Origin of the sequence: Streptosporangium canum (genome assembly GCF_900113865.1) — a bacterium.
Lineage (GTDB): Bacteria > Actinomycetota > Actinomycetes > Streptosporangiales > Streptosporangiaceae > Streptosporangium > Streptosporangium canum.
Genome location: NZ_FOQY01000002.1, coordinates 454,940 through 501,334 on the forward strand (window position 1 = coordinate 454,940; position 46,395 = coordinate 501,334).

Below are 46,395 nucleotides of genomic sequence, written 5' to 3' on the forward strand. Positions count from 1 at the left end.
GTAGGTCCACCCCTGGTAGGCCAGCACCAGGGGCATGAAGATGACCGCGACCCAGGTCATCACCGTGAGCGTGTACGAGGTGGAGGCGGCGTTGTCCACGGTGAGGCTGTTGGCCGGGTCGAGTGCGGGCATCACGTTGGGCCACAGGCTCGCGAACAGGGTGACGGTGACCGCGACGATGGCCACCGTGTTGGCGGCGAACGACCAGCCGTCGCGGCCGCGCAGTGTCGCGACCAGGGCACCCGCGATCGCGACGGCGGCCACCGCGACGGTGCCCCAGGTGGCGGGCTTGCCCACCGTCAGCTGGGTCGTCACGAGGAAGGCGCCGCCGATGACCAGCGCCGCCAGTCCGGTCACGCGGACCAGCCGCCCGGCACGCTCCCGCAGCTCGCCGTCGGTCTTCAACCGGATGAAGACCGCGCCGTGCAAGGTGAAGAGCGTGAGCGTGGCCAGGCCGCCGAGCAGCGCGTAGGGGTTGAGCAGGGTGAGCAGCGAACCGGTGTACTCGTGGTCGGCGTCCAGCGGGACACCGCGCACGATGTTGGCGAAGGCCACGCCCCACAGGAACGCCGGGCCGAGCGACCCCCAGAAGAACGCCCGGTCCCAGCCGCGGGTGCCGGCGCTCTTGCCGCGGTACTCCAGGGCGACACCACGCACGATGAGGGCCAGCAGGATGAGGAACAGCGGCAGGTAGAAGCCGGAGAACAGGGTCGCGTACCACTCGGGGAACGCGGCGAAGGTCGCGCCGCCGGCCACGATCAGCCAGACCTCGTTGCCGTCCCACACCGGCCCGATGCTCTGGACGAGGGTGCGCCGGTCGGACTCGTCGCGGCCGAGCAGCGGGAGCAGGATGCCGACGCCGAAGTCGAAGCCCTCCAGCACGAAATAGCCGGTCCACAGAACGGCGATGAGCAGAAACCAGACGGTGGTGAGTTCCATGGCAGCTTCTTCAGTAGGACAGGGCGGGGACGGTGTCGGTGGGCCGGCCGGGCTCGCCTTCGGCGTCGGGGCCGATCCGGATGAACTTCAGCAGCAGCCGGATCTCGACGACCGCGAGCACCGCGTAGACCAGGGTGAAGCCGACCAGGGTGATGGCGACCTCGGTGACGTCCACGCCGGGTGAGACCGCGGCCGCGGTACGCATGATCCCGAAGACGGTCCACGGCTGGCGGCCCATCTCGGTGAAGATCCATCCCATCGAGTTGGCCAGGAACGGCAGGCCGATGCCCAGGATCGCCAGCCGGTGGAACCACGGGTTGTCCGGCAGCCGGCCGCGCCGGGTGGCCCAGAGGCCGGCGAGCGCGAGCAGCGCGGCCAGCATCCCGAAGCCGATCATGAGGCGGAAGGACCAGTAGGCGATGCCCACGACGGGCTTGTAGTCCCCGGGGCCGTAGGCGGCCTCGTAGCGGGCTTGGATGTCGTTGACGCCCTCGACGTGGCCGTCCAGTGTGTTGGTGGACAGCAGGCTCAGGCCGTACGGGATCTGCAGGTTGATGTGGTTGCGGCCGTTCTCGACGTCGCCGACGGCGAACAGCGAGAACCCCGCGGAGGTCTCGTCCTCCCACAGCGCCTCGGCGGCGGCCATCTTCATCGGCTGCTGCTCGGTCATGATCTGGGCCTGCCAGTGACCCGACAGGGCGACTCCGATGGAGGCGACCAGGGTGACGGTCATCGCCATGCGGGCGGAGACGCGGAACAGCTCGACGTCCTTCTTGCGCAACAGATGCCAGGCGCTCACCCCCGCGACGAACGCCCCGGCGGTGACGAACGCTCCGAAGATCACATGCGGGAACGTCACCAGGGTCGTGGAGTTGGTGAGCACCGCCCAGATGTCGGTCAGCTCGGCCCGGCCGGTGACGGGGTTGAGCCGGTAGCCGACCGGGTGCTGCATCCAGGAGTTGGCCGCCAGGATGAAGTAGGCGGAGAGGTTCGTGCCGATCGCGGCCACCCAGATCGTCGCCAGGTGGAGCCTCGGCGACAGCTTGTCCCATCCGAAGATCCACAGGCCGAGGAAGGTGGACTCCAGGAAGAAGGCCATGAGACCTTCCATGGCCAGCGGGGCGCCGAAGACGTCCCCGACGAAGCGTGAGTAGTCACTCCAGTTCATGCCGAACTGGAACTCCTGCACGATGCCGGTGACCACGCCCATCGCGAAGTTGATCAGGAAGAGTTTGCCCCAGAACTTGGTCAGCCGCAGGTAGGCGGGCTTCCCGGTACGGTGCCAGGCCGTCTGGAATCCGGCAACGATGATCGACAGGCCGATCGTCAGCGGCACGAACAGAAAATGGTAGACGGTTGTTATGCCGAACTGCCAACGAGACAGGTCCAAGACGTCCATCGCGCTCCAAGTCATCAGTGAGTCACTGAATCCTCACTGAAAGGTCAGGGTCCGCCGTAGGGTCGGCGGGCCCTGCTCGCAGGGACCTTGGTCCCGCCGTGTGGGGCGGCCACCTGGACGGATGAGGTCGCCAGGCCGTGGCGGACGGGACTTTCGGCCCTGCCCCCCGCGCCGCGCCGTAACGTAGCGTCCCGGCTGAGAAGACATCCACCTTCCGTTGGGGGAATCCCATGACCGAACGCATCACGGCCCCCGGTGACCTCGGCCGCCGGATCGCCAGACGGCGCGAGAGCCTCGGCCTCGATCGGGAGCGGCTGGCGAGGCGGGCCGGTATCGACCCCGGTTACCTCGCCTATCTGGAGGAGGCGGCCGCCTCCCCCGGCGCCGACACCGTGGGCCGCCTGGCCTCCGCCCTGGAGACCAGCACCCAGGAACTGCTCGGCGGGGCCATTGATCCGCCGCCCGGGCACGGACGCCCCGCGGCCCTTCCCGAGTTGGAGAAACTGGACCCGGAGGAGTGCCTGCGGCTGATCTCCCCCGGAGGGGTGGGCCGGGTGGCCTTCAACGATCTCGGCGGCCCGGCGATCCTGCCGGTCAACTACGTCCTGCACGAGGGGTCCGTGATCTTCCGGACCGCCTTCGGCGGCCCGCTCGACGCGGACCTGCGCACCGGCGTCAAGGGCGTCGATTTCAAGATCGCCTTCGAGGTCGACCACATCGACGACGCCAACCGGGAGGGCTGGAGCGTGCTGGTACGGGGCGGTCTCCACCACGCCGCCACCTCCGAGGAGCAGGCGGCAGCGGCGGCCTCGAGGGTCCAGCCCTGGGCGGGGGGCGACCGCGGGCTCTACGTCAGGATCGTCCCCTCCGAGATCACCGGCCGTCGCGTCCGGCCGGGACACTCCTGAGTGCGGCGCCGGGCGACGGGGTAAGGGCGCCTGGTCCGCCCTCACCCCGCGGCCGTAGGAGCCGGCAGTTCCAGATGGCTCCCGTGACGCCCGTGCAGTCGTGGTGATCAGGCGGCCTCGCCGCGGGCGATGTAGAGGTTCATGTCAGTGAAGTCGACGGTGATGTTGTAGGGCTTCCAGAAGCAGTGGGAAAACCAGCCCATCGTGTCGAACCCTGTCCCATAGGGCCAGGGCACGTTGACCGGCTGGTTGGGGTTCGTGTAGCAGTAGACATCCTTGGCGACGGCGTCGCCGAGGCGGATCTCCTTCGGGTAGCAGGGGTAGACGACGGCCGGGTGGCTTTGGGCGAAAGTCCCGATCCGGCGGTCGTAGTCGGTGCGGATTCCCAACTGCTTGGCCGTGTCTCCGCGCATGCCCGCGGCGATCTCGCCGACTCCGCCGAAGTTCACACCCACCACCCCTGTGCGGGAGCCGGCGACGCCGGCGAAGCTGCCCGTGCTGTGCAGGTATTGCTCACGGGCCAGCCACAGCGGCAGGGGCTCGGCGCCCGCCCGCGTGGCGGCGGCGCGTGCCTTCCTGGCCGTTTCGGGGGTCCGGCGGCGCAGGATCAGCTGCCGGCCCGCGTAGTCGAAGGTGGTCAGCAGACCAGCGGCACCGAGTCCATCTGCTGGAATGGCAGCCGCGCGGTCTCGCCGTGGACCTGATACGCCTCGCCGCGGACTGCCGCGAACCACTTGGCGTAGCTGTCCTCGCCGGCCGCCTGCCAGTGGGGTGCGGACAGAGCGAATTTGTCCTGCCGGATGTAGCAGTCGGCCAGGAAGTAGTTGGCGTCCTTGTCGCCGGGCGCCAGGGCGAGGGCCATCTTGAGGTATTTCTCGGCGGCGGCGAACCGGTTGGCCAGCAGCCCGACATAGCCGCGCCGGCGGGCCGCGTGCAGGTTCTTGGGGTCCTAATCAGTTCTGGGAGTAAGCCATCCGGCAGACTCCTGGTGGTAGCCGCCGACAGGTGAGCACTCTGGGTTCCTGGGTCTTGAGTCCTGATGAAAGATCGTGCCCCTGTTGGTCGGCCGGGAGAGTTGATCGCTGATGGATGTCTCCGGCCGCCGGCTGGCCAAGGCCCGCCTGCCGGAGGGCGTGGCCGGGATGGCCCGGCTGCACGCGATCGTGGGCGAGCTGGCCGGAGATGACGCCGACGAGGTCGAGGTGCTGGTGGGCATCGAGACCGACCGGGGCCCGTGGGTGGCGGCGCTGGTGGCTGCCGGCTACACCGTGCTGGTGGTCAACCCGCTGCAGGCCGCCCGGTTCCGCGACCGGCTTGGGGTCTCCGGAGCCAAGAGTGACGCCGGTGACGCGCACGTGCTGGCCGACATGGCTCGCACCCACTCCCACGAGCTGCGTGCCGTGGCCGGGGACACACCGCAGGTCCAGGCCGTCAAGGTCGTAGCCCGCACGCACAAGACGCTGATCTGGGAACGCACCCGGCACACTCAGCGGCTGCGGCACGCTTTGCGGGACTACTTCCCCGCCGCGCTGGAGGCGTTTGAGGACCTGGACGCCGCCGATACCCTGGAGCTGCTGGCCAAGGCGCCCGCTCCGGCGCAGGCCGCCCGGCTGACGATCGGGCAGATCAGCGCCGCGCTCAAGCGGGCCCGTCGCAAGAACGTCGCCGATAAGGCTGCCGCGATCCAGAGCGTTCTGCGCGCCGAGCACCTGGGCCAACCTGAGGTCGTGACCGGCGCCTACGCCGCATCCGTCCAGGCGCTGATCGCCGTCCTGAACGTACTCAACGCCCAGGTAAAGACGCTTCAGGGGCAGGTGGAGGAGCATTTTGGGCAGCACCCGGCCGCTGAGATCGTCCTGTCCCAGCCCGGGCTGGGACAGGTGCTCGGCGCCCGGGTGCTCGCGGAGTTCGGTGACGACCCCACCCGGTACGCCAGTGCCAAGGCCCGCAAGAACTACGCCGGGACCTCGCCGATCACCCGCGCGTCCGGCAGGAAGAAGGCCGCCCTGGCCCGGTTCGTGCACAACGACCGACTCATCGACGCCCTGCTCACCCAGGCGTTCAGCGCCCTGGGACGCTCGCCCGGCGCACGCGCCTACTACGACCGGCAACGGGCCCGTGGCTGCGGCCACAACGCCGCCCTGCGCCAGCTCGCCAACCGCCTCGTCGGCATCCTGCACGGCTGCCTCAAGACCGGCACGCTCTACGACGAAGCGACCGCCTGGTCACATCACGCGGAATCGCTTGCGGCTTGACATCTACGCTCCTGGGATGTCTTTCTGAGGATCTCCTCGTACGCGCGGCCGGCCTCCTCGAACTTGCCGGCCTTGAACAGCGTGTCCGCATCCGCCGCCGCGTCCGCACCCCCGACCGCACCCGCGCTCTGGCCCGCGCCGATGTCGAGACGCTGCTCACCCTGCCGCGCCTGGCCCTGCGCGAGCGCACCCTGTTCCGGCTGCTGTATGAGAGCGCCGCCCGCGCCCAGGAGGCCCTGGCCCTCGACGTCGACGAGCTGGACCTGCGGAACCGGCGGGCACGGGTTCGGCGCAAAGGCGGCGCCGTCGACGTCATCGTGTGGCGCACCGCCACCGCACGGCTGCTGCCCCGCCTGCTGGACGGCCGCCGCACCGGACCGGTCTTCCTCACCGGCCGCCGGGCCCGGGTCGAGCTGCCGCCCGGCGACCTCGACCCTGCCTCCGGCCAGGCCCGGCTGTCCTACCGGCGCGCCGCCGAACTCTTCGAGAACGCCACCACCGACCTGCCCGGCGGGCCTTACACGCTCCACCAGCTCCGCCATTCCGCGCTCACGCACGCCGCCGAAGACGGTGCGAACATCTCCACCCTGCTCGCCTTCTCCGGCCACACCTCGGTCGCCTCGCTGGCGCGTTACGCCCGGGTCTCGCCTGAGGCGCTGGCCCGCTGGCAGGAAGGCCGCGGCCCGGCGTCCCGCCGACGCTGAAGCCGGGTTGGTGTTCGGAGGGGAAGGGCCGGGTGGTCAGCCGGCCAGGGTCACGGTGACGTCGCCGCCTTGGAGCTTGGTCAGCTGTTCGGTGGTGGCCTGGTAGGTGCCGAGGTGGATGACCTGGTCGGAGTGGCCGATGCCAGCGGTGTTGTAGTAGAAGCCGATGTTGCCCCACGGCACGAAGTAGATGAGGTCGCCGTCTTCCGGGTCCGATCCCGGAGATCCGGTGGTGTCGAGCTTGCGCGGGAGGTAGCCGATCTTCTCGCGGCCGCTGAACTCCTCCAGGGTCAGGGTGAGCGGGAGCATCGACAGGAAGCCGCGGGTGGCGGCGTTGTCGGCGCCGATGACCACGTCCACGGAGACGCCGCGCGCGGTGAAGCGCACGACGCTGCCCTCGACTTGGCGGGCCGGGCTGGCGCTTGGGGTGTCGGTCGTGTCGGCAGAAGCGGGCGTCGCGGACGCCGGAGCGCTCGGCCCGGAAGCCGCGGGTGCCGGGCCGGTGGCGGCGCAGCCGGTGAGGGCGAACAGCATCGCTAGCGACCCGGCGATCAGGGTCTTCGTGAGCACAGGCATGGTCCTTTCCGTTCCGGTGGTCAATGGCAGCTGATCGCTGAACCGCTCGCCGTGCCTGGCTGCAGGCACGACAGAGTCAGCCCCTTGGACGTTCGGTCCGCTGAGGGAGGCCGCGGGCGGGACGGGCTGCCCGTCAGTCCTCGGCTAGAGGCCCCTCGTGCGGAGGCGGGAGGAGGCGGTCTCGGCGTCGCCGGCGACGTCAAGGGTGGCGGCCCAGCTGGCGAGCAGGCGCAGGGCGTCGTGCGCGGGAGTGTCCGGGGCGGCGGTGTAGACAGTCAGGTTCAGGCCTGGGTCGGCGTGCAGGTCCATCGACTCGTAGTCGAGGGTGAGGTCGCCGACGGCAGGGTGGTGGAAGGTCTTGCTGCCCGCGTGGTGCAGGCGGACGTCGTGCCGGGCCCACCGGGCGCGGAAGTCGTCGCTGCGCGTCGACAGCTCGCCGATCAGCTGAGTGAGGTCGGCGTTGAACGGGTCGCGCCCGGCCTCGGTGCGCAGCAGCGCGACCGTGGTGTCGGCCGCGAGCTCCCAGTTCGGGTAGAAGGCGGCTCCGGCCGGGTCGAGGAACTGGAAGCGCGCGATGTTGACAGGGCCTGAACACCGCTGCTGGTAGACGGGCCAGTACATGGCGCGGCCCAGCCGGTTGACGGCCAGCAGGTCCATGCGGCCGTTGCGGATGAGCGCCGGGGCATCGGTCATCGCGTCCAGCATCCGCTGCAGCCCAGGCCGGACCTTTACCGCCCGGCCGCGGGCGCGCGGCCGGGCGCTCGCGGCGCGGGCCAGGTCGAACAGGTGCGCGCGTTCGGCGTCATCGAGCTGGAGCGCGCGGGCGACGGCGTTGAGGACGTCCTCGGACACGCCGCTGATGTGGCCCTTCTCCAGCCGGATGTACCAGTCGGTGCTCACCCCGGCGAGCACCGCGACCTCCTCGCGCCGCAGCCCCGGCACCCGGCGGCGCATGCCGGGGGCGAGCCCGGCCTGCTGCGGGGTGATCCTGGCGCGGCGGGTGGCGAGGAAGTCACGGATCTCGTCTCGGTTGTCCACCTTCCCCACTGTAAGGAGCCACCTCCGGGTGAAGGGGGTCGAGGTTGTCCCCCCGATAAACGCGACCTCCCGCCCGCGCGATGGACCCGGTTTTCTGGGTGTTGCCACACGGCGTGACGGCCTGTCGTTAACGAAAGCTGTCACCGGCGCCGCCCGATCAACAAGCTACTCACCCTCTGAGAACCAATCGCATCCGATCAGAGGAACCGCTGAATTCCCATGCCGCCGAAAGCTGTCGGCGCAGACCGCAGGGAGCATCAACGATGAACACGAAGTCTGATACCGCCGGACAGGCGACGACACCGGCATCCGCGGGGCGGACCTTCGCGCGCCGTGGCCTGATCAAGCGGGCCGGTGTCGGCGCCGCCGTCCTCGGTGTGCTTTTCGCAACAGGCTGGACTTCGGCCGCCCAGGCCACAACGCCCTCGGCGTCGATGGCCCATACAACGCCGAACCTGCCGCCTGGGGACACGTCCAACGGTGCGGACAACTTCTACACCAGCGACAAGGTAACGGTGCAGAAGATCTCCTTCAAGAACCAGTACCGGATGAACGTCGCGGGCAACCTGTTCGTCCCCAAGAACCTGAATCGCCGTGCGAAGAATCCGGCGATGGTGGTCGGACACCCCATGGGTGCGGTCAAGGAGCAAAGCGCAAACCTGTATGCCACGAAGATGGCCGAGCAGGGGTTCGTCACCATGTCTCTTGATCTGTCGTTCTGGGGCAAGAGTGACGGCCGGCCTCGCAACGCTGTCTCACCGGACATCTATGCCGAGGACTTCAGTGCCGCGGTGGACTTCCTGCGCACCCGAGCCTTCGTCGACAAGGAGCGGATCGGTGCGATCGGGGTCTGCGGCAGCGGGAGCTTCGTCATCAGTGCGGCCAAGATCGATCCGCGTATCAAGGCCGTCGCGACGGTCAGCATGTACGACATGGGCGCCGCCAACCGCGACGGGCTCAGGCATTCCGTCACCCTCGAGCAGCGGAAGGACATCCTCAAGCAGGCAGCGCAACAGCGCGACGTGGAGTTCGCGGGTGGTCAAACCGCATACACCGGCGGAACGCCTGAACAGCTCAATGACAACTCGACTCCGGTCGAGCGTGAGTTCTATGACTTCTACCGCACCGGCAGGGGATACAGCCCGAACACCACGACGCATCCCACGCTCACCAGCAACATCAAGTTCATGAACTTCTACCCGTTCGCCGACATCGAGACGATCTCTCCCCGCCCGATGCTCTTCATCACGGGCGAGAAGGCGCATTCCAGGGAGTTCAGCGAAGAGGCCTACCGGCTTGCCGGTAAAGCCAAGGAACTGGTGATTGTTCCCGGCGCCGGTCACGTGGATCTCTACGATCGCGTCAACCTCATCCCCTTCGACAAGTTGACCACGTTCTTCCGGAACAATCTGAAGTGACCCAAGTGGGAAGACGGGCCAGTACATGGTGCGCTCAAGTGGTTGGCGGCCAGGAGGTCCATGCGGCTGTCGCGGATGATGGCCGGGACGTCGGTCATGGCATCCAGCATCCGCTGCAGCCCGGGGCGCTCCTTGTGGGCAGGCGCGGCGCAGGCCGGGCTGGCTCCCGGCGGTGACCGCTGGGAGCCCGGCCTGCTGCAGGGATTCTGGCGCGCCGGCCGGCGAGGAAGTCACCCGCGCGCCGGAGCCGGTTCCTGGAGTGTGCGAGCCCGAAGCGGCCGGCCGACCAGGTAAAGAAACGCCGTGACGGAGGCCATCTTCTGCCGAGGGCGGAGATGACTCCATCCGTTGCCGGAAACAGGGCTCCTGAAGAGGAGCTGTGGCCACGCCGCTGAAGACGATCGTCGAAGAGGAACTCCAGGATGCAGCTGATCACCCAGCCGCCGACCAGCAAGGCCCCGGCCGAGATGTTCACCGGGGACGCCTGGTGGGATGTGATCTACCGGGGAGAGGAGCCGTCGCGGGCGCGGGCGAACATGGTCCGCTTCTCGCCCGGCGCCCGTACGACATGGCACTCCCACGGGCTCGGCCAAAGCCTCCACATCGTGGAGGGCGTCGCGCTGATCCAGGCCCGCGGCGGGAAACTGATCGAAGCACACCCCGGTGACATCGTGTACACCCCGACGGGTGAAGAGCACAGGCACGGTGCCACCCCCGACCATTTCATGATCCACCTCGCGCTGTGGGAGGGCGACGACACCACGTGGCTGGAGCACGTCAGCGACGCCGAGTACGGGGCCGCACGTTCCACCACCCGCCGGTGAGAACCGCCGCTGTGCTTCGTCTGTGCTTCGCCGACCCCACATCCCACCTTCCTAAAAGGAGATCCACATGCGTGGAGTAGTTCTGCACGCCCCGGGCGACATCCGTGTCGAGGAGCGGCCGGATCCGATGATCATCGAGCCCACGGACGCGATCATCCGCGTGACGGCGGCCTGCGTGTGCGGGTCGGACCTGTGGCCCTACCGCGGCGTGGAGAAGCTCGACGGGCCGGTCCCGATGGGGCATGAGTACGTCGGGGTCGTCGAAGAGGTCGGCAGCGAAGTCACCACGATCAAGCCGGGCCAGTTCGTGGTCGGCTCGTTCTGGGCCTCGGACAACACCTGCGAGATCTGCCGGTCGGGTTACCAGAGCGCGTGCGTCCACCGGGTGCTGATGGGCACGATCGGCACCCAGGCGGAGTACGCGCGCATCCCGCTCGCCGATGGCACCCTCGTCGCGACCCCCGGCCTCCCCGAGCCGGACCTGGTCTCGAGCCTGCTGGCCGCCTCCGACGTGCTCGGCACCGGCTGGTTCGCCGCCGTGGCCGCCCAGGCCGGGCCCGGCAAGACCGTCGCCGTCGTCGGGGACGGCGCGGTCGGGCTGTGCGCGATCCTGGCCGCCAAGCAACTCGGCGCCGAACGCATCATCGCGATGAGCCGCCACGCCTCGCGCCAAGAGCTCGCCCGCCGGTTCGGCGCCACCGACATCGTCACCGAGCGCGGCGACGAGGGCGTGGCCGCGATCAAGGAGCTCACCGGCGGTCTGGGCGCGCACAGTGTCGTCGAGGCGGTCGGCACACAGGAGGCGATGACCCAGGCCATCGACTCCACCCGCCCCGGCGGGCACATGGGGTTCGTCGGCGTCTCCCACGACGTCTCGCTGCCCGGCGACGAGCTGTTCTTCTCCCTCGTGCACCTGCACGGCGGACCCGCGCCCGTCCGCCAGTACCTGCCGGAACTGATCGACCTCATCTACAGCCGGCGGATCGACCCCGGCCAGGTCTTCGACCTCACCCTCCCCCTGGACCAGGCCGCCGAGGCCTACCGTGCCATGGACGAACGCCGCGCCGTCAAAGCGCTGCTGCTGCCCTGACCACGAAAAAGCCACCATGCCACGCCTGCGCTTCTCCACCACGGACACCGAGATCATCGTCACCACCGTCGACAACCCGACCACCCGGGATCTGCTCGCCCAGCTGCCGCTGACCCTTGCCTTCACCGACTTCGCCGACAAGGAGAAGATCAGCACCCTGCCACAGCGCCTCACCACCGAAGGCTCGACCGGCAGCGCGACCCGCGACGGCGCCCTCATCTACTACGCCCCCTGGGGCAACATCGGCTTCATCTACCGCGCCGACGGCCGACACGACGACGACGTCATCACCCTCGGCCACATCGAATCCGGCAAAGACCAGCTGGAACGCCTCGAACGCAACCCCGTTCACGTCGAGCTCCTCAACCCGTAGCCACCGCGCCACAGGCGCACCGTCCGATTACCTTCCTGTCACGAGAGAGAACGAGATGAACCCTAGCTACGACTTCGCCGGCCAGGTCGCCTTCGTCACCGGAGCCAGCTCCGGGATGGGGCTGGCCGCAGCCCGCGCCTTCGCCGAGTCCGGCGCGGCGGTCGCCGTCACCGACATCAACGAGACCGCCCTGAACGCCGCCGCCAAGGACCTGGCCGACGCCGGACACCAGGTGCTCGCGATCGTGTGCGATGTCACCGACGAGGACCAGGTCGCCGCGGCCGTCGACCGCACCGTCGACACCTTCGGCCGCCTTGACATGGCCTACAACAACGCCGGCATCCAGATCCCGCCCAGCGACGCCGCCGACGAGGCCATCGAGGTCTTCGACCGGGTCAACGCCATCAACCTGCGCGGCGTCTGGGCGAGCATGAAACACGAACTACGCCACATGCGCGCCCAGGGCAGCGGCGCGATCGTCAACTGCTCCTCCCTCGGCGGCCTGGTCGGCATCCCCGGACGCGCCTCCTACCACGCCTCCAAGCACGGCGTCATCGGCCTGACCACCAGCGCCGCCCTTGAATACGCGCCGCGGGGCGTGCGCATCAACGCCGTCTGCCCCGGCACCATCGACACCCCCATGGTCACCGACATGATCGCCAAGGGCGAGCTCGACCAGGCCGAAGCCGAGGCCAACCAGCCCATCAACCGGCTCGGCACCGCCGAGGAGATCGCCCAGGCGGTCCTGTGGCTGTGCAGCCCAGGTGCGAGCTTCGTCGTCGGCGTCGCCCTGCCCGTCGACGGCGGCTACGTCGCCCGCTAACCGGAGGCAAGATCTTTCCGACACGGGACGATCCGGCAGCCCCTCAAGTCCCGGAACGGGAGAGCCTTCAATCCGCAGAAAGGATGAAACATGAGCAAGCTAAAGATCATCTCGCTTGCGTTCGCGCTGGCACTCATGATGGTGTCCATCTCTTCCTGCGCCCAGCCGAGCACCGCTCAACCCACCGCGTCACCCAGCACATCGTCCAGCGCGGCTCCGAGCAGCACGTCACCGCTCGTTGGCTCTTGGCGGATGACCTCGCTGGAGATGGGCGCCGCCGGGAAACTTCAGCCCGTGCCGTACTCCGGTCAGATCATCTTCACCGAGTCCGGCGGTGTGTCGGTGCAGGCCATGAATCCCGACGCCAACGCCGCGGACACGCTGTACACCAGGACCGGGTATGAGGCCTATTACGGGACCTACACCGTTGATGAGACCGCCCGGACGTTCACCATGACGATCCGGTCATCCTTGGTGCGCGACCTCATCGGGCAGCGCCTGACGCGCGCCTTCAAGGTGTCGGGTGGCACGCTGGTCCTCACGCCGACGGATGCATCAGAAGGCTGGCGCGTCACCTACGAACGCTTCTGATCCAGACCTGGCCAGCCGATACCGGCCGTATCCTGACGGCCACTGGTCATGGCGGGGCGCGACTCTCACCAGCGGCTGTTCGGATGCCAATTTCCAACAATCAAGATCAATCGGTTCCTGGGTCCAGTCCCCATGTACGTGGAAATCATGGTCACCGACATGATCGCCAGGGGCGAGCTCGACCTCGCCGAGGCCAAGGCCAACCAGCCCATCAACCGGCTCGGCGTCGCCGAGGAGATCGCCTAGGCCGTGCTGTGGCCGCGCAGCCCCGGCGCCAGCTTCGTGATCGGTGTCGCCCTGCCCGTCGATGGCGGCTACGTCGCCCGCTGACCCCAGCCGCTGACCCCGCCCAGCGGCTCAGCCGGCTACCGTCTCGCGGGTCTGCGCGCTGTCGTGGAAGGCACGCAGGCCACCCGTGACGTCCGCACGGGTGAAGGCGTAGCGGCCCAGGAAGTTGATGTGGTCGTAGCAGATGGGCGACAAGCGGGCGCACATCTCCTGCGTGACCGGGAATCCTTGCTCGCGCAACTCGCTGACGGCGGCGTCGATGTAGAGGCTGTTCCACCACACCACGGCGTTCAGCGCCAGCCCGAGCGCGCCGAGCTGGTCCTCCATGCCTTCCCGGTAGCGCTGGCGCAGCTGCCCGCGGTTGCCGAAGGCGATCTTCCGGGCCAGGCGGTGGCGCGCCTCCTGGACGTTGAGCTGGGCGCCGATCATCCGGCGGTAGCCCTCGTCATGCAGGAACTGCAGCAGGTGCAGCGTCTTGAAGATGCGGCCGTAGTGCATGAACGCCTCGCCCAGGCCGGTGGTGCGGCCGTCGGCCGACAGCATCCGGATCAGGTCGTAGGCCCGCACCGTGCCCATCGTCAGCGAACCTGCGACCCGCAGCATGTCGCCCCAATGCGCGCGAATGCGATCCAGGTGCACGGTGTGGCGGGACATGCGCTCCAGCGGCCCGTAGACCGCGCGAGTGTTGGTCCGCCACAACCGCATGTCGGCCAGGTCAGCGATGCGCGGGGAGAACTGGTAGCCGCAGATCGCGAACAGCCCGAAGACCAGGTCGGAGTAGGAAGCGGTATCGGTGACGACCGTCTCCGGTTTCGGGCCGCCGTCGAGGTTGTGGATGGCGTCCAGGATGAACAGCGAGTCGCGCAGCGTTCCGGGCACCACCAGCCCGCCGATGCCCATCACCTGGTCATTGACGACGTTCAGCCAGGTCGCGCCGCGCTGGCGGCCGCAGTAGAGCGGGTTGTGCCCGGTGTGCAGGTTCTGCACGGGCACGACGAAGCGCAGCCCGTCGGCCGAGGCGATGTGCCCCGATCCCCACGAACGCACGATGCCGATGCCGGCTTGGGCGGCGATCAGCCGGGCGTTGGCCGCGGCGATCGTCTCCCCACGCAGATACCCCTGGTCGACCTGCTGCAGCCGGGCCCGGGTCAGCGCGGGCACGTTCGGCTTCTCGATCGGCACCAGTCCCACGTTGCACGCCTCGGCCACGATGAGCGCGGCCAGGCTCATCGCAAAGTCCTCCATTGCCGCGGCCGCGCCGGAGACGTGCGTGAAGTCGGCCGGCAAACCGGTGCGGTCGAAGACCTCCAGCAGCAGCTCGGGGAAGTCGACCCGGGGCAGCATGTCGCCGACCAGCGCCCGCAGTTCCTTCATCAGCGGCGGCATCATCGTCGGTGACCGGCACGAACTCCGCCACCGTCTCCACCGCCGCCGCCAGCTTCTCGCGCGGCACCACCTCCTCAATCGCCTTCCACACCTCCACCAGCGACACCGGCCGCTCCCCGGTCGCCTCCGGCACCGCGATCAGCACCTCCATCGCCGAAGCCATCGTGCGGGCCGCCTTACGCAGCTTGGGGAAGGTGCGCAACTGCTCGGCCTTACCCGCCCGCTCCGCCTTGGCCGGCAGATTCGTGGCGATCAGCAGATCCAGCACATCCAGCACATCCAGCGCGTCATCGACCGAGGAGATCTCCAGCTGCCGCACCGTGGCCAGCAGCGTCGCGCCCTTGCGCGGCTCGTCCAGCCCCCGCAGCGTCGGCGCCTTGGCCGCCAGCCCGTAGCGGGCCAGCGCCCCGAGCTTGACCGCGGGGACCGGATCGACCGTCACCCGGCCGGTGCCGAGCGCGGCGATCTCACTGACCCGCTTCAGCTCCTCGGCCAGCACCCGGCTCGAGGCCTTGACCGGCGCGGTGCGCAGCCGCTCCAGCTCCGAACGCCTCTTGCCGTCCGGCACCGCCAGCAGCCGCTCCAGCGCCTGCTGCATATCCTGCGACAGGCGGCCCGACAACAGCGCGTGCACCCGCTCGTTCTCCGCCCGCCGCACCTCGCCGACCAGCCGCACCAGCACGCTGATGCCCGGCAGCAGGATGCGCTCCTTCAGCAGATGCACCCGCGCCCGGTCGAACAACGCCCGCGGCCCTTCCACCGAGGCCCATACCCGAGCCGCCACGAACTGCCGCACCTCGGCCTCGCACTCACCGAAGTCGCGGTAGCCCAAGAGTTCGCGGATCTCCCAGGCGTGCTCGTAGACCGTCTTGGTGCGATGTCCATAGTCGGCCAGGCAGACCGGATCGAGGTCAAGCTGCTCGGCGACGAAGGCGACCGCGCCGGGCGGGACGGCGAGCGGGTCCTCGGTCAGGAACACCCCGAGCGTCCGCACCGTCCCCCACTGCACCGCCCATCCCAGCTTCGTCGCTGGACGCCGCTTGCTCGCCAGCGCGTCCAGGGCCGCGTGATCCAGGCGGAAGAACTGCTCCAGCTCCGCCGGTGAGGGCTCTTCGGGGAAGCGTCCATAGCGGGCGACCTGCTCATCGGAGAGGAATTCGAAAGGCATGGCCATGGACCGTAGGCCCGCCAACCAGGACAAACGAGAGCAGTCATCGAACTGAAACGAAGATCACGTCCCTAGCGCCAATTTCTGCACTCAGACTCCTCGAAGGCCTGGACGGCGATGAGGGCAGGATCGTCATCGTCGAAGGCCCCTACGGCCAGGCCCGCGCCATGCTGGACGAGCGCACCGCGCTGAACCGCCCCGGCACGGGTTGGGACCCGCACGAATTTCGCCACTCGGCGCTGACCCGCCTGGGCGAGGCGGGCGCGAGTGCAATCGCGGCAGCCCGGCTACCGCGGGTGCCGGACGACTCGTCCAGCTGGTCCCCGTCCTCGAGGACAGGGACCACGCCGGGGTGGGGTCGTCGTCGTGGTGGCGTGCCGCCGCTGTCTGGGCGGTATTCGAAGTGCCACCACTCGTTGTCGTAGATGCGGTAGAGGTCGTAGCGGGCGCCGTGTTCCTCGAGCCAGCGCGCGCCTTCGTAGGGGCGCACGTCCAGGGCGATGCCCTTGACGTGGTTGGATTCCGCGGGCGGGAGCACGAGCCTGCGGGCCACGGCCGGGGAGCCGGAGCGGCGCACCTCCTCGTCGAACATCCGCTGCTGGACAAGGGGATCGCGATACCCCGAGGTGAGGCCGAGGAGCTGGCCGTGACGCCAGAGCGCCTCGGTGCGCGCCGCGGTGAACGCCGCCGTGGCGCCGTCGGTGAGGCCGGTGAGGTCCTCGGCGGGAAATCGCGTCCGTAACGCCCAGCGGCAGGCCAGTTCGCGGGCGCGGCCGGGACGGCGGGCGAGCGCCGCGGGCAGCAGGAGCACGGCGAGCACCAGCGTGGCCACGGCGTACAGCCGGTCTCGGGGGCGAGGCGGGAGGGTGTGTGGTTCGTTCATGGCGACTACGATTGGCGCCGAATGTGCGCGCGTTGTCCGCCGTATGTCACCGTTCCTCGACGGCGGAGATCGTGACACAACCATGACATGGCGCTGACGGGGCGGGGACACGGCCGGCCGACAGTGAATGGGGTTCGGCGGGCGAGGTACGGAGCGTGCTGTGAAACTCGGCGGCGTGTCGCGAGTGTTGTTGATCGAGGATGACCCGGCCGTGCGGGAGGGCCTTGAGCTGGCCTTGACCCGGCATGGATACCGGGTGCGCGCGGTGGAGTCCGGCGAGCAGGGGCTGGACCGGCTGCGTGCGGACCTTCCCGACGTCGTCGTGCTCGATCTGATGTTGCCTGGCATGGACGGGTTCGAGGTCTGCCGCCGCATCCGGGCCGCCAGGGAGGTACCGATCATCATGCTGACCGCGCGCGGCGACGACATCGACGTGGTGGCCGGGTTGGAGGCGGGCGCCGACGACTACGTGGTCAAGCCGGTGCGGCCCAGGGTGCTCGAGGCACGCATTCGCGCGGTGCTCCGGCGGGTCGGCCGGGACCAGGCGGAGCTGGAGCGGCACGGGGACCTGACCATCGATCGGGCCGGGCTGGTGGTCGCCAGCCGCGGCGTGCCGGTCGGCCTCACCCCGACCGAGCTACGCCTGCTGCTCGAGCTCTCCGGCACGCCGGGCCGGGTGCACAGCCGCCAGCAGCTGCTGGAGTCGGTGTGGGAGCACGGGTATTTCGGCGACTCGCGTCTGGTGGACGCGTGCGTGCAGCGGTTGCGCGCGAAGATCGAGGACGACTCGGCGGCGCCCGTCTACGTGCAGACGGTGCGCGGGTTCGGATACCGGTTCGGACCGGTGTGAAGCGGCCGGTGACACCTCGGCCGAGCCTGGGGCTGCGTGCCCGGCTGTTGTTCGCGTTCGCGCTGCTGTGTGTGGTCACCGCGGCGGCGGTGGCCGGCGCGATCTACGTCGAGGCCCGCAACGCCATCCTGGAGCGCGCCCAGGATGCCGCGGTGCAGGCGATGAGAAGCCGCCTGCAGGCGCTCTACCCGTTACCGAATCCGGCGCCGGACGCGGGCGAGCTCGGCGAGATCGCCCGTACCGTGGCCGAAGGGAACAACGACGCGGTCGCCGTCTACCACGAGAGGCGCTCGCCGGCCGGCCCCCGCCAGCCGTGCCTGCCTTTCGGCGGGCCATGCCGGCAGGGCCTGGATCCCGGGATGATTCCCAAGGGGCTGCGGCGGGAGGTGGCCGACGGCAACATCGCGTGGCAACGCGTGGTGTGGCAGGACGGGCCCCACCTGATCATCGGAACGCCGTTGCTGATCGTCGAGGGGGACCGGCCGACGCGGGCGTCCGGCATCGAGGTCTACATGATGCACAGCCTGGCTCCCGAACAGCGCAGCATCGACCGGCTGGCCATATTCGCCTGGCTCATCGGCGGGGCGGCCCTGGCGTTCGCGGTGGTCCTGGCGTTGCTGGCCGCCCGTGGCGTGCTGCGCCCGGCGCACGAACTCGGCCGGGCGGCCCGCCTGCTGGGCCAGGGCGAGCTGCGCACCAGGATCGCGGTCCGCGGCTCCGATGAGCTGGCCGACGTGGCACACACCTTCAACGCCACCGCCGCGGAGCTGGAACGGCATGTCAAGCAGCTACGCGAGATGGAGGCCGACGCCCGTCGGTTCGTGGCCGACGTGTCGCATGAGCTGCGCACCCCGCTGGCCGCGCTCGCCGCGGTCGCCGACGTCCTGGAGGAGGAGGCGGCCGAGCTGCCCGAGGCCGCCGGCCGGGCCGCCAGGCTGGTCAGCCAGGAGACGCTCAACCTCACCGCTCTGGTGAACGACCTCATCGAGATCAGCAGGTTCGACTCCGGCGTCGCGGCCCTCGCGCTGAACGAGGTCGACGTGGCCGAGCTGGTGCGCGCGACCCTGCGTACGCGGGGCTGGTCGGAGCAGGTGCACACCGAGCTTCCAGCCGCGGTGACGGCACGGCTGGACCCGCGCCGGGTGGACGTCATCCTCGCGAACCTGGTCGGCAACGCCCTGCGGCACGGCGAGCCACCGGTGTCGGTACGGCTGTCCGCCGACCCGCACTGGATCGCTCTGGAGGTCCGCGACCACGGGCCGGGGCTGGACGGAGCGGTGCTGCCGCACGTGTTCGACCGGTTCTACAAGGCCAGCACGGCCAGGGCCAGGTCCGAGGGCAGCGGCCTGGGCCTGGCCATCGCGCGGGAGAACGCGCGCCTGCACCGAGGCGACCTCAGCGTCACCAACGCCCCGGACGGCGGCGCCATCTTCGCGCTGCGCCTGCCACGCCGGGCACACGATCCGGACGGAGGCCCCGAGTGAGGATCGGGCTCGCCCGCCGCGTGCTCGCCGCGGGCCTCGTATCGCTCGTCGCCGTGGCCGGCTGCGGCGTGCAACCCAGCGACGCCATCGACGCCGGCGACCCGCCGAGCGGAGCCGTCGCACTAACGGTCGCACCGACCGTCGCACCAGCCATGAAGATCACCCTCTACCTGGTGAAGAACGGCCGGCTCAGCGCGGTGACGCGGCCCGGTGGTCGACCACTGTTCCGAGCGGACACGCTCGCGCTGCTGGCAGCCGGGCCCACCGCGAGGGAGCAGGCGCACGGCTTCACCACCGAGGTCCCGCCCGGAGCCGGCCCGTTCTCGGTAACCGTCAAGCCGACCGGCCACTTGGTGGTGACCCTGTCCACTGCGGCCGGCGAACTGTCCGCACTGGCCGTCGAGCAGATCGTGTGCACGGCCGCCGCCGCGGTGCCGGAAAGCTCTGCCCAGGTCACCGTCGTCGGCGCTGGGCAGGACGTCGGCCCCCGGAACTGCCCGGGGTGACAGAGCGCCCTTCTCGTCACCTGGGCGCCGCAGCCGCCGGGCCAACGATCTTGCAGTTGGGGTGTGTGGGCGTTTCCACGCCCACACACCCGCCGAGGAAGCCCGCTAGGTGTTCGGGCTCAGGCTGACCCGGCAGCGCAACTCGGTGCGACTGGCTCCGCCCCCGCTCGGGGGCAGCGCTGCCCCCGACTGTCGTGGATGGTCATCGGCCTGGAGCGCAGGCGTCCACATCAGCACTTCTTGGCCGACGGTAGGCAGAATTGGACCTCGGGGTAGCGCGGGGAGGGCTTGTCCAGCAGAGGCTGCGGCTTGCCTCGCAGGTGCAGGTCGAAGAAGGCGGCGACGTACTTGCGGGTGATGTCCACCGAGCGGGTTTCCTTCAGGCCGCTGCCGAGGTTCACGCCGAGCTGCTGGAGCAGCATGTCGTAGTCGGTGAAGGACGGGTGCAGCGCCCCCTTTACCACCAGCCAGCGTTTCCACCCGGTCAGCTGTTCCCAGTCACGTTTCCAGGTGCTGTCGCCTGAGGGGGCGCCCATCAACAGGAACGGTCGCGCCAGCCCGCTCTTGGGGATCGGGAGGAACATGCTGCCGTCCATGTTGATCCCAGCGCGCACCCGGGAATCCTGCAGCATGGTCTGCGGGGCGGCGGCTCCTCCGATGGACTGGCCGGCCATCGCGATCCGGGCCGGATTGATCAGAGGGCTGCCTTTCCACTTGGGCCGCGGACCGGTCAACTGGTCGAGCACGAAGGGGATGTCGATCGCCCGGCTCCGGATCACCTTCTGGCCGAAGTCGTCGTCGTTGACGTTCTTGCAGGCGGCGCAGGTGGCGACCCGCCCGTCAGGGAAGGTGGTGGCGAAGTTCTCGTAGGTGTGGTCAATGCCGGCCACCACATACCCTCTGCTCGCCAGGTCCTCGGCCAGACCCGTGAGCGAACTGCGAGGCCAGGTGAAGCCGGGCGACAGCACCACGAGCGGCAGACTGCGCCGGCGTCCCGACGGCTCGGCGTCGGTGAAGGCGTTCGTCCGCGTCCGGCTCAGCCCTTCCGGCGGTATGTTCTCCAGTTCCTTGATCCCCGAGCCCTTCAGGAGCAGCTCCGACTCCTTGGGGGTGACGTACGGCGCGCGCCGCCCGGCCCGCGCTGCCGTCGGATACCACAGGGAGACCATGAGCTCCCTCGTCTTGGCCGCGGGGACCCACGGGTCGGGGCGGGAGGTGTCGGTCAGGTGCAGGGACGTCGTGCCGACCCGGTGGGGGCCGGTCGGCTTCGGGAGATACGGCGTGCTGGGTGCCGCGGCAGCGGCGGGGGCCGGCGCCCAGACGATGGGGGCCGTGAGGGCGAGCAGTCCCGCGACGGCGGCCACAAGTACGGGCCTTTTTCGCGCTGGGTAGGGGTTGTCGTGTGCCATGGAGTTGATCTTGCGGTTCCGGGTCGGCGCCGGCATCGGCCGCGAGTCCATAACTTCCTCGGCCGAACGGTTGATCTCTAGAGCTGAGGCCGTGACTATTCGGGTTCTTATCGCCGACGACCAGCAAATGGTACGGACCGGCTTCCAGATGATCGTGGACGCTCAACCGGACATGGAGGTCGTGGCCGCGGTCTCGGACGGCGCCGAGGCCGTGTCGGAGGCCAGGCGGCTGCGACCTGACGTGTGCCTGCTCGACATCCGGATGCCCAAGCTGGACGGGATCGAGGTGACCCGCGTCCTGGCCGGACCCGAGGTGGAGAACCCGCTGCGGGTGGTCATCGTCACCACCTTCGACCTCGACGAGTACGTCTACGGAGCCCTGCGCTCCGGCGCCACCGGGTTCCTGCTCAAGGACAGCGGGCCCACGCTGCTCATCGAGGCCGTCCGGGCGGCCGCGGTGGGTGACGCGCTGGTGTCGCCGTCGGTGACCGTACGGCTGCTGCGGCACCTGGCCCAGCCCCAGCGGGCGGCGCAACCGGCGAACGACCCGCTGACCGACCGCGAGCTGGACGTTGTGCGGCTGGTGGCCAGGGGACGCTCCAATCAGGAGGTGGCCGCGGAGCTGTTCGTGTCGCTGTCGACGGTAAAGACGCATCTGGGCAGCATCTTCGCCAAGCTCGGTGTCAGGAATCGGGTGGGGATCGCAGCTTGGGCGTGGGAATCCGGCGTGATGAGCCGAGCAACGGAGGGGTTGCCGGGATACAGGTGAATCAGTACCTCAGCGCATGGCCCGAGGGAGAGATCGTGCGCTAAAAGCACGCCGACATCCAGGGGCTGTTCTGAGTTCGGATCATGTTGCGGGGGGCTGCGGAGCCAGATGGCCGTTCCGCGGGCACACCTCTGTCGCCTCGCTGGCTCGCTGGCCGGAAAGCCGGGACCCGGCCGCCCGCCGCAGGTGATCACTGTGCGGCGGCAGGGAGACGCAGGTCACATTCGTCCATGTCACAGGGGGGCGGGCTACCCCGTCTCAGAGGGTGTAGCCATCAACGATCACAGAGGAGCACAGCATGGCCGCGCGACTGAACTACTTCGCCGACCCAACCGCCGGCAAGGCCCTCAAGCACTTCATGTCGGCGGGCAAGACGCTCAAGGACTCGCCGTTGCCGGCCGCCACGCAGGAGCTGGTGGCGCTTCGCGTAAGTCAGATCAACGGCTGCGCCGCCTGCATCGACATGCACACCAAAGAGGCCGCCGCTGCCGGCGAGACCTCGGTGCGGCTGAACCTGGTCGCGGCGTGGCAGGAGGCCACGGTCTTCACCGAGGCCGAGCGTGCCGCGCTGAAGCTGGCGGAGGAGGGGACCCGGGTCGCGGATGCGGCCGTTGGGGTCAGCGACGAGGTGTGGGCGTACGCCGCCCAGCACTACGACGAGGGGCAGCTCACCGCCCTGGTGATCTTGGTCTCTTTCATGAACGCGGTGAACCGGCTGAACATCATCACCCAGCAGCCGGCCGGCGACTACGTGCCCGGGCAGTTCCACTGAACGGCATCGGCAACTGGCTCGGGGTCCGGCTGCGGGCTCCGGGCCGCCGGGCTCGAGGGCGCTACTCTGGCGTGCCGGTGGTCCAGATGATCACCGGAAGACGCCTGCGCCAGCGGGTACGGCCGGGTGAGAGGGGTTCACCGGGAGGGGATTTCGCGTGAGCAAGGTCGAGGAGTTCGAGGAGCTGCGGCCGCTGCTGTTTTCGATCGCCTACCGGATTCTGGGCAGTGTGGGTGAGGCCGAGGACGCGGTGCAGGAGACATGGCTGCGCTATGACGGCTCGGCGACCCGGCCCACATCGACCAAAGCTCTTCTGTCGGCCGCGGTGACGCGGATCTCGATCGATGTGCTGCGCTCCGCGCGGGTGCGGCGGGAGGAGTACGTGGGCCCGTGGTTTCCCGAGCCGCTGCTGAGCGATCCATATCAGGATCCGGCGCGATCGGTGGAGCTGGCCGACTCGGTGTCGATGGCGGCGCTGCTGCTGCTGGAGCGGCTCAGCCCGCTGGAGCGCGCGGTGTTTGTGCTGCGGGAGGTGTTCGCCTTCGGGTTCGACGAGGTCGCCGCGGCGGTGGGGCGGTCGGAGGCGGCGTGCCGACAGCTGCTGGTGCGGGCGCGGCGGCATATGGAGGCCGGGCGGCCGCGCTTCGAAGCGGTCGGCAAAGAGCGGGAGGAGCTGGCGGCGCGGTTCTTCGACGCCCTCCGCGAAGGCGACGTCGCCGGTCTGCGGGAACTGCTCGCCGCCGACGTATCGATGGTCGGCGATGGCGGTGGCAAGGCCCCGCAGCTGGCCAGGGCCGTCATCGGCGCCGAGAACGTGGCCCGGCTGATTGCCTCCGTCTTCCCCCGGATAGCCCGGATCGACGTGACGTTCGAGCCGCACGAGGTCAACGGCCAGCCGGGCGCGATCTTCCACGACCGGGACGGCAGGGTGCTCCACATCCTGGTGCTCGATGTACTCGACGGGCAGATCCAGACGATCCGCTCGGTGATCAACCCCGACAAGCTCGGGCACGTGGGCCCGGTAGCGGACGCCTGGGCAATCGACCGCGAAGTAAGACAGGCCCGCCGGCCCACGGAATGACCGCAACAACCGACCACGGCCTCGTGAAGTCGTCCAGGCGCGCCCGCAGCACTGGACGTCCTGCCCGGCTGACGTGCTCGATGAGCTCGTGTCCGAAGCTCGTCCTGCCCGCCGCGGTCGGTCCGTCGACGCTCACCCGCAGCCGTCCGTCACCGATCGCCAGGATCCGGTCGGCGACCTCCCGGAGAGAACACCCTGGCCGCAGCGTTGAAGGGATGGGATGCCGCGGAGCCACGCGTTGCGGCCCGCACGTACGTGTCGCCGGGCCAGAGAGTGTCTGACAATTCGGCGTGGCGGAGCCAGAGCATCAGGCAGCCGATGGCGGCGCCGGCCGGCCGGCGCCCAGCAGTGGCAGCCACACCTCGTCCACGATCTCGACGATCGACTCGTCCGGCACCGCGCGCATCGTCATGAACATGTCGTGGCGCAACAGGTCCAACGGCAGGTTCACCACGCGGGACGAACGCGGCACGTCGGGCAGCTCGCCGCGCTCGACCGCGCGGGCGACGATCATCTCGAAGGCGGTCGCCTGGCCGGGCGTGAGGAGGGTGTCGCGTAGCTCGCCGAGGCTGGTGCCGGTGGCGCGGAAATAGTCCACCAGCTGCACGCTCATCAACGTGATCATGCCTGCGCGGTCAGCGTCGGCGTTGCGCAGGAAGCCGATCGCATCATCGCGGAGGCTGCCGGTGTCGGGCACCGCGATCAGCCGCCAGGACTTGGCGAGAGTGGCCAGCAGCAGGCCGTCGCGCTGCGGCCAGCGCCGGTAGAGCACAGGACGACTCGTGCCGGCGCGGGCGGCGACCGCTTCGTAGGTGAAGCCGTGATATCCGTGCTCGACCAGCACCTCCCACGCGGCGTCGAGGATCGCGTCCTCGAGTTCGGGGCCGCGTCGACGGGATGCGCCGCCACGGATCGTGCCGCCGTCGGCACGACGTTCCGCCGCCTGCGCCCCGGTCGCCCCGCGCTTACCCGTGATCCGCTCGTGCTTGAGATTCACTTGCGTATCTTATCGCGGTGACTTACCGTGTCCACCATTAGATACAGCTCCGTACTCTAAGGCCCCTTCGTGAACAGGACGTGCTGATGGCCGACAACAGCTTGACCGAGGAGTCCCCGAGCGCGAGCCCCACGGCGGTGGCGATGCGGCGGATGCTGCCGGTGGACATGGCGGAGCGGGAGGACGGGCTCTTCGTCCGAGCAGGTGCCGGTATGCAACGAGATGCTCATCTTCGGCGTGCGTTCGCTGCCGGTCACCTGGTCCTGAGAGAGAAACGTGAAACCGGCCGCGCCGGGGCTGCGGCCGGTTTCACGGAGCGTCAGGCCATTCCGTGCTCGATGGCCTCGATGATCCGCGGCCGCAGCTCGGCGGCGCTGATGATCGCGTCCACCGAGCCGACCTCGACCGCGCGCTGGATGCTGTGCACCCGGTCGAACTCGGCGGCGACCTCGCCGAGCTTCTCCGCCCGGACGGCGGACTGCACCTCGGCGAGCCGGGCGTTCAGCGCCGCCCGCTCGGCGCCGCTGGCCGCCGAGACCTGCGTCTGCAGGTCGGTCACCCGCAGGTCGGTCGCGGTGCGGTTGTTCACCTCACCGGAGAACACCACGGCAGCCGCCGGGGCACCACCGAGCACCGAGGCGAACGAGCCCTCCAGCGCCAGCACGGTCATGTTCGGGTTGAGCGCCTTGGAGAACACCACGAACGCGCCGCCGTGGTAGCGGGAGATCACGCAGAACACGATCGGCCCGTCGAAGTTGACGATCGCCCGGCCGATCTCCGCGCCGTACTCCAGCTGGAGCTTGCGCATCGACTCCGGCGAGCCGTCGAACCCGGACAGGTTCGCCAGCACCACCAGCGGCCGGTTGCCGGACGCCGAGTTGATCGCCCGGGCGGTCTTCTTCGACGAGCGCGGGAACAGCGTGCCCGCGGTGTAGGTGTCCGGCCCGTCAGTGGGCGGGAAGCCGCGCCGCGGCACCGACCGCGACTCGATGCCGATCAGGCAGACCGGCCGGCCGCCGATGTGCACGTCCTGCACCGCGGACGTCTCCGCGTCAGCCATGCCCGCCCAGCGCTCCAGCACCGGGTGATCCTGGTCGGACAGGGCGCGCATCACCGTGCGGATGTCGAACGGCTTCTTGCGGTCCGGGTTGTGCTCGGCCGAGAAGATCTGGCCGACGGTGGTGAAGTCGCTGCCGGCGATCGCGTGCGGAAACCCGGAGACATCGCGGTCGACCGGGTCGGTGGTGCGGGCCCGCCGCGGCGCCGTCTCGCCGGGCACGACGTAGGTGTGGTCGTAGTGCGCCATCAGCACATCGCGGGCGGACTGCAGGTTGGGCGCCCAGTACTGCGCCTGGCCGTTCGGCCCCATCACGCGGTCGTAGCCGCCGATGCCGAAGTTGTCCTCGGCCGACACGCCGCCGGAGAAGTCCAGCGACTGCTTGCCGGTGAGCACCATCGCCGAGTCCGGCGTCATCACCAGGATGCCCTTGGTGTGCATGAGCATCGTCGCTTCGGCGTTCCAGTACGGCTGGGCGCCGACGGTGATCCCGGCGACCACGATGTTGATCTCGCCGCCGTCCTGGGTGAACGTGACGATCCGCTTGAGCGCGGCCGCGACCCAGTCCATGTTCTCGGTGCCCGAGGTCATCGAGATCCGCGCGCCTGCCGACAGCGCGAACCACTCCAGGGGGACCCGCATCCGCTCGGCGAGGTCGAGCGCGGCGATCACCCGCGAGCACTCCGGTTCCGACAGCGCGCCCAGCGCCTTCGTCGGGTCGCCGAGCAGAACCACGCGGGTGACGCCTTCGGGGTGCCGTTCGGTCGGCGTCGTGACGACGCCCGCCACGATCGCCGCGGCGTTCCTCCCCTTCGGCCGGTCCACCGGCACGAGCGCGCCGTGGTCGTCGAGGTCGTGCTCGACGAAGCCGCCCTCCGGCCCGGCGAGCAGGCCGGTCAGCTCGTACGGGTAGACGTTCCCGCGCCGGGCCGCGCGCAGCACCTTCTGACGGTAGTCGTCCAGCGGCTGCACCGGCTCCGCCGACGGCGCGCCGACGTGCAGGCGCGCGCCGTGGCCCGGGTCGAGGGTGATCCGCACGGCGACCTCGGTCAGCTCGCCGGCGGCGGTGCGCTGGCGGGCTATGCACTGGACCTCCTCCAGCCCCGCGCCCGCCGTGGTCGGCAGGATGCGCTGGACCAGCGCGTTCAGCTCGTCGGTGGACAGCTCGGTCGACGGCCAGACGTACATCATGATCCGGTTGGTGTCGAACCGCTTGTTCTGGGGTCGCTGCGCCTGGATGTTGCGGATCGCGTCCAGGCCCGCGGTGATCGCGTCCTCCACCGCGGGCAGCGCGACCAGCCTGCCGTCGGCCTCGCGCAGCGGTGTCAGGTCGCGGACCTGGCCCATCGCGATGAGGCGCTCGTCGGCCGGGTTGCTGCGCGCCACGGCCTTGAACAGGTAGATCTCCTCGTCCGCGGACGGCAGCCGGGTGAGGTCGAACTCGCGCAGCCGCTGCAGCTGCAGGCGCTCCGCGATCTGCGGGTGCAGGCCACGGATCAGCCGGTCCTCGGCGAAGCCCGCGCCCTCGGGCCGGAAGGTGAAGTGGTGGTGCATCACGCCGCTGGTGCCGGCGACGGTGGTGGTGATCCGGCGGACGCCCGCGGGCTGCGGGTGCTCCGCGAGGAGCTGTCCGAGCCGCACCGCCATCGCGTCGGCGTCCGGCTGGTCCTCCCACGTGACGTAGAGGTCGGCGACCAGCCCGTGCTCGGCGACATCGGCGGCGAACGCGCCGATGGCACCGATGGCGTCGGGCAGGGCGGCGATGTCGACGGCGGTGGTGACCACGCGTGTCACACCGCCCGATCCGGTGTGCTCCGCGGTGACGAACCGGCAACCCGCGGTCTCCCGCACGGTGACCTCCGACAGCCCGCGATTGCCGTAGTAGCGGCGGGTCAGCACCTCCAGCAGCGGCGCGTGGTCGCGCCCGAGCCGGCCGATCCGCTGGCCGATCAGCCGGACCAGCGGCTCGGCGCTGGCCACCATGACCTGGATGCGCTCGGCACGGTCCGGCGCGTCCGGGTTGCGGTCCAGGTAACGCAGCTCGTCGCGCACCGCGGCGTAGACCTTGGCGCGGTTGCGGCGCAGCAGCGGCTGGGCGAACCAGCGGAACACCACGCCGCGGGCCAGGTCGGACACCATGGGGAAGCGCACCTGCGTGGCCTCGACCAGGTGTTCGAGGGTGAGCCCGACGCGCTCGCTGAGCGACTCGAGCGGCGGCGCGCCGGCCAGCCACTGGCGTAGCAGCTCCGACACGATCGCGACGTCGGTGCTCATCTGCTGCTGGGCCAGGAAGATCCGGAAGACCGCGGCCTCCAGCTCCGGCGTGCGGTCGAGATCGGCGATGCCGTAGTGGGCGAGGACCTTGGTGAGCTTGGCCTGGAAGCTTTCGGTGACGCCGGCGCGCTCGACGTCGAGACTCCGCAGGTAGCTGTGGAAGAACTCGCGCGGGCTGTGCACCGGGCTGTCCGGCTCGACGTCGAGCTCGCCGCCCGGCCTGTTGCGGCTCAGCTCGGACAGGTCGGCGAACACGGTGAGCAGGTCCAGCTCACCCTCGAGCGGCCGCCCGCCCAGCTCGGCGCGCGCGGCCAGGTAGTCCGACAGCACCCGTTTGTGGTCATGGGGGTCGGCGTCGAAGCCGAGCAGCAGGCTGCGCAGGTCCTGCAGGCCCCGCTCGACGCGCTCGGCCGCGGATGCCCCCGCGGGTTCCGCGGGCAGCTCGATCTCGATGGTCTCGGCGGCCGGCTCGGTCTCCTCGGCGCCCTCGTCGGACAGCGGTTCCAGCCGCATCAGCGGCGCGCCGGTCTCGACCTGGCTGCCCACCGACACCGGGCACTCACGGACGCGGGCGCGGAACGGCGCGCGCAGCACCGTCTCCATCTTCATGCTCTCCAGCACCAGGAGCGGAGCGCCCGACTCGACCTCGTCGCCGACCGACAACGGCGTCGCGACCACCAGCGCGGGTGCGGGAGAGCGGACGACACCGCCCTCGTCGCGGCTGATCCGGTGCGTGACACCGTCGACCTCGACCAGGTGGATCGGCCCGTGCGTGGCCGACACCAGCCGGAACCGGCGGCCGTTGACCACGATCCGGCCGCTGTGCGCGTCGAACCGCTCCACCTCGACGTCCGCCGGGGCGGCACCGCCGGAGAGGCCGACGCGGAACCGCCTGTGCCCGACCCGGGCCACGCTCACCCGGTAGCCGACGCCGCGGAGCTTGAGGTCCAGTGGGCGGCCCGAGTCGTGCTGCACCTGCGGGCGCCCGCCGCGCGCGGTGGACAGCAGCCGCTGGCGGCTGACCTCCTCCTCGTCCTGGTAGGCCTCGATCGCGGCGGCGGCCAGGGCGATCGCGGAGTGCCGATGGTTGACCAGGCGGCCTTCGGCGCGCACGCGGTCGATCCAGCCGGTGTCGGCGCTCGCGTCGATGACCTCGGTCTGGTCGAGCAGGTCGAGCACGAAGCTCTTGTTGGTGGCACCCCCCTCGATGATCACCGTGGTCTCGGCCATCGCGCGGCGCAGCCGGCCCAGCGCCTGCTCGCGGTCGCGGCCGTAGGCGATGATCTTCGCGATCATCGAGTCGAAGTCGGCCGGGATGGTGTCGCCCTCGCTGACGCCGGTGTCCACGCGGATGCCGGGCCCGGTGGGCAGTATGAGGCGCGCGATGCGGCCCGGGGCGGGCGCGAAGTCGCGGTCGGGGTCCTCGGCGTTGAGCCGGGCCTCGACGGCGTGACCGGCCTCCCCCGGCTGGGGGCCTTCCAGCCTCCCACCGCTCGCCACGTGCAGCTGCAGCCGGACCAGGTCGGTGCCGGTAGTGATCTCGGTGATCGGGTGCTCGACCTGCAGCCGGGTGTTGACCTCGAGGAAGGCGAACAGCTTCTCGCCGGGGTGGTAGAGGAACTCGACGGTGCAGGCCCCGCAGTAGTCGACGGCCACGGCGAGCCGCTCGGCCGACGCCTTCAGCTCGGCGGTCTGCTCGATCGTCAGAACCGGGGAGGCGGACTCCTCGATGACCTTCTGGTTGCGCCGCTGCACCGAGCAGTCCCGGACGCCCAGCGCCCACGCGGTGCCCTGCCCGTCGGCGATGACCTGGACCTCGACGTGCCGGGCGCCGGTGACCAGGCGCTCCAGGAAGACCACGCCGGAGCCGAACGCACGCAGCGCCTCCTGGCTGGTGCGCTCGTAGGCGTCGGCCAGCTCCTCCTCCGAGGCGACCATGCGGATGCCGCGCCCGCCGCCGCCCGCGGTCGCCTTGAGCATCAGCGGGTAGCCGATCTCGTCGCCGGCGCGCAGCGCGTCCTCGAGGGTGGCGACCTCGCCGCGGCTCCACGGCGCGACCGGGACGCCGACCTCCTCGGCGATGAGCTTGGCGCCGATCTTGTCGCCGAGCTTGCGCATCGCCTCCGCGCTCGGACCGACGAAGGTGACGCCGATCTTCTCGCACAGCTCGGCGAACGCCGGATCCTCGGCGACGAACCCCCAGCCGACCCACGCGGCGTCGGCCCCGGTCTCCGTCAGCGCCCGCTCCAGGACGGCGTGGTCGAGGTACGGGCGGGCAGAGGCGGGGCCCAGCGAATAGGCGACGTCCGCTTCACGGACGAAGGTCGCGTTGCGGTCGGCCTCGGTGTAGAGGGCGACCGTCTCGATCCGCGCCCCGGTTTCCGCCGAAAGATCCCGGACGGCGTGGATGAGCCGCATCGCAGCCTCTCCACGGTTGACGATGGCGACACGACTGAACACCAGCTGAAACTCCCAACTACCCACGCACAGAAGGCGACGTCCGGGACCCGGAGCGTCGCCTGTACCTATCTACACCCTGCTCGATTACCGCCGGGTATACCAATGTCCCGCATCGTGCATGGCGGAGCCGCTCCGTTGTGGGAACTCCACAAAAAGCGCGCCGGCCACACCGTCCGGCTGCCGTTTCACGCAAGGTCTACCACAAAACACGACTGCGCCCTGCGACATGGGTGACCGGAGAGACGCCCGGATCGCCGAAACCGGCCAGGCGGCCGGACCGAACGTCCGGTTCGAGGACGTGGCCTCGCGCAGGGTCACCCGGCGGCCGTAAAACCGTTTGTGCGCGCGGCGCGCGGCTCCCTAACCTGAGCCGCATGTCGTTCACGTGCCACGCGCCGCAGTTCTTCATCCGCTTCCGCCACAACCCGGCCCTGGGCCGGTAGAGAGGGCCCCTGCCTCTCTCTGCGCGAGCCCTGGGCCTCCGAGACCACTTCCTCTCGGACCCGAAAGGGCAACACCTGTGGCGCAGTCCTTCGCTCACGGAAACTACTCGCACACCCAGAAGAAAGCCCGCGGCGGCGGCGGCAGAACCGGCCGCGACCAGGCCAGGCGCACCCTGTCGCAGAACTTCGTCGTCGACCCCGACGCCGTCGCCCGGATCGTCGAGGCCACCGGCCCGCACGACCTGGTGCTGGAGCCCGGCGCGGGAGAGGGCGTCCTGACCCGGGCGCTCGCCGAGACCTGCGGCCAGGTCGTCGGCTACGAGGTCGATCCGCTGCTGGCGGGGAGGCTGGCCGCCCGCACCCGGGACGACGCCCGCATCCGCGTCGTCCGGGGAGACTTCCTGGCCGCCCGCGCGCCGCGCGAGCCGTTCGCGGTCGCCGGGAACATCCCCTACTCGATCACCTCGAAGATCGTCGACTGGTGCCTGCGGGCGCCCGGGCTCACCTCGGCCACCCTGACCACCCAGCTGGAGTACGCCCGCAAACGCACCGGCGACTTCGGCCGGTGGAGCATGCTGACCGTGCAGACCTGGCCCTGGTACAGCTGGGAGCTGCTGGGCCACCTCAGCCGTGAGGTGTTCCGGCCCGTCCCCGCGGTCGACTCGGCCATCCTGCGGATCGAACGCCGCTCCCAGGCGCCTGATCTGCCGGGCTACCGGGCCTTCGTCGAGTACGGCTTCACCGGCCTGGGCGGCTCCCTGCACGCGACCATGCGGCTGCGCTACCCGGCCGACCGGGTCGACGCGGCCTTCGCCGCCGCGGGCGTCGCCCGCGGCACGGTCGTCGCGCACGTCCACCCCGATCTGTGGCCGGTCCTCTTCGACCGTCTCCACCACACCGGGTGATCACCCGGCCGGGGACCGCGCCACGCGGTCCCCGGCCCGCTCCACCGCACCCACGCCGACAACCGAAAAGAGGCGCCATGTCCCTGTCACCGACCTATGACGACGTCCGGAGCGCTGCCGCCCGCATCGCGCCGCACACCCACCGCACCCCGGTGCTGCGCTCACGCCGGATCAACGAACAGGTCGGCGCCGACGTGGTGTTCAAGTGCGAGAACTTCCAGCGCATGGGCGCCTTCAAGTTCCGCGGCGCGTTCAACGCCCTGTCGCGGTTCACCCCCGAGCGGCGGCGCGCCGGCGTGGTCGCCTATTCCTCGGGCAACCACGCCCAGGCGATCGCCCTGGCCGCCCGGCTGCTGGAGATCCCGGCCACGCTCGTCATGCCACACGACGCGCCGGCCGCGAAGGTGGCCGCCACCAAGGGGTACGGCGGGCAGGTCGTCACCTACGACCGCTACACCGAGGACCGGGAGGAGATCGGCCGTGCGCTGGCCGACGGCCGCGGCCTCACGCTGATCCCGCCCTACGACCACCCTCACGTGATCGCCGGTCAGGGCACCGCCGCCAAGGAACTGTTCGACGAGGTCGGCGACCTCGACGCGATCTTCGTGCCTCTCGGCGGCGGCGGGCTGCTCTCCGGCACGGCGCTGTCGGCCCGGGCGCTCTCGCCCGGCTGCGAGCTGTACGGCGTCGAGCCCGAAGCCGGAAACGACGGCCAGCGGTCCCTGCGCCAAGGGGCCGTCGTCCACATCGACACCCCCGAGACCATCGCCGACGGCGCGCAGACCCAGCATCTCGGCACCCACACGTTCGAGATCATCCGCCGCGAGGTCGACGACATCCTCACCGCCACCGACGCCGAACTCGTCGAGTGCATGCGGATCTTCGGGTCTGTCATGAAGATCGTCGTCGAGCCCACCGGGTGCCTCGGTTTCGCCGCTGTCCGCAAACTCGCCCCCCGGCTGCGCGGCCGGCGGATCGGGGTGATCGTCAGCGGCGGCAACGTCGACCTCGACCGCTTCGTGTCGCTGCTGGCCCCATGACCACCGGCCGGCACGGAGAGGGCGCCGACGGTGTCCGCGTCAACCATGTGGTCACCGGCACTGTTCGGGGCGGTTTTCATGGCAATCCGCGCCCTTCGGCGGAGCTCCGAAGCCTCCCGAGCCGGAAAATGTCGGGCAGGACCCGGGTGGCCTCGTACTTCGGGCCGCACAGGTGGTACCGTTAATCCAGTTGCAGTTGCGGTACCCATGAAACTCTGTGTGCACCTGGCGGGATGTGACCCTCAGGTGCATTTTGTTTTACCGGTCATCTCCGGTGGGCTCATCGCGGCGACGCGAAATCCGTGCAAGGCGGATTTCGGCTCTGCCCCCTATCGAAGGAGATTGACATGGCGACTGGAACCGTGAAGTGGTTCAACTCGGAAAAGGGCTTCGGCTTCATCGAGCAGGACGGCGGCGGCGCCGACGTCTTCGCCCACTACTCCAACATCGCTGCCCAGGGCTACCGTGAGCTGCAGGAGGGCCAGAAGGTCTCCTTCGACATCACGCAGGGCCAGAAGGGCCCGCAGGCCGAGAACATCGTTCCGGTCTGACGCAGCACACGCCCGAGACAGGGCCCGCACCCGAAAAGGTGCGGGCCCTGTCCCGTTTTGAGGGGCGGAGACGGCGTCACCACCATCGCGCCGGACGGTAGGACACGGGGTTCCGGTGGGGCTCCGTCACCGGACGCACTGGATCATCGGTAGTAGCCCTCGACCGCCTTGCTCGCCTCCTCGAACAGCGCCGGGCCTTCCTGGCGGGCGCCGGCGCCTGTGGCCGGCGGCTTGAGGCCGGTGAGCTGTTCGGTGGAGAGCGCGAACACGACGCGGCCGAGGCCGGATCGTTCGATGGCGCCCGCGCACATGCCGCAGGGCTGGCAGCTGGTGTACATGGTGGTGGCGGCGGCGGTCTCGGGGTCGAGTTCGCGGGCCGCCCATCTGGCCAGCTTCAGCTCGGGGTGGGCGGTGATGTCGGAGTCGGTGAGGACGGTGTTGCGGTCTTCGGCGATCACGCTGCCGTCCGGTCCCGCCAGCAGTGATCCGAACGGCGGGTCTCCGGCCGTCCGTGCCGTACCGGCGAGCTCGATGGCCCTGCGCAGAAGGCGTTCGTCGTCGTGTGTCACTGGTGCTCCGGCGGTGTGAAGGTGTTGTGGTCCCGGCAGGCGGCTACGGTCGCGAGGGCCTGCCATGCGGTCTCCGGACGGCACGTCTCGCGCGGGTCGCCGTTGAACGGGTCGAGCACGACGGTGTCGGCGCCGAGGAGGCGCAGCTGTTCCAGGTCGTCGACGACCTGGTCGATCGTGCCCTCGCCGGCGAGCCGTCCGGGGTCGGTGATCGGCGACTCGGTGAGTCGCAGGGCGATGCGGGGGGCCATGGCGGGCACCGGGCGTCCCTGCTCGTCCGCGACGGTCCTCAGCCGGTCCACCGCCTCGCGCAGCCAGGGAAGGGTGGACCGCAGCGGATGCCATGCGTCGCCGAGGCGTACCGCCCGGCGCAGGCCGGCGTCGCTGTTGCCGCCGACCCAGATCGGTATCCGCCCGCTCCGGTAATCCTTGTCGTCGCCCCAGGCGCTGCGCACGGCCCGGAGGTGATCGTCGGTCAGCTTCCCGCGCTGCTGGAACGGGACGCCGAGTGCCTCGAACTCCTGCCTCGCCCATCCGGAGGCCACGCCGAGGACCAGCCGTCCCCCGCTGAGCTGGTTGAGGTTGGCGGCCATGCGGGCGATGAGCAGCGGGTGCCGGTACGGCACGATGAGCACCGTGGTCCCGAGCCGGACCCGGCTGGTGATCCCGGCCAGCCACGAGAGGGTGGTGAAGGGTTCGTAGAACGGCGCCGGGTACTGCTCCGCGACGTCGGGTGTCACCACGACGTGGTCGGAGACCATCAGCAGGTCGAAGCCCAGTCCCTCCACCGTCTGCGCCCAGCTCCGCAGCATGCCGGGATCGGTACCAGGTCCAAAATTTGGGACATTAATGCCTATTTGCACCCGTTCAGGGTATCCAGTGGCCCCCTCCCGCCGGAAGAGACTTGTCCCGGCGTATAACCCTATAAGCCGTGGATCTGCCGGTACCTTTGCCCGATGACCGAGATTCTTGACGCGACCGACTGGGCGATCCTGGCCGAGGTCCAGAGAGACGGCCGTATCCCGCTCACCGAACTGGGGCGGCGGGTGAACCTCAGCGCCTCCGCGACGACCGAGCGGGTCAAGCGGCTGGAGGCGGCGGGCGTCATCACCGGCTACCACGCCGCCGTCGACCTGGCGAAGGTCGGCCTCCCCGTGCTCGCCGTGGTGCGCCTCAAGTATCCCGGCAGCCAGCACCAGCAGCTGTACCGGCTGCTCGACGAGCGCTTCGAGATCCTGGAATGCCTCAGGACCACCGGCGACGACTGCTACACGCTGAAGGTGGCCACGGCCTCCATGCCCCACCTCGAACAGCTCGTCAACGAACTGGGCAGGCTCGGCAGCACCACCACCAATATCGTCTACAGCCAGACACTGCCCTACCGCGGGCCTCGGGGGCCGCGGACCTGAGACGCGCGGCAGCCGTACGGACCCCGCCAAGCCGCCGCACGATCCCGGCCGCCTACCGGTCGACGAGTCGCCCTCGGCCCTGGATGTGTAACTTCCGCCCTTAAACGGCCGAGGTTTTCGGCGCTATTCGGCCAGGAGCAGACACGCTGCTGCCCCTCCGGGGATAAGAGCCCACTTCTGAGAACAGAACGCCGACGACAACCCCGACACGATCAGCACGGCTCTCAACCAGGGGTGTCTGGAACGTTCGCCCGTCCGTCTTCATCTCGTAGAACACCGAGCATGGCCTTACCCATCCTAATGATCATCCAGGCCAACGTCAGGGGTGCCAAGCCATCAGGCTCGGGTAGAACGGATGGGTCCGCTCGCGGTGGACTCCGGTTGCGCTTCAGGTAGTGGCGCGGTGGGGCTTCGTCGCAGCATCGGGATGAGCACGGCCGCGACTGCCAGGTGCATGAGCGACAACACGCTCTTTGTGCTGGAGGTCGCTTCGACGCCGAGGATCGGCACAAAGGACAACATCAGTACCGCGATGGCGATCACGGTCCAGATGGTTCTGGCCCGGCGGACGTACCGCTCCAGCACAACGAGCGCACTCCAGCCGAGCAAGGCCATGGCCAGCGTGGAGCCGATGACGAGCGGCAGGCTCACGATCGTGGGGGGTTGTCCGTTGCGCTGATCGACCCTGAGGTCGATGTCCAGCAGGTGAGCGACGAGCCACACCAGACCGGTGGCCAGCGCCGCACCACCAACCGCGATGGCTCTGACGCGCCGAGTAGAGGTGCCGGTCAGCACGGATTGGGAGGTCGTAGTCATGATCTGTTCCTTTATGAGGTGGGGGTATCCAAAACGACTACCGGCGAAGTGGCTGCAATGCCTCGCCCCAGGCGACGACCTGGTCCAGCATGGCCGTCACCGTGTCCTCCTGGTGCGCCGCCGGATTCAGGACGCTGAAGTGCTCGAAGTCGGTGAACAGCGACAGCGCGACCTGGGCGCGCACGTCGGCGACCTGGAGTTCGCCCATCACCAGCCGCAGGTGCTCCACCGCGCGGGTGCCACCGGCGCTGCCGTAGCTGACGAACCCGGCCGCCTTGTTGTTCCACTCGGCGTACAGGAAGTCGATCGCGTTCTTCAACGCTCCCGACGTCGAGTGGTTGTACTCGGGCGTCACGAACACGTAGCCGTCGAAGGAATCGATCGTCTCGGCCCAGGCCCTGGTGTGCGGGTGGCTGTACTGCCCCATCGCCGCCGGCATCACCTCATCCAGAGGCGGCAGGCCGAAGTCTTTGAGATCCACCAGCTCGAACTCGGCGTCCTGGCGCTTGGTGGCGATGTCGTGCACCCAGCGGGCCACGGCCTCCCCGTTGCGTCCTGGCCGCGTGCTGCCGATGATGATCGCAATCTTGGTCATGACGACTCTCTTTCTTCGGACGCCGTGGTACCCGGGTCCGAGATGCTTGCGTTCAGGGGAAGATGGTGATCTTGCCGTGGGTCTGGCCCGCCTCGCTCCTGCGGTGGACCAGCGTGAGGTCGGACAACGGGAGGGATTCGGCGACGTCGACGATGAGCGCGCCGGCGTCGAGGAGTCCGACGATCTCGCCCAGTTGCTTGGCGTCGTTGCGGGCGACCATGTGCAGGGCGGTGACATCGGCGCCTGCGGCCGGCTCGACGGGGGTGGCGACGGAGGCGATGACGCCGCCCGGCCGCAGGAGGGAGACCAGGCTCGCCGCGGCCTCGGGGGAGATCGGAGCGAGGTTGACGACGGCATCGACCGGGCCGTCCAGCGCATCTGCGAGAGCGGTGGCCGTGTAGTCGATGATGTGGTCGGCGCCGTACGTGCGGACCGCCGCGGCGCTGCGGCCGCTGGCCGTGGCGATGACTGTCGCACCTGCGTACTTGGCGAGCTGGACGGCGAACAGTCCCACGCCGCCACCGGCGCCGTTGATGAGCACGCGCTGGCCCGCGGTGATGTGAGCCTGCTCGAACAGCACCTGCCATGCGGTGAGCGCGGCGACCGGGATCGCGGCCGCGTCGGCCAGGGGAACAGTGACAGGCGCCTTGGCCAGCAGACCGGCCGGGGCGGCGACGTACTCGGCCGCGGCGCCGCCCGCGTCGAGACGGCCGATGACCCGGTCGCCCACGGCCAACCCCTCCACGTCGTCGCCGACCTCGGCGATCGTGCCGGAGACGTCCCATCCGAGGATGTAAGGCAGGTCCACCGGCAGCACGGCTCGCAGCATCCCCGATCGCAGCGCCGTTTCCGAAGGATTGAACGAGGTGGCGGCGACCCGGATCAGGACCTCGCCCGGCCCGGGGGCGGGCCGCGATACTTCTTCGTATCGGATGACGGAGGCATCGCCGTAGTCATGGATGCGGGCGGCCTTCATGGTGTCGCGGAACTCGCCCGCGTGGTCGGTCACCCAGGTGCGGAACGTGCGTGCCGGCGCTCCGGTGATCTCCTCCACCGTGGCGGTGGTCGCTCTCGGCTCGGTCACCATCTCGGCCTGGGCCTGGAGGATGCCGTCCACGGCCGCGGATGGCCAGCCCTGGGCGAGCATCTGCTGCCGCGCGGTCTGCGGCGAGGTCTCCTCCCAGCGCACCGGGCGGCCGATCACCTCTCCGATGACGCTCGCCTGTTCGGCTCGGGTCAGTATCTCGGGCCCGGTCAGCTCGTAGATCGCGCCGTTGTGCCCGTCATCGACGAGTGCGTGCACCGCGACCGCCGCGAGGTCCCGCTCGTGCAGCGGGGGCATGGCGGCCGCGCCGTACGGCTCACGCACGACCGCCTCGGTGCGAATCTGCCCGGCCCACCGCAGGGCGTTGGCCGCGAAGGCATGCGGGCGCAGGAACGTCCATTCCAGCCCGGACCGCTCGATCAGCTGCTCGACCTGTTGTTCGTGGCCGCGTACGGCCGCCGAGGACAGGTAGATGACGCGGCGGGCATACGCGGCGACCACATCCAGAACTGCGGGCATCCCCTCGGCCGTAGCGAACGGCCAGAGGAGAAACACGGCCTCGACCCCACTCAGGGGCACGTGCAGGGTGTCCGGATCAGCCAGGTCGCCCCGCACGACCTCGACGCCGTCCGGAAGGCCGGCCGCTTCGGGATCGCGGGCCAGCGCGCGAACCTCGGCCCCGGCCTCCAGCAGCTGCGCCACGACCTGCCGGCCGACCGTGCCGGTCGCCCCGATCACCAGAATCCTGCGTTGTCCCGGCATAAAGACTCCCAACGGTTGATCACTTCATGTGCGACCAACCGTATGGGGAGATGAAGAGACACTCAATGTGTGAAAATCTCGATTTTATGTGTGTACGTCTTCAAAGAGTCGCTGAGATAGACTCTACTGGTGGACGTACTCAGCGATGTGATCGCCGCGATGCGCACCGGAGAACCCCGCTCGGCGCGCGTTCAGTGGCACGCCCCCTGGGGGCAGCAGTTCCCCACCGTGCGCGGCTCCGCCGGCTTTCAAGTGGTTCTGCAGGGATCATGTCGGCTGATCCCGCCGGACGGTGGTGCCCCCATCGCGCTGAACGTCGGCGACGTGGTGTTCCTGCCCCACGGAAGCGGCTACGCGCTCGCCGACAGCCCCACCACCCCGCTGACCGAACCCGTCTGCGACCCACTGAACGACCCCCGGTTCGAAGACCGCTACGCCTCCGCGACCGTGGGGAAACCCGGACAGGACGGTGCGCAGGCGGTCACCGTGACTCTCTGCGGTGGATACCGGCTCGACCCCAGCCGAGCCCACCCGCTCCTGGCAGACCTGCCCGAGATCGTCCACCTGCCCGCCCGCCTCGGACACCGCCCCGAACTGCGCGCCGCCGTCGACCTCCTCGGCGGCGAACTCGACAACCCCCGCCTCGGTGTGGACACCATCGTGCCCGCCCTGCTCGACATGCTGCTGCTCTACATCCTGCGCGCCTGGTTCGACGAACAGTCCGAACGCGGCACGACCGCCGGCTGGGCCGCGGCACTGGGCGACCCGGCGATCAGCGCCGCACTGCACGCCCTCCACCATGACCCCGCATTCCCCTGGACGGTCGAAACACTCGGCACCCGGGCGGGACTGTCCAGAGCGGCTTTCTCCCGGCGCTTCGCCACCCTGATCGGACAGCCGCCCCTCACTTACCTGACCTGGTGGCGCATGACCACCGCCGCCCGGCTTCTCCGCAAGTCCGACGCCCCGCTCGGCGAGGTGGCCACTCGGATCGGCTACACCTCGGAGTTCGCCTTCGCCACCGCCTTCAAGCGCGAGTACGGCACCGCGCCCGGCAAATACCGGCGACAGAGCCGAGCGGAAACCCAGAACAGCGAACTCGACCTGATGGCACCACAACCAGCGGTCACCTCATCGGTGAGGAGCAGCACCGAACCATGATCAGCCTCTTCGTCCGCATATAGCTGTTTACGCTATCTCGACACCGCGTCGGGGGCGAAAGCGTCCCGGCCCAAGCTCGGTCTCCTCCTGCGGCTGCTGCGCGAGGGCGACACACTCAAGGTCACCCGGCTGTCGCGCTCGGTGCTGCATCTGGTCACGCTCGGCGCGGAGCTGCGGACCGATCACTTGGGTCAGCCGCTACGAACGGCCGCTCAAGGGCGGGCAAAGAGGCGCCAGAGCCATGCTCTAGCGTGATCGCCATGAAGGCGGCCCGGTATCTGTGCTGGCTGGCCTGGGCGCAGAAGGGCCGGGTCGCGCTGGGCGCGACGCTGGGAACCCTCTGGATGGTGGGCCTGACGCTCCCGCCGTACCTGTTGTCCAGGGCGATCGACGACGACCTGGCGCCCGGCTGGGTGCTGGCGCTGCTCGGCGCGGGCCTGGTCAACGCCTGGCTGGCGATGTTGCGGCACCGCACGATGACCAAGATCCGGATGGACGCCAACTTCCGCACCGTGCGCGCCCTGGTCGAGCAGATCAACAAGCTGGGCGCCGACCTGCCCAAGCGCGCTTCGACGGGCGACGTGGTGACGATCGGCATCGGCGACGTCACCACCATCGCCGCCTCGCTGACGGTGACCGGCCCCGGCGTGGGCGCGGTGATCAGCTACGGCGTGGTGGCGGCGCTGCTGCTGCAGGTCTCCGTGGTCCTGGCCGTGGTGGTGCTGCTGGGCGTGCCGCTGCTGGCGATCCTGCTCGGCCCGCTGCTCGAGCGGCTGATGAAGGTGCAGAACGGCTACCGCGAGAACCAGGGCAGGCTGACCACCCGCTTGGTCGACCTGATCGAGGGGCTGCGGGTGCTCAACGCCTTCGGCGGCAAGGGCACCTACGCCGAACGGTACCGCGCCGACTCGGCGAGCCTGCGCGAGCAGGGCTACCGGGTGGCGTCGCTGACGAGCTGGATCGGCGCGCTGGGCGCCGGATTGCCCGCCCTGTTCCTGGCCGCCGTCACCTGGCTGGGCGCCCGGCTGGCCGCCGAGGGGGCGATCACGGTGGGCGAACTGGTCGGGGTATACGGGTACCTCGCCGTGCTGGTGGTGCCGGTCTCCTTCTTCATCGAGGGCAGCTTCCAGATCAGCCACGGCCTGGTCGCCGCCCGCCAGGTCACCCGCTTCCTCGTGCTGCGCGCCGAGGAGCGGCCCCGGCCCGCCGGGCCGGAGGTCGCGCCGGGGAGCCTGGTGGGGCTGGTCAGCGCCCGGCCCGAGGAGAGCGTGGCGCTACTCGAAGGGCTGGGCGGGTTCGACGGCACCTCCCTGATCGCCGACCACGACGCCGCCCTGTTCGCGGGCACGCTGCGCGAGATCCTCCAGGGCCGGGGCGAGGCGGACGACGAGGCCATCCACCGGGCCGTGCACGTCGCCGCGGCGCAGGACGTGGTCGCCGGGCTGCGCCACGGACTCGACTCGATGATCGAACCCGGCGGCCGCAACCTGTCGGGCGGCCAGCGTCAGCGGGTGCGCCTGGCCCGGGCTCTACTGGCCGAGCCCGAGGTGCTGCTGGCCGTGGAGCCCACCTTCGCGCTGGACGCGCACACCGAGTCCCTCCTCGCGGGGCGGCTCCGTACGGCACGCGCCGGCCGTACGACGGTCGTGGCCACCACCTCGCCGCTGCTGCTCGCCCAGGCCGACCAGGTGCTGTTCATCGAGGACGGGCGGGTGGCCGCCTCCGGCACCCACCGCGAGCTGATGGAGTCAACCCCCGCCTACCGATCGGTGCTCGCATGAACCGCGACCTGCCCATCGCCGACCGCCGGCAGGTACGGCGGGCCGCCCTGCGCCTGGTCAGGCGCGACGTGCCGGGCTTCACCGCAACGATGCTGCTCAACAGCCTGGCGGCGGCCGCCGCGCTGGTCAGCCCGTGGTTGCTGGGCCGCATCATCGACGCCATCGGCACCGGAGGTGCGGTCGACCTGCTCGCCGCCATCGCCGTGGGCGCAGCGCTGGCCCAGCTGGTCCTGTCCAGGTACGCCGAGAAGGTCGGCACCGGCTTCAGCGAGCGTGTCCAGGAGCACATCCGCGCCGAACTCCTGGGCCGCGTACTGGCCCTGCCCGCCGCCACGGTCGAGCACATCCGCACCGGCGACCTGACCGCCCGCGGCACCACCGACGTGGCCGTCGTCGGCCGCACCCTGCGCGACGCCGCCCCCGCGATCCTCGTCTCGAGCCTGCAGGCGCTTTTCCTGATCGTCGCCGTCTTCCTGGTCGACCCCGCCCTGGGCGCCTGCGGCCTGCTCGCGCTGGCCGGCATCGTGGCAGCCTCCCGTTGGTACCTTCGCCGCGCCCGCCCCGCCTACCTGGAGGAAGGTGCCGCCCGCTCGGAGCTGGCCGAGCACCTGGCCGCCAACGCCGCGGGCGCCTGCACCATCGAGGCCCTGGGCCTGCAGGCCAAGCGCACGCGGGCGGCGGAACGGGTGATCGAGCGCAGCCGGGTCGCCCAGCTGCGGACCCTCTTCCTGCGCAGCGTGCTCTGGCCCTCGGTGGAGGTCTCCTCGCTCCTGCCGCCCGTGCTGGTGCTGCTGCTCGGCGGAGTGCTCCTGGACCGCGGCCAGGTCACGCTGGGCGCGGTCGTCACCTGCGTGCTCTACCTGCGCCAGCTCGGCCAGCCGATCGAGACGATCCTGATCTGGCTGGAGCAGCTGCAGAGCAGCGGCGCCTCCTTCGCCAGGATCGAGGGCCTCGCGACGCCGACGCGGGAGGAGGGCGCCGCCGCGGCGCCGCAGGGCGACCGCATCGAGGCGTGCGGCGTGCACTTCGCCTACGAAGGCGGCGGCGACGTGGTAGCCGGCGTCGATCTGACCGTACGGCCCGGCGAGCGCCTGGCCGTCGTCGGCCCCTCGGGAGCCGGCAAGTCCACCCTGGGCAAGCTGCTGGCCGGCATCGACCGCCCCCGCCTGGGCACGGTCACCGTCGGCTCGGCGCCCGTCGCCGACCTCTCCCCCACCCAGCTCCGCGAGCACGTCGTCCTGGTCACCCAGGAACAGCACCTGTTCCTCGGCACCGTCCGCGACAACCTGCTGCTGGCAGATCCGACGGCCGACGACGACCGCCTGGGCAAGGCGCTGGCGGCGGTCGGCGCCGACTGGGTCGCCTCGCTCGACGACGAGCTGGGGTCCCAGTCGTCCGGCGCCGCCCTCGGCCCGGACCGGGTCCAGCAGCTCGCCCTGGCCAGGGTCATCCTGGCCGATCCGCACACGGTCATCCTGGACGAGGCCACCGCCATGATCGCCCCCCGTACGGCCAGGCGCGCCGAACGCTCGCTCGCCGCCGTCCTGGAGGGGCGGACCGTCATCGCGATCGCCCACCGCCTGCACACGGCCCGCGACGCCGACCGGGTGGTGGTCATGGACAACGGCCGGGTGGTGGAGGTCGGAGCTCACGACGAGCTGGTCGCGGCGGGCGGGGTGTACGAGGCGCTGTGGAGGTCGTGGCAGGGCTCGCGGTGCGTCATCGCATGCTCCCCTCGTGATCGCTGGGCCGGAGGGCCTGCCGGAAGAGCAGAGCGATGAGGAGGGCGACCGCGACCAGGGCGCTACTGGCCCAGACGGGTCCCAGTTCGGCCGGCCGCGTGGTCAACGTGGCGGCGGCCATGACGGGACCGGCGGTAGCCCCGACGTTGAGAGCGGCGGTGGCGTAGGAGCCTGCCATGGTCGGCGCTCCTGCGGCCTCGTACAGCACGCGTGCGATCAGCGTGCTCCCGAGGCCGAAGGAGAGCGCCCCCTGGGTGAACGCGAGGATCAGCAGGGCGATCGGGTCGAACGCGGTGAGGCCGAGGACGATCCAGCCGCCCAGCAGCAACGGCCCGCCGACTGCGACGACGGCACCGGGCCGCTGGTCGGACAACCGCCCTGCGACGGTGACGCCGACGAAGGACCCCAGGCCGAACAGCACCAGCACGGCGGAGACCCACAGCGGATCCAGTCCGGCGACATCGGTGACGATCGGAGCGAGGAAGGTGAATGTGCCGAACGTCGCGGCATTCACCAGCGCGCCCAGGACCAGGACCAGGAGCAGTCGCGGACGCCGTAGTTCAGCGAGCTCCCGGCGTAGATCCGGGCCTGCCGGCTCGTCCGGTCGTTCTGTCCTGGCGGGAATGCCCCGCACCACGCCGAGTGCCGAGGGGAGGCACAGCAGTGCCATCCCCCAGAAGGCGGCGCGCCAGTCGAGTAGTGTCCCCAGCAAGGCGCCACCGGGGACCCCGGCGATGGTGGCGACCGTGGTGCCCGCCAGCAGGACGGCCAGCGCCCGGCCCTTCCGGTCGGAAGGGACCAGTTCGGCGGCCGCGGTGAGCGCGACCGCCAGGAAGCCGGCGTTGGCGAGCGCCGCGACGATCCGGGTGGCGAGCAGAACGGTGAAGCTGCCGGTGCACGCGCCGAGGACGTGTGCGGCCAGGAACAGGCCGAGAAAGCCCAGCAGGCTGGATCGCCGTGGCCACCGGCGCGCGAGTCCCGCCATGATCGGGGCGCCGACCACCATTCCGACGGCGAAGGCCGATGTGAGCAGTCCCGCCGTCGCAACCGGAACGCCGAGGTCTGCGGCGATGTCCGGCAGCAGGCCGGCGAGCATGAATTCTGACGTGCCCATGGCGAAGAGCGCCACGGCAAGCAGATAGAGAGGGAGAGGCATCCAGAGACTCCGGGGTGATGAGAGATCAGTTGAGACGTCTCGTCACCGCGGTCAGCGGCCTTACTGCTTCTGTCGCCTGCCGCCATCGTGCGGCGGAACAGGACTGTTCAGTGGTTCAGGGGGCTGACGGGTGACCGAAAGCCCCCACCTTGGATGCCTCTGGGCTCGACATGGCAAGCACGATACTCAGCCGAACCGCTTTGCGCACATCGGTTCGCCTCCCGGTGACGGGACCCAACGCCGAAGCGGGCAAGGTTTCCGGTGGAATGTGCGGGTTACCATCTCATTTGAGCCCCACCTTTCCATTGAATGCCTATAAAGCTCAATAAAAGGACAAATCTCCCATGATGCGATGGGTTGCCCTGGCGGTCGCCGTACTGATCGCGTCCGTGCCGGTTGCCGCGAGTCCCGCCGCCGCGCAGGCGGGCGCTCCCGATCCGGCGCGCGCGCTCAAGCGGCAGTTCCGAGACGGGCATGGCGTTCGGATCTCCGAGACCACCCGCTACTTCTTCGGCAAGAAGTCCACGGTCTCCGGGAGCGGGACGCGGATCAGCGGTAGCCTCCAGTTCGCCCCGTCGGGCCCGGTGGCCGCGGATTTCACCTGGTGGGACCTCCCCCGGCCGAAGGGCGAGGGGCTCCCATCGGAGAAGCCGGCCCCCTACCGGGTGATCCGCGTCGGCAAGAACGTGTACGACGCCGCCGACCGGTATCCCGGGCCGGTTCCGGAGGGCAAGGAGTGGATCCGGTTCCCGAACAACCACAGGGGCAGCATGGGCCGGGACATGGCCTGGGACGCCAGCCTGCAGCCGATCGACGTGTACGACCCGTCCACGATGAAGGCCGTGCTGAAACGCTCGACGAGCAAGCCCGTCCCCGGCGGTTTCCTTTACCGGGGCGTCATGAGTCGTAAGGAGATGGGCAAGGTCTCCAAGGGCGCCTTCATCGACTGGGCCTCGGGGCGGCCCGTCGGCGGGAAGAGCAAGGGGACGGTCTCCTGGCAGCTCTGGACCGGCCGTGACGGTCTGCTCAAGCGCCTGGTCACCGCCGACACCGTGGGAACGGGGAAAGATTCGCTGGTCAAGCGGGGCGACACGCGCTACACCGACTGGGGCCACCCTCTCGTCATCACCGCCCCGCCCGCCGACGAGGTCATCGACGAAGCCGACCTGTTGGAGTACATCCGCGCGCAGAACGTGCCCATTCCGCCAGACGACAAGAACACCTGAGGCGTCGGTCCCGCGCGGTCGCAGGCCGTCTCCCCGGAGATGGACGGCATCGAGACGGCCCCGCGGCGCGTGACCGGTCAGAAGCGGGGAGGCGTCAGATCCCCGGGGCCCAGAAAGGCACCGCGCCCTAGCCGTGCTGGCCCCACCTCGACATCGAGGGTGTGCCCGACCCGGAGCACGTTCCCTGGATCGACCCCGACCCATCCGGCCTGGCGAACGGCCCGGTGTCAGCGGCTTCACCGATCAGAAATCCTCCGCCACGTCGTCAGTTCTGTTAGCCCTCGCACCGGTGGAAGGATTGACGACCATGACCGACACCAGACCGCTGGGCGCCGACGAGGCCACGTTCCTCGCGGCGGTCCGCTCAGGCGACACGGCGCGGTTCGCGCTCATCACGGAGCGCTACCGGCGTGAGCTGCAGGTGCACTGCTACCGGATGCTCGCGAACTACGAGGATGCCCAGGACATGACGCAGGAGACGTTCCTGCGGGCGTGGAACAAGCGGGAGTCGTTCAAGGGCCACGCCGCGCTGCGGACCTGGCTGTACCGGATCGCGACGAACGCCTGCCTCGACTTCCTGGACAAGCGCAACGACCGCACACCCGTGCCTGCCGAGTTGCCGGGCGCGGGTTCGGAGGTGCGCTACCTGCAGCCCTACCCGGACCGGATGCTCCCGGAGGACCCGCAGGAATCGGTGGTGGCGCGGGAGACGATCGAGCTGGCGTTCATCGTCGCCGTCCAGCACCTGCCGCCGCGGCAGCGGGCGGTGTTCATCTTGCGCGACGTCCTCGGCTGGCCGGCGTCGAAGGCCGCCGACGCCCTCGAGCTGACCGTCGCATCGGTGACCAGCGCACTGCAGCGGGCGCGTGTGA

The 46,395-nt window shown here is 69.9% G+C and carries 42 protein-coding genes and 2 pseudogenes (1 of these 44 running past the window's edge); 25 read left to right on the top strand and 19 right to left on the bottom strand.

The genetic code is table 11. The features are described 5' to 3' along the window. Positions 1 to 939, bottom strand: partial view of a cytochrome d ubiquinol oxidase subunit II gene (cydB, locus tag BM085_RS04390; RefSeq protein WP_093885713.1) — the 5' portion only. The gene continues 45 nt to the left of window position 1, outside the view; only the first 939 of its 984 coding nucleotides appear in the window; the start codon lies at positions 937 to 939; its stop codon lies beyond the left edge, outside the window. A gap of 10 nt (positions 940 to 949) precedes the next feature. Next, positions 950 to 2,338 (bottom strand): cytochrome ubiquinol oxidase subunit I, encoded by a 1,389-nt coding sequence (locus tag BM085_RS04395; RefSeq protein WP_093885714.1) that lies wholly within the window; start codon positions 2,336 to 2,338, stop codon positions 950 to 952. 230 nt (positions 2,339 to 2,568) lie between these two features. Between BM085_RS04395 and BM085_RS04400 the strand changes: the two genes are divergently transcribed. Beyond that, positions 2,569 to 3,246 carry a pyridoxamine 5'-phosphate oxidase family protein gene (locus BM085_RS04400; RefSeq protein ID WP_093885715.1) on the top strand — a complete coding sequence of 226 codons (678 nt, stop codon included), beginning with the start codon at positions 2,569 to 2,571 and terminating at the stop codon, positions 3,244 to 3,246. Positions 3,247 to 3,353: 107 nt separating this feature from the next. Here the strand turns inward: BM085_RS04400 and BM085_RS04405 are convergent, their stop codons facing one another. Then, positions 3,354 to 3,695 carry a hypothetical protein gene (locus BM085_RS04405; RefSeq protein ID WP_093885716.1) on the bottom strand — a complete coding sequence of 114 codons (342 nt, stop codon included), beginning with the start codon at positions 3,693 to 3,695 and terminating at the stop codon, positions 3,354 to 3,356. Positions 3,696 to 3,883: 188 nt separating this feature from the next. Further along, positions 3,884 to 4,183 (bottom strand): tetratricopeptide repeat protein, encoded by a 300-nt coding sequence (locus BM085_RS04410; RefSeq protein WP_342742854.1) that lies wholly within the window; start codon positions 4,181 to 4,183, stop codon positions 3,884 to 3,886. 148 nt (positions 4,184 to 4,331) lie between these two features. Between BM085_RS04410 and BM085_RS04415 the strand changes: the two genes are divergently transcribed. Together BM085_RS04415 and BM085_RS04420 are read left to right on the top strand one after the other, a co-directional pair. Then, positions 4,332 to 5,501 carry an IS110 family RNA-guided transposase gene (locus tag BM085_RS04415; protein WP_093885718.1) on the top strand — a complete coding sequence of 390 codons (1,170 nt, stop codon included), beginning with the start codon at positions 4,332 to 4,334 and terminating at the stop codon, positions 5,499 to 5,501. Continuing rightward, entirely contained in the window at positions 5,498 to 6,205 is a 708-nt protein-coding gene (locus BM085_RS04420) for a tyrosine-type recombinase/integrase (RefSeq protein WP_245789120.1), read from the top strand. Before BM085_RS04415 ends, BM085_RS04420 begins: the two co-directional genes overlap by 4 nt. Positions 6,206 to 6,241: 36 nt before the next feature. On the opposite strand, the gene BM085_RS04425 is transcribed toward BM085_RS04420, so the two are convergent. Then, positions 6,242 to 6,781: a cyclophilin-like fold protein gene (locus BM085_RS04425; protein WP_093885719.1), complete on the bottom strand. Its 540-nt coding sequence runs from the start codon at positions 6,779 to 6,781 to the stop codon at positions 6,242 to 6,244. Between the two features lie 144 nt (positions 6,782 to 6,925). Continuing rightward, entirely contained in the window at positions 6,926 to 7,819 is an 894-nt protein-coding gene (locus BM085_RS04430; protein WP_218158595.1) for a helix-turn-helix transcriptional regulator, read from the bottom strand. A 263-nt stretch (positions 7,820 to 8,082) separates the two neighbouring features. Between BM085_RS04430 and BM085_RS04435 the strand changes: the two genes are divergently transcribed. Further along, positions 8,083 to 9,237 (top strand): alpha/beta hydrolase, encoded by a 1,155-nt coding sequence (locus BM085_RS04435; protein ID WP_093885721.1) that lies wholly within the window; start codon positions 8,083 to 8,085, stop codon positions 9,235 to 9,237. On the opposite strand, the gene BM085_RS46710 is transcribed toward BM085_RS04435, so the two are convergent. Then, on the bottom strand, positions 9,171 to 9,356 hold the full coding sequence (locus tag BM085_RS46710) for an MmyB family transcriptional regulator (RefSeq protein WP_281249817.1): 186 nt from the start codon (positions 9,354 to 9,356) through the stop codon (positions 9,171 to 9,173). The two genes, BM085_RS04435 and BM085_RS46710, sit on opposite strands and share 67 nt — an antisense overlap. Positions 9,357 to 9,659: 303 nt before the next feature. Here BM085_RS46710 and BM085_RS04440 point away from each other — a divergent pair, with 303 nt between their 5' ends. The 5 genes from BM085_RS04440 to BM085_RS04460 all read left to right on the top strand — a co-directional run bounded on the left by BM085_RS04440 (position 9,660) and on the right by BM085_RS04460 (position 12,938). Continuing rightward, positions 9,660 to 10,061, top strand: a complete 402-nt coding sequence (locus BM085_RS04440; protein ID WP_093885722.1) for a (R)-mandelonitrile lyase — start codon at positions 9,660 to 9,662, stop codon at positions 10,059 to 10,061. 67 nt (positions 10,062 to 10,128) lie between these two features. Next, a complete protein-coding gene (locus BM085_RS04445; RefSeq protein ID WP_093885723.1) occupies positions 10,129 to 11,151 on the top strand; it encodes a zinc-dependent alcohol dehydrogenase family protein in 1,023 nt (340 codons plus the stop codon). 16 nt (positions 11,152 to 11,167) lie between these two features. Continuing rightward, entirely contained in the window at positions 11,168 to 11,524 is a 357-nt protein-coding gene (locus tag BM085_RS04450) for a cyclophilin-like fold protein (RefSeq protein WP_093885724.1), read from the top strand. 55 nt (positions 11,525 to 11,579) lie between these two features. After that, positions 11,580 to 12,347 (top strand): SDR family NAD(P)-dependent oxidoreductase, encoded by a 768-nt coding sequence (locus BM085_RS04455; RefSeq protein ID WP_093885725.1) that lies wholly within the window; start codon positions 11,580 to 11,582, stop codon positions 12,345 to 12,347. Positions 12,348 to 12,437: 90 nt separating this feature from the next. Continuing rightward, the gene (locus tag BM085_RS04460) at positions 12,438 to 12,938 is read left to right on the top strand and encodes a lipocalin-like domain-containing protein (RefSeq protein ID WP_218158596.1); all 501 of its coding nucleotides are present in this window, start codon (positions 12,438 to 12,440) and stop codon (positions 12,936 to 12,938) included. Between the two features lie 357 nt (positions 12,939 to 13,295). Here BM085_RS04460 and BM085_RS45165 read toward each other — a convergent pair whose 3' ends face one another. The 3 genes and pseudogenes from BM085_RS45165 to vanY-N form a co-directional block, all read right to left on the bottom strand. Next, positions 13,296 to 14,615 (bottom strand): Tn3 family transposase, encoded by a 1,320-nt coding sequence (locus tag BM085_RS45165; protein WP_342742851.1) that lies wholly within the window; start codon positions 14,613 to 14,615, stop codon positions 13,296 to 13,298. Between the two features lie 664 nt (positions 14,616 to 15,279). Continuing rightward, positions 15,280 to 15,786, bottom strand: a pseudogene (locus BM085_RS45685) (DUF4158 domain-containing protein); the annotation flags it as partial. A 142-nt stretch (positions 15,787 to 15,928) separates the two neighbouring features. Beyond that, positions 15,929 to 16,663, bottom strand: coding sequence for a D,D-peptidase/D,D-carboxypeptidase VanY-N (vanY-N, locus tag BM085_RS04480; RefSeq protein WP_245789122.1), 735 nt, complete (start codon positions 16,661 to 16,663; stop codon positions 15,929 to 15,931). Positions 16,664 to 16,838: 175 nt separating this feature from the next. Here vanY-N and BM085_RS04485 point away from each other — a divergent pair, with 175 nt between their 5' ends. From BM085_RS04485 to BM085_RS04495, 3 genes are read left to right on the top strand one after another with little or no spacing between them, the layout of a single operon-like run. Next, positions 16,839 to 17,513, top strand: a complete 675-nt coding sequence (locus tag BM085_RS04485; RefSeq protein ID WP_177244948.1) for a response regulator transcription factor — start codon at positions 16,839 to 16,841, stop codon at positions 17,511 to 17,513. An 8-nt stretch (positions 17,514 to 17,521) separates the two neighbouring features. After that, positions 17,522 to 18,997 (top strand): sensor histidine kinase, encoded by a 1,476-nt coding sequence (locus tag BM085_RS04490; RefSeq protein WP_093885780.1) that lies wholly within the window; start codon positions 17,522 to 17,524, stop codon positions 18,995 to 18,997. Continuing rightward, the gene (locus BM085_RS04495; RefSeq protein ID WP_218158598.1) at positions 18,994 to 19,503 is read left to right on the top strand and encodes a GerMN domain-containing protein; all 510 of its coding nucleotides are present in this window, start codon (positions 18,994 to 18,996) and stop codon (positions 19,501 to 19,503) included. Before BM085_RS04490 ends, BM085_RS04495 begins: the two co-directional genes overlap by 4 nt. Positions 19,504 to 19,733: 230 nt before the next feature. Here the strand turns inward: BM085_RS04495 and BM085_RS04500 are convergent, their stop codons facing one another. Further along, the gene (locus BM085_RS04500) at positions 19,734 to 20,912 is read right to left on the bottom strand and encodes an alpha/beta hydrolase family protein (RefSeq protein ID WP_143120801.1); all 1,179 of its coding nucleotides are present in this window, start codon (positions 20,910 to 20,912) and stop codon (positions 19,734 to 19,736) included. A gap of 91 nt (positions 20,913 to 21,003) precedes the next feature. On the opposite strand from BM085_RS04500, the gene BM085_RS04505 reads away from it, so the two are divergent. The 3 genes from BM085_RS04505 to BM085_RS04515 all read left to right on the top strand — a co-directional run bounded on the left by BM085_RS04505 (position 21,004) and on the right by BM085_RS04515 (position 23,534). Beyond that, a complete protein-coding gene (locus tag BM085_RS04505) occupies positions 21,004 to 21,681 on the top strand; it encodes a response regulator (RefSeq protein ID WP_093885727.1) in 678 nt (225 codons plus the stop codon). Between the two features lie 298 nt (positions 21,682 to 21,979). Beyond that, a complete protein-coding gene (locus BM085_RS04510) occupies positions 21,980 to 22,453 on the top strand; it encodes a carboxymuconolactone decarboxylase family protein (RefSeq protein WP_093885728.1) in 474 nt (157 codons plus the stop codon). 157 nt (positions 22,454 to 22,610) lie between these two features. After that, complete coding sequence (locus BM085_RS04515; protein WP_093885729.1) at positions 22,611 to 23,534, top strand: RNA polymerase sigma-70 factor; 924 nt, start codon at positions 22,611 to 22,613, stop codon at positions 23,532 to 23,534. A 307-nt stretch (positions 23,535 to 23,841) separates the two neighbouring features. On the opposite strand, the gene BM085_RS04525 is transcribed toward BM085_RS04515, so the two are convergent. Continuing rightward, entirely contained in the window at positions 23,842 to 24,531 is a 690-nt protein-coding gene (locus BM085_RS04525; RefSeq protein ID WP_093885730.1) for a TetR/AcrR family transcriptional regulator, read from the bottom strand. A 319-nt stretch (positions 24,532 to 24,850) separates the two neighbouring features. Next, complete coding sequence (locus BM085_RS04530; RefSeq protein WP_093885731.1) at positions 24,851 to 30,322, bottom strand: ATP-binding protein; 5,472 nt, start codon at positions 30,320 to 30,322, stop codon at positions 24,851 to 24,853. Between the two features lie 616 nt (positions 30,323 to 30,938). Between BM085_RS04530 and erm the strand changes: the two genes are divergently transcribed. The 3 genes from erm (at position 30,939) to BM085_RS04545 (ending at position 33,261) form a co-directional block, all read left to right on the top strand. Beyond that, complete coding sequence (erm, locus tag BM085_RS04535) at positions 30,939 to 31,670, top strand: ErmE/ErmH/ErmO/ErmR family 23S rRNA (adenine(2058)-N(6))-methyltransferase (RefSeq protein WP_399508970.1); 732 nt, start codon at positions 30,939 to 30,941, stop codon at positions 31,668 to 31,670. A gap of 77 nt (positions 31,671 to 31,747) precedes the next feature. Then, the gene (locus BM085_RS04540) at positions 31,748 to 32,710 is read left to right on the top strand and encodes a threo-3-hydroxy-L-aspartate ammonia-lyase (protein WP_093885733.1); all 963 of its coding nucleotides are present in this window, start codon (positions 31,748 to 31,750) and stop codon (positions 32,708 to 32,710) included. A gap of 347 nt (positions 32,711 to 33,057) precedes the next feature. Next, positions 33,058 to 33,261 carry a cold-shock protein gene (locus BM085_RS04545; protein WP_012891170.1) on the top strand — a complete coding sequence of 68 codons (204 nt, stop codon included), beginning with the start codon at positions 33,058 to 33,060 and terminating at the stop codon, positions 33,259 to 33,261. Between the two features lie 143 nt (positions 33,262 to 33,404). Here the strand turns inward: BM085_RS04545 and BM085_RS04550 are convergent, their stop codons facing one another. Together BM085_RS04550 and BM085_RS04555 are read right to left on the bottom strand one after the other, a co-directional pair. Further along, positions 33,405 to 33,830, bottom strand: coding sequence for a nucleoside deaminase (locus BM085_RS04550; protein ID WP_093885734.1), 426 nt, complete (start codon positions 33,828 to 33,830; stop codon positions 33,405 to 33,407). Continuing rightward, entirely contained in the window at positions 33,827 to 34,642 is an 816-nt protein-coding gene (locus tag BM085_RS04555; RefSeq protein WP_245789123.1) for an LLM class flavin-dependent oxidoreductase, read from the bottom strand. Before BM085_RS04555 ends, BM085_RS04550 begins: the two co-directional genes overlap by 4 nt. A gap of 144 nt (positions 34,643 to 34,786) precedes the next feature. Here BM085_RS04555 and BM085_RS04560 point away from each other — a divergent pair, with 144 nt between their 5' ends. Next, positions 34,787 to 35,239, top strand: coding sequence for an Lrp/AsnC family transcriptional regulator (locus BM085_RS04560; protein ID WP_093885736.1), 453 nt, complete (start codon positions 34,787 to 34,789; stop codon positions 35,237 to 35,239). Between the two features lie 336 nt (positions 35,240 to 35,575). Here BM085_RS04560 and BM085_RS04565 read toward each other — a convergent pair whose 3' ends face one another. Genes BM085_RS04565 through BM085_RS45690 form a run of 3 tightly spaced genes read right to left on the bottom strand, consistent with a single transcriptional unit; the run spans position 35,576 to position 38,457 of the window. Then, positions 35,576 to 36,055, bottom strand: coding sequence for a DUF6069 family protein (locus BM085_RS04565; RefSeq protein WP_093885737.1), 480 nt, complete (start codon positions 36,053 to 36,055; stop codon positions 35,576 to 35,578). Positions 36,056 to 36,092: 37 nt separating this feature from the next. Continuing rightward, positions 36,093 to 36,650 carry an NADPH-dependent FMN reductase gene (locus BM085_RS04570; RefSeq protein WP_093885738.1) on the bottom strand — a complete coding sequence of 186 codons (558 nt, stop codon included), beginning with the start codon at positions 36,648 to 36,650 and terminating at the stop codon, positions 36,093 to 36,095. A gap of 52 nt (positions 36,651 to 36,702) precedes the next feature. Continuing rightward, a complete protein-coding gene (locus tag BM085_RS45690) occupies positions 36,703 to 38,457 on the bottom strand; it encodes an NAD(P)H-binding protein (protein ID WP_093885739.1) in 1,755 nt (584 codons plus the stop codon). Positions 38,458 to 38,586: 129 nt separating this feature from the next. Between BM085_RS45690 and BM085_RS04580 the strand changes: the two genes are divergently transcribed. The 4 genes and pseudogenes from BM085_RS04580 to BM085_RS04595 all read left to right on the top strand — a co-directional run bounded on the left by BM085_RS04580 (position 38,587) and on the right by BM085_RS04595 (position 43,180). Then, positions 38,587 to 39,618 (top strand): AraC family transcriptional regulator, encoded by a 1,032-nt coding sequence (locus BM085_RS04580; protein WP_093885740.1) that lies wholly within the window; start codon positions 38,587 to 38,589, stop codon positions 39,616 to 39,618. 42 nt (positions 39,619 to 39,660) lie between these two features. Then, positions 39,661 to 39,873 (top strand): annotated as a pseudogene (locus BM085_RS45170) (recombinase family protein); the annotation flags it as partial. Positions 39,874 to 39,878: 5 nt separating this feature from the next. Then, positions 39,879 to 41,399 carry an ABC transporter transmembrane domain-containing protein gene (locus tag BM085_RS04590; RefSeq protein ID WP_218158599.1) on the top strand — a complete coding sequence of 507 codons (1,521 nt, stop codon included), beginning with the start codon at positions 39,879 to 39,881 and terminating at the stop codon, positions 41,397 to 41,399. Continuing rightward, positions 41,396 to 43,180, top strand: coding sequence for an ABC transporter ATP-binding protein (locus BM085_RS04595; RefSeq protein ID WP_093885741.1), 1,785 nt, complete (start codon positions 41,396 to 41,398; stop codon positions 43,178 to 43,180). The genes BM085_RS04590 and BM085_RS04595 overlap by 4 nt, the downstream gene beginning before the upstream one ends. Here BM085_RS04595 and BM085_RS04600 read toward each other — a convergent pair. Continuing rightward, positions 43,119 to 44,297, bottom strand: coding sequence for a Cmx/CmrA family chloramphenicol efflux MFS transporter (locus BM085_RS04600; protein WP_093885742.1), 1,179 nt, complete (start codon positions 44,295 to 44,297; stop codon positions 43,119 to 43,121). The genes BM085_RS04595 and BM085_RS04600 overlap by 62 nt on opposite strands. 344 nt (positions 44,298 to 44,641) lie before the next feature. Here BM085_RS04600 and BM085_RS04605 point away from each other — a divergent pair, with 344 nt between their 5' ends. Next, complete coding sequence (locus BM085_RS04605; protein WP_093885743.1) at positions 44,642 to 45,523, top strand: hypothetical protein; 882 nt, start codon at positions 44,642 to 44,644, stop codon at positions 45,521 to 45,523. 307 nt (positions 45,524 to 45,830) lie between these two features. Continuing rightward, a partial coding sequence (locus BM085_RS04610; RefSeq protein WP_143120802.1) for a sigma-70 family RNA polymerase sigma factor occupies positions 45,831 to 46,395 on the top strand: 565 nt, incomplete at its 3' end.

Bases quoted from the DNA above. Each gene is read 5' to 3' on its own strand.
- BM085_RS45690 (WP_093885739.1), bottom strand. From the start codon at position 38,457: ATGCCGGGACAACGCAGGATTCTGGTGATCGGGGCGACCGGCACGGTC.
- BM085_RS04565 (WP_093885737.1), bottom strand. From the start codon at position 36,055: ATGACTACGACCTCCCAATCCGTGCTGACCGGCACCTCTACTCGGCGC.
- BM085_RS04455 (WP_093885725.1), top strand. From the start codon at position 11,580: ATGAACCCTAGCTACGACTTCGCCGGCCAGGTCGCCTTCGTCACCGGA.
- BM085_RS04435 (WP_093885721.1), top strand. From the start codon at position 8,083: ATGAACACGAAGTCTGATACCGCCGGACAGGCGACGACACCGGCATCC.
- BM085_RS04510 (WP_093885728.1), top strand. From the start codon at position 21,980: ATGGCCGCGCGACTGAACTACTTCGCCGACCCAACCGCCGGCAAGGCC.
- BM085_RS04555 (WP_245789123.1), bottom strand. From the start codon at position 34,642: ATGCTGCGGAGCTGGGCGCAGACGGTGGAGGGACTGGGCTTCGACCTG.
- BM085_RS04560 (WP_093885736.1), top strand. From the start codon at position 34,787: ATGACCGAGATTCTTGACGCGACCGACTGGGCGATCCTGGCCGAGGTC.
- BM085_RS04540 (WP_093885733.1), top strand. From the start codon at position 31,748: ATGTCCCTGTCACCGACCTATGACGACGTCCGGAGCGCTGCCGCCCGC.
- BM085_RS04460 (WP_218158596.1), top strand. From the start codon at position 12,438: ATGAGCAAGCTAAAGATCATCTCGCTTGCGTTCGCGCTGGCACTCATG.
- BM085_RS04400 (WP_093885715.1), top strand. From the start codon at position 2,569: ATGACCGAACGCATCACGGCCCCCGGTGACCTCGGCCGCCGGATCGCC.
- BM085_RS04395 (WP_093885714.1), bottom strand. From the start codon at position 2,338: ATGGACGTCTTGGACCTGTCTCGTTGGCAGTTCGGCATAACAACCGTC.
- BM085_RS04440 (WP_093885722.1), top strand. From the start codon at position 9,660: ATGCAGCTGATCACCCAGCCGCCGACCAGCAAGGCCCCGGCCGAGATG.
- BM085_RS04595 (WP_093885741.1), top strand. From the start codon at position 41,396: ATGAACCGCGACCTGCCCATCGCCGACCGCCGGCAGGTACGGCGGGCC.
- BM085_RS04570 (WP_093885738.1), bottom strand. From the start codon at position 36,650: ATGACCAAGATTGCGATCATCATCGGCAGCACGCGGCCAGGACGCAAC.
- BM085_RS45165 (WP_342742851.1), bottom strand. From the start codon at position 14,615: ATGATGCCGCCGCTGATGAAGGAACTGCGGGCGCTGGTCGGCGACATG.
- BM085_RS04415 (WP_093885718.1), top strand. From the start codon at position 4,332: ATGGATGTCTCCGGCCGCCGGCTGGCCAAGGCCCGCCTGCCGGAGGGC.
- BM085_RS04600 (WP_093885742.1), bottom strand. From the start codon at position 44,297: ATGCCTCTCCCTCTCTATCTGCTTGCCGTGGCGCTCTTCGCCATGGGC.
- BM085_RS04445 (WP_093885723.1), top strand. From the start codon at position 10,129: ATGCGTGGAGTAGTTCTGCACGCCCCGGGCGACATCCGTGTCGAGGAG.
- BM085_RS04590 (WP_218158599.1), top strand. From the start codon at position 39,879: ATGAAGGCGGCCCGGTATCTGTGCTGGCTGGCCTGGGCGCAGAAGGGC.
- BM085_RS04425 (WP_093885719.1), bottom strand. From the start codon at position 6,781: ATGCCTGTGCTCACGAAGACCCTGATCGCCGGGTCGCTAGCGATGCTG.
- BM085_RS04605 (WP_093885743.1), top strand. From the start codon at position 44,642: ATGATGCGATGGGTTGCCCTGGCGGTCGCCGTACTGATCGCGTCCGTG.
- BM085_RS04450 (WP_093885724.1), top strand. From the start codon at position 11,168: ATGCCACGCCTGCGCTTCTCCACCACGGACACCGAGATCATCGTCACC.
- BM085_RS04500 (WP_143120801.1), bottom strand. From the start codon at position 20,912: ATGGCACACGACAACCCCTACCCAGCGCGAAAAAGGCCCGTACTTGTG.
- vanY-N (WP_245789122.1), bottom strand. From the start codon at position 16,663: ATGAACGAACCACACACCCTCCCGCCTCGCCCCCGAGACCGGCTGTAC.
- BM085_RS04545 (WP_012891170.1), top strand. From the start codon at position 33,058: ATGGCGACTGGAACCGTGAAGTGGTTCAACTCGGAAAAGGGCTTCGGC.